This is a genomic window from Lactiplantibacillus xiangfangensis (assembly GCF_001438845.1).
Lineage (GTDB): Bacteria > Bacillota > Bacilli > Lactobacillales > Lactobacillaceae > Lactiplantibacillus > Lactiplantibacillus xiangfangensis.
Genome location: NZ_JQCL01000103.1, coordinates 57672 through 115342 on the forward strand (window position 1 = coordinate 57672; position 57671 = coordinate 115342).

50 protein-coding genes and 2 other annotated features (2 of these 52 cut by a window edge) are annotated in these 57671 nt (G+C 46.1%); of the genes, 7 read left to right on the forward strand and 43 right to left on the reverse strand.

Features of this window, described 5'->3' with window-relative positions:
• The 11 genes from mutL to yfmF form a co-directional block, all read right to left on the reverse strand.
• On the reverse strand, positions 1-301 hold the beginning of the coding sequence (gene mutL, locus IV64_RS12875; protein ID WP_057707633.1) for a DNA mismatch repair endonuclease MutL. It extends 1754 nt beyond the left edge of the window; 301 of the gene's 2055 nt are visible here — the first part of the coding sequence; it begins with the start codon at positions 299-301; its stop codon lies beyond the left edge, outside the window.
• 24 nt (positions 302-325) lie between these two features.
• On the reverse strand, positions 326-2986 hold the full coding sequence (mutS, locus tag IV64_RS12880) for a DNA mismatch repair protein MutS (RefSeq protein WP_057707634.1): 2661 nt from the start codon (positions 2984-2986) through the stop codon (positions 326-328).
• A 28-nt stretch (positions 2987-3014) separates the two neighbouring features.
• On the reverse strand, positions 3015-3821 hold the full coding sequence (locus IV64_RS12885) for a TIGR00282 family metallophosphoesterase (RefSeq protein ID WP_057707635.1): 807 nt from the start codon (positions 3819-3821) through the stop codon (positions 3015-3017).
• A 156-nt stretch (positions 3822-3977) separates the two neighbouring features.
• On the reverse strand, positions 3978-4580 hold the full coding sequence (locus IV64_RS14220; RefSeq protein ID WP_083491669.1) for a helix-turn-helix domain-containing protein: 603 nt from the start codon (positions 4578-4580) through the stop codon (positions 3978-3980).
• Between the two features lie 198 nt (positions 4581-4778).
• Positions 4779-6338, reverse strand: coding sequence for a ribonuclease Y (gene rny, locus IV64_RS12895; protein WP_057707636.1), 1560 nt, complete (start codon positions 6336-6338; stop codon positions 4779-4781).
• A 213-nt stretch (positions 6339-6551) separates the two neighbouring features.
• Complete coding sequence (recA, locus tag IV64_RS12900; RefSeq protein ID WP_057707637.1) at positions 6552-7625, reverse strand: recombinase RecA; 1074 nt, start codon at positions 7623-7625, stop codon at positions 6552-6554.
• 96 nt (positions 7626-7721) lie between these two features.
• A complete protein-coding gene (locus IV64_RS12905; protein ID WP_057707638.1) occupies positions 7722-8978 on the reverse strand; it encodes a competence/damage-inducible protein A in 1257 nt (418 codons plus the stop codon).
• A gap of 485 nt (positions 8979-9463) precedes the next feature.
• Positions 9464-10048: a CDP-diacylglycerol--glycerol-3-phosphate 3-phosphatidyltransferase gene (pgsA, locus tag IV64_RS12910; RefSeq protein WP_057707639.1), complete on the reverse strand. Its 585-nt coding sequence runs from the start codon at positions 10046-10048 to the stop codon at positions 9464-9466.
• 22 nt (positions 10049-10070) lie between these two features.
• Entirely contained in the window at positions 10071-10955 is an 885-nt protein-coding gene (locus IV64_RS12915; protein WP_057707640.1) for a helix-turn-helix domain-containing protein, read from the reverse strand.
• An 86-nt stretch (positions 10956-11041) separates the two neighbouring features.
• On the reverse strand, positions 11042-12361 hold the full coding sequence (gene yfmH / locus IV64_RS12920) for an EF-P 5-aminopentanol modification-associated protein YfmH (RefSeq protein ID WP_057707641.1): 1320 nt from the start codon (positions 12359-12361) through the stop codon (positions 11042-11044).
• Complete coding sequence (yfmF, locus tag IV64_RS12925; protein ID WP_157061178.1) at positions 12352-13620, reverse strand: EF-P 5-aminopentanol modification-associated protein YfmF; 1269 nt, start codon at positions 13618-13620, stop codon at positions 12352-12354. Before yfmF ends, yfmH begins: the two co-directional genes overlap by 10 nt.
• A gap of 203 nt (positions 13621-13823) precedes the next feature.
• Between yfmF and IV64_RS12930 the strand changes: the two genes are divergently transcribed.
• Positions 13824-15179 carry an aspartate kinase gene (locus IV64_RS12930; RefSeq protein ID WP_057707645.1) on the forward strand — a complete coding sequence of 452 codons (1356 nt, stop codon included), beginning with the start codon at positions 13824-13826 and terminating at the stop codon, positions 15177-15179.
• A 617-nt stretch (positions 15180-15796) separates the two neighbouring features.
• Here the strand turns inward: IV64_RS12930 and IV64_RS12935 are convergent.
• The 15 genes from IV64_RS12935 to ezrA form a co-directional block, all read right to left on the reverse strand.
• The gene (locus tag IV64_RS12935; protein ID WP_057708050.1) at positions 15797-16597 is read right to left on the reverse strand and encodes an amino acid ABC transporter substrate-binding protein; all 801 of its coding nucleotides are present in this window, start codon (positions 16595-16597) and stop codon (positions 15797-15799) included.
• 57 nt (positions 16598-16654) lie between these two features.
• Positions 16655-17293, reverse strand: coding sequence for an amino acid ABC transporter ATP-binding protein (locus IV64_RS12940; RefSeq protein ID WP_057707647.1), 639 nt, complete (start codon positions 17291-17293; stop codon positions 16655-16657).
• A 12-nt stretch (positions 17294-17305) separates the two neighbouring features.
• Positions 17306-17947, reverse strand: a complete 642-nt coding sequence (locus IV64_RS12945; RefSeq protein WP_057707648.1) for an amino acid ABC transporter permease — start codon at positions 17945-17947, stop codon at positions 17306-17308.
• A 161-nt stretch (positions 17948-18108) separates the two neighbouring features.
• Positions 18109-18339: a binding site (T-box leader), on the reverse strand.
• A 47-nt stretch (positions 18340-18386) separates the two neighbouring features.
• Positions 18387-19193: a septum site-determining protein MinD gene (gene minD / locus IV64_RS12955; RefSeq protein WP_057707653.1), complete on the reverse strand. Its 807-nt coding sequence runs from the start codon at positions 19191-19193 to the stop codon at positions 18387-18389.
• Complete coding sequence (locus tag IV64_RS12960) at positions 19193-19861, reverse strand: septum site-determining protein MinC (protein WP_057707655.1); 669 nt, start codon at positions 19859-19861, stop codon at positions 19193-19195. Before IV64_RS12960 ends, minD begins: the two co-directional genes overlap by 1 nt.
• 21 nt (positions 19862-19882) lie before the next feature.
• On the reverse strand, positions 19883-20401 hold the full coding sequence (mreD, locus tag IV64_RS12965) for a rod shape-determining protein MreD (RefSeq protein WP_057707656.1): 519 nt from the start codon (positions 20399-20401) through the stop codon (positions 19883-19885).
• A gap of 13 nt (positions 20402-20414) precedes the next feature.
• A complete protein-coding gene (gene mreC, locus IV64_RS12970) occupies positions 20415-21260 on the reverse strand; it encodes a rod shape-determining protein MreC (protein ID WP_057707658.1) in 846 nt (281 codons plus the stop codon).
• A 70-nt stretch (positions 21261-21330) separates the two neighbouring features.
• Complete coding sequence (locus tag IV64_RS12975) at positions 21331-22335, reverse strand: rod shape-determining protein (protein ID WP_057707660.1); 1005 nt, start codon at positions 22333-22335, stop codon at positions 21331-21333.
• A 217-nt stretch (positions 22336-22552) separates the two neighbouring features.
• Positions 22553-23191, reverse strand: coding sequence for a JAB domain-containing protein (locus IV64_RS12980; protein ID WP_057707661.1), 639 nt, complete (start codon positions 23189-23191; stop codon positions 22553-22555).
• Positions 23192-23814: 623 nt separating this feature from the next.
• Positions 23815-25137: a bifunctional folylpolyglutamate synthase/dihydrofolate synthase gene (locus tag IV64_RS12985; protein WP_057707663.1), complete on the reverse strand. Its 1323-nt coding sequence runs from the start codon at positions 25135-25137 to the stop codon at positions 23815-23817.
• Between the two features lie 106 nt (positions 25138-25243).
• Positions 25244-27913, reverse strand: coding sequence for a valine--tRNA ligase (locus tag IV64_RS12990; protein ID WP_057707665.1), 2670 nt, complete (start codon positions 27911-27913; stop codon positions 25244-25246).
• A 49-nt stretch (positions 27914-27962) separates the two neighbouring features.
• Positions 27963-28191, reverse strand: a binding site (T-box leader).
• A 37-nt stretch (positions 28192-28228) separates the two neighbouring features.
• The gene (locus tag IV64_RS12995) at positions 28229-28723 is read right to left on the reverse strand and encodes a peroxiredoxin (protein ID WP_057707667.1); all 495 of its coding nucleotides are present in this window, start codon (positions 28721-28723) and stop codon (positions 28229-28231) included.
• Positions 28724-29280: 557 nt separating this feature from the next.
• The gene (gene thiI / locus IV64_RS13000; protein ID WP_057707669.1) at positions 29281-30498 is read right to left on the reverse strand and encodes a tRNA uracil 4-sulfurtransferase ThiI; all 1218 of its coding nucleotides are present in this window, start codon (positions 30496-30498) and stop codon (positions 29281-29283) included.
• A 73-nt stretch (positions 30499-30571) separates the two neighbouring features.
• On the reverse strand, positions 30572-31726 hold the full coding sequence (locus IV64_RS13005) for a cysteine desulfurase family protein (protein WP_057707671.1): 1155 nt from the start codon (positions 31724-31726) through the stop codon (positions 30572-30574).
• A gap of 175 nt (positions 31727-31901) precedes the next feature.
• Positions 31902-33623: a septation ring formation regulator EzrA gene (ezrA, locus tag IV64_RS13010; RefSeq protein WP_057707673.1), complete on the reverse strand. Its 1722-nt coding sequence runs from the start codon at positions 33621-33623 to the stop codon at positions 31902-31904.
• Positions 33624-33793: 170 nt separating this feature from the next.
• Between ezrA and IV64_RS13015 the strand changes: the two genes are divergently transcribed.
• Positions 33794-34255 (forward strand): GAF domain-containing protein, encoded by a 462-nt coding sequence (locus IV64_RS13015; protein WP_057707675.1) that lies wholly within the window; start codon positions 33794-33796, stop codon positions 34253-34255.
• 197 nt (positions 34256-34452) lie between these two features.
• The gene (gene rpsD, locus IV64_RS13020) at positions 34453-35061 is read left to right on the forward strand and encodes a 30S ribosomal protein S4 (RefSeq protein ID WP_057707677.1); all 609 of its coding nucleotides are present in this window, start codon (positions 34453-34455) and stop codon (positions 35059-35061) included.
• A gap of 266 nt (positions 35062-35327) precedes the next feature.
• On the opposite strand, the gene IV64_RS13025 is transcribed toward rpsD, so the two are convergent.
• A complete protein-coding gene (locus tag IV64_RS13025; protein WP_057707679.1) occupies positions 35328-35945 on the reverse strand; it encodes a DUF1054 family protein in 618 nt (205 codons plus the stop codon).
• Positions 35946-36096: 151 nt separating this feature from the next.
• On the opposite strand from IV64_RS13025, the gene IV64_RS13030 reads away from it, so the two are divergent.
• Positions 36097-36555: a YueI family protein gene (locus IV64_RS13030; protein ID WP_057707681.1), complete on the forward strand. Its 459-nt coding sequence runs from the start codon at positions 36097-36099 to the stop codon at positions 36553-36555.
• 63 nt (positions 36556-36618) lie between these two features.
• Here IV64_RS13030 and IV64_RS13035 read toward each other — a convergent pair whose 3' ends face one another.
• The 3 genes from IV64_RS13035 to gshAB all read right to left on the reverse strand — a co-directional run bounded on the left by IV64_RS13035 (position 36619) and on the right by gshAB (position 39929).
• Positions 36619-37242, reverse strand: coding sequence for a DUF1648 domain-containing protein (locus IV64_RS13035; protein ID WP_057707683.1), 624 nt, complete (start codon positions 37240-37242; stop codon positions 36619-36621).
• On the reverse strand, positions 37239-37517 hold the full coding sequence (locus IV64_RS13040) for an autorepressor SdpR family transcription factor (RefSeq protein ID WP_057707685.1): 279 nt from the start codon (positions 37515-37517) through the stop codon (positions 37239-37241). Before IV64_RS13040 ends, IV64_RS13035 begins: the two co-directional genes overlap by 4 nt.
• A 162-nt stretch (positions 37518-37679) precedes the next feature.
• Entirely contained in the window at positions 37680-39929 is a 2250-nt protein-coding gene (gshAB, locus tag IV64_RS13045) for a bifunctional glutamate--cysteine ligase GshA/glutathione synthetase GshB (RefSeq protein ID WP_057707687.1), read from the reverse strand.
• 122 nt (positions 39930-40051) lie between these two features.
• Here gshAB and IV64_RS13050 point away from each other — a divergent pair, with 122 nt between their 5' ends.
• The 3 genes from IV64_RS13050 (at position 40052) to IV64_RS13060 (ending at position 43080) form a co-directional block, all read left to right on the forward strand.
• Positions 40052-41332: a replication-associated recombination protein A gene (locus IV64_RS13050; RefSeq protein WP_057707689.1), complete on the forward strand. Its 1281-nt coding sequence runs from the start codon at positions 40052-40054 to the stop codon at positions 41330-41332.
• Positions 41333-42210: 878 nt separating this feature from the next.
• Positions 42211-42531 carry a hypothetical protein gene (locus IV64_RS13055; protein ID WP_237757349.1) on the forward strand — a complete coding sequence of 107 codons (321 nt, stop codon included), beginning with the start codon at positions 42211-42213 and terminating at the stop codon, positions 42529-42531.
• Between the two features lie 66 nt (positions 42532-42597).
• Positions 42598-43080, forward strand: coding sequence for a universal stress protein (locus tag IV64_RS13060; protein ID WP_057707690.1), 483 nt, complete (start codon positions 42598-42600; stop codon positions 43078-43080).
• An 864-nt stretch (positions 43081-43944) separates the two neighbouring features.
• On the opposite strand, the gene IV64_RS13070 is transcribed toward IV64_RS13060, so the two are convergent.
• The 13 genes from IV64_RS13070 to IV64_RS13130 all read right to left on the reverse strand — a co-directional run.
• Positions 43945-45126, reverse strand: coding sequence for a serine hydrolase (locus tag IV64_RS13070; RefSeq protein WP_057707695.1), 1182 nt, complete (start codon positions 45124-45126; stop codon positions 43945-43947).
• A gap of 163 nt (positions 45127-45289) precedes the next feature.
• On the reverse strand, positions 45290-46186 hold the full coding sequence (locus tag IV64_RS13075) for a helix-turn-helix transcriptional regulator (RefSeq protein ID WP_057707697.1): 897 nt from the start codon (positions 46184-46186) through the stop codon (positions 45290-45292).
• Positions 46187-46634: 448 nt separating this feature from the next.
• Entirely contained in the window at positions 46635-48092 is a 1458-nt protein-coding gene (locus IV64_RS13080; RefSeq protein WP_237757350.1) for a glycerophosphodiester phosphodiesterase, read from the reverse strand.
• Positions 48093-48242: 150 nt separating this feature from the next.
• Positions 48243-49355, reverse strand: coding sequence for a D-alanine--D-alanine ligase family protein (locus IV64_RS13085; RefSeq protein WP_057707699.1), 1113 nt, complete (start codon positions 49353-49355; stop codon positions 48243-48245).
• Positions 49356-49451: 96 nt separating this feature from the next.
• Complete coding sequence (locus IV64_RS13090; protein ID WP_057707701.1) at positions 49452-50489, reverse strand: zinc-binding alcohol dehydrogenase family protein; 1038 nt, start codon at positions 50487-50489, stop codon at positions 49452-49454.
• 21 nt (positions 50490-50510) lie between these two features.
• The gene (locus IV64_RS13095) at positions 50511-51482 is read right to left on the reverse strand and encodes a DUF2785 domain-containing protein (protein WP_057707703.1); all 972 of its coding nucleotides are present in this window, start codon (positions 51480-51482) and stop codon (positions 50511-50513) included.
• Between the two features lie 190 nt (positions 51483-51672).
• Positions 51673-52602 carry an L-lactate dehydrogenase gene (locus IV64_RS13100; protein ID WP_057707705.1) on the reverse strand — a complete coding sequence of 310 codons (930 nt, stop codon included), beginning with the start codon at positions 52600-52602 and terminating at the stop codon, positions 51673-51675.
• A 305-nt stretch (positions 52603-52907) separates the two neighbouring features.
• A complete protein-coding gene (locus tag IV64_RS13105; RefSeq protein ID WP_057707707.1) occupies positions 52908-53726 on the reverse strand; it encodes a MetQ/NlpA family ABC transporter substrate-binding protein in 819 nt (272 codons plus the stop codon).
• A 26-nt stretch (positions 53727-53752) separates the two neighbouring features.
• Positions 53753-54445, reverse strand: coding sequence for a methionine ABC transporter permease (locus IV64_RS13110; RefSeq protein WP_057707708.1), 693 nt, complete (start codon positions 54443-54445; stop codon positions 53753-53755).
• Complete coding sequence (locus IV64_RS13115; protein ID WP_057707710.1) at positions 54438-55469, reverse strand: methionine ABC transporter ATP-binding protein; 1032 nt, start codon at positions 55467-55469, stop codon at positions 54438-54440. Before IV64_RS13115 ends, IV64_RS13110 begins: the two co-directional genes overlap by 8 nt.
• A gap of 381 nt (positions 55470-55850) precedes the next feature.
• Positions 55851-56147: a glycine cleavage system H family protein gene (locus IV64_RS13120; protein WP_057707712.1), complete on the reverse strand. Its 297-nt coding sequence runs from the start codon at positions 56145-56147 to the stop codon at positions 55851-55853.
• Positions 56148-56179: 32 nt separating this feature from the next.
• A complete protein-coding gene (locus IV64_RS13125; protein WP_057707714.1) occupies positions 56180-57382 on the reverse strand; it encodes an FtsW/RodA/SpoVE family cell cycle protein in 1203 nt (400 codons plus the stop codon).
• Between the two features lie 97 nt (positions 57383-57479).
• Positions 57480-57671 carry the 3' portion of a DUF2969 domain-containing protein gene (locus IV64_RS13130; protein ID WP_057707716.1) on the reverse strand. 36 nt of this gene lie beyond the right edge of the window, so only the last 192 of its 228 coding nucleotides appear in the window; the start codon falls outside the window, past its right edge; its stop codon occupies positions 57480-57482.

Below are 57671 nucleotides of genomic sequence, written 5' to 3' on the forward strand. Positions count from 1 at the left end.
GTAATGCTTCACCACGAAAGCCTAGCGAACGTACCTGAAACAAGTCTTTTCGTGAGGTGATTTTACTCGTGGCGTGCCGTTTAAAGGCCGTTAATACGTCTTCGTCAGCAATCCCGTCACCATCGTCAATCACCCGAATGGACTGGACCCCGGATGCCAAGATAAGCACGTCAACTTGACTAGCGTGCGCATCCACCGCGTTTTCAACTAATTCTTTGACGACCGAGGCGGGCCGTTCCACAACTTCGCCCGCAGCGATTTGATCCGCTAACACGGTATCCAATTCATGAATTTTTCCCATAACCATCGGCCTTTCTATCTAAATTTATTTACTCAACTTCTGTTGCCACTTATAGAGTTGATTCATCACATCCATCGGTGTCATCGCCATCAGATTCAAGTTTTTCAATTGTTGTAAAACCTTTTCGTCCTTAGCATTCGTGACAGTCGGTTCACTGAATAATGAGAGCTGCTCATCCGCTTCAGCCACTTCTTCCGGCTGGGCTTCAGCGCTTGCACTAACTTCTGATGCGACAGGGCTGACCTGCGTATCGGGTACGGGCGCCGCACTTGCCGCTAAGGAATCGGCCGTCGTGGACACCGCACTCGTCTGACTTTCGAGACTCGTTAAAATCGTATTCGCCCGTTTCAACAAAGCATCCGGCATCCCGGCCAACTTAGCCACGTGGACCCCGTACGACTTATCGGCAGCCCCCGGTTCAACTTTGTGTAAAAAGACTAACTCCCCGTTTTGTTCAGTGGCCCCAACGTGAACGTTGCGTAACCCTTTTAATTCTTGATCCAAAACCGTTAATTCATGATAATGGGTCGAAAATAACGTCTTTGCGTGGATATTGTTATGCACAAATTCAATAATTGCTTGTGCCAACGCCATCCCATCGTAGGTCGCGGTCCCCCGACCAATTTCGTCAAACAGGACCAAACTGTTAGCCGTCGCATGTTGCAAGGCGTTGTTGGCTTCCTGCATCTCGACCATGAACGTACTTTGGCCCGAGATTAAGTCATCCGTCGCACCAATGCGTGTAAAGATTTGGTCAAAAATTGGGAGTTGCGCTGACTTAGCTGGAACAAAACACCCAATCTGCGCCATGATGACCGTTAAAGCCAACTGCCGCATGTAGGTACTCTTCCCGGACATGTTGGGTCCCGTAATCAGCAACACCGTTTCGTCCGGGGTCATCTTAACGTCGTTAGGGACGTAGCTCTGATTCCCCATCACCTTTTCAACGACTGGGTGACGGCCCTCTTCGATTTTCAAGTCGTGTGACTTGGTTAAGGTTGGCCGGACAAAGTGATAATCCTCACTGACAACGGCGAAACTTTGTAAAACATCAATCGCCGCGACCGCCTTAGCTAACGTTTGAAGCCGCTTAATGGCACCCTTAACGGTTTCGCGCACCTTCGTGAAGAGTTGGTACTCTAACTGAGTAGAATGGCTCTCAGCCTCTAATATCAAGGCCTCGTGTTCCTTCAATTCAGGTGTGCTAAACCGTTCCGCGTTGGTCAACGTCTGTTTCCGTTCATAACGATCACTTGGGAGCTGTGCCAAGTTCGCTTTGGTGACTTCGATGTAATACCCAAAAACACGGTTAAATCCGATTTTTAAGTTCTTGATCCCGGTCACTTGGCGTTCCTTAGCTTCTAATTCCGCAATCCACTTTTTTCCATTATTCATGGCATCGCGATACTTGTCTAATTGCGGATCATAGCCATCCTTGATGACTCCGCCATCCGTAACTGACAACGGCGCTTCTTCCACGATAGCTTGATCAATCAGGTCGGCCACGTCTTCAACGGGGTCCAGTTGGCTCACTTCCGCGTCAAAAACTTTTGCATCCAACTCTGATAAGATATAGCGAATCTTTGGAACCTGTCGTAACGACGTTTTTAATTGGATCAAGTCCCGACCATTCACGCTGCCAAAAGCAACTCGGCCTGCGAGGCGTTCCAAGTCGTAAACCTTCACTAATTCTTCCTGCAAATTATTGCGTTCAAAATAGTGGTCTAACAGTGCGGCCACCTTGTTTTGACGCGTTTCAATGTCCTTCTTCACAATCAACGGGCGGTCCAACCACTGTTTGAGTAGTCGGCCCCCCATTGCCGTCTTAGTTTCGTCGAGTAACCACAGTAACGTCCCCTGTTTCTTACCCGTCCGAATCGACTTCATTAACTCCAAGTTATATTTAGAGTTGTGATCCAACTTCAAAAAATACGACGGTTCATAAGCGACCGCTTTTTGTAAGTGGGCCAGACTCCGCTTCTGTGTCACTGTGATGTACATTAATAGGTGCTCAACGACCTGCTTTTCAAGATCAACCGTCAAATCCTGCGTCAGGTAACTCAGCGCCGATTGTGGCGTGACTTGGTTCTGTTCAGAAATCAAGATGCCAAGCGTCTTGATCTGCTTGCGCAAGTCACCGGATACCGAATCATCAACGACGATTTCCTTCGTTTGTAAGCTGGTCAGTTCGTTAATTAACGCATCGTCAGTCGTCAGTAAACTCGTCTTCAATTCACCGGTCGATAGGTCGGCGTACGCAAAGCCCATTTGCTGGCCCACTTGAATCAAGGCCGTCAAATAGTTATTCGACTTTGCCTGTTCAGCGCCACGTTCTAGCGTGGTCCCGGGCGTCACCAATTGGATGACTTCGCGTTTAACCATGCCCTTAGCAAGCTTAGGATCTTCCATTTGCTCACAGATAGCGACTTTGTAGCCCTTATCAACTAAAATATCGATATAATTTTGAACGGCACGGTGTGGCACGCCGCACATTGGAATTGGATTGGCCGCCGAATGGTTCCGCGTCGTTAAGGTCAACTCAAGTAACTGAGCCCCTTTAATGGCGTCATCAAAAAACATCTCGTAAAAGTCACCGAGTCGATAAAACAAAAACGCATCGGGATATTGATCTTTCACGGCAAAATATTGACGCATCATTGGGGTATCTTTAGTTTTCTGTGGCACGAATCGTTCCTACTTTCTATTTCTAACTTTAATCATCAAAATACGGGTGATCTGGATTAATCAAGACCCGTTGAATTTTCTTTGCGTGACCGTTCTTTTCATCCAGGTCAATCACACAACCGGATAAAACGGCCGGACTGTCTTCTTGGACGTTAAACCGGGTCGGCATTTGTTCCAAGAACCGTTGGATGACATTTTCACGCGTCATCCCCAAGATGCCATTATAAGGGCCCGTAAAGCCGACGTCACTTAAAAAGGCCGTCCCTTCTGGTAAGACCCGCTCGTCACTAGTTTGAACGTGGGTATGCGTCCCAATCACCGCACTAACCTGGCCGTCTAAATACCACGCCATGGCTTCCTTTTCACTAGTCGTTTCGGCATGGAAATCAACGAAAATGTTCGGCGTCGTCTCCCGCAGTTCTTCAACGAGCGGTTGAACCGTCGTGAACGGATCCGCTAAGTTTTGACCCATAAAGACGTTACCTTGCAAATTGATCACGGCTAATTTCGCCGTATTGACGTTAACGATCGTGTAGCCCTTACCCGGCGTCGTCGCAATTGGAAAGTTGAGTGGGCGCACCAACTTCTTGGCATCCCCAATGAAATCAAAAATTTCATTGTTATCCCAAGTATGGTTTCCCATCGTAATCACATCCGCTCCGGCACTCAAAAAATCTTTGTAGACTTGTTGACTAATTCCGCGACCACGAGTGGCATTTTCACCATTTACAATCGTCACTTGCGGTTTGTAACGCCGCTTTAACTTTGGTAAGTACGTGGCAATCGCGTCCTGCCCAACTTGACCCATGACATCGCCGACAAATAAAATTCGCATATGTTCTCCCTTGTTTTAACGTTATATTCACCATTTTAGCATTAATCGGTTAGAAAAGTGGGGCGACATTTTCCAACAATCACTTTAATCACGCTGAATAAAAAATGCTGTCTGGATTGGTCATCGCCACCCAGCAGCATTTCATTTAGTTTCTCATCATTTTTCAGTCCGGGTAATTCCCCATACCGTCAATCCCGCCACGCCGACGACAATTAAGGACCCCGCAGCCCACCTAAAAACTGGTTTTAAAGTGCTAACTAACCCGATTCCGAGGATAAAACCAAATAGCAACGCCCCGTACAGGTTAAACCAACGATGCCGTTCACGAAAGAGTGGCCGGTTATCCAGCCCTAAGTAGCGATTAAATTTGATTAAGTAATTGAGCGCCAATAACCCGACCAGAAAAATGAAGCTAACCACTGGATTCATTAAATGCAACTTAGGCACTAAAAAGTTAACCGCGACTAATCCGATATAGCCTATCGCAAGCGCCCGTAGCGCTAACTGGACGGGCCGAATTTGCTGCCGAACATCTTGACGCCTTAAGTAGTCCGTCATCCCACTGTCTTCTCGTAACAACGTATCTAGCGACAACTCATAAAAATCACTCAACCGTAATAAGCTATCAATATCTGGATAACTATTCTCAGTTTCCCAACTAGAAATTGTTTGGCGGGAAACGTGTAGTTGTTCCGCGACGGCTTTTTGCGTCAAATGTTTCGCCAGCCGCGCCTGTTTTAATCGCTCACCGAACCGCATCGCTATCACCCTCTCTTTGAATACTATGATTATAAGACGGTGACTCTCCTAAACCTAGCTTAGAATCTTGGCACGTTGACTTAACGGTGTTTCACGGCACTGATCACGTTGGTTAGTTAGTCTTTATTCCACTAAATCATCAGCAATTTAATGATCACAAAAAAAGCCCGAGACCCAGGTCTCAGACTTGTTTTCTGTTTATTTAGCGTAGTCAACTGCTCGAACTTCCCGAATAACGGTAACTTTAATGTGTCCGGGATATTCAAGTTCATTTTCAATTTGCTTTTTGATATCGTGTGCCAAAACGGTTGCTTGTAAATCAGTAATCTCGTTTGGCTTAACGATAACCCGAATTTCACGACCCGCTTGGATGGCGTAGCTCTTCTTGACACCCGTTTCATCATTCGCAATCGCTTCAAGTTTTTCAAGTCGGTGGATATAATTCTCCAACGATTCGCTCCGAGCTCCTGGTCGGGCAGCTGAAATCGAATCAGCCGTAGCAACCAGAACAGCAATAATCGATTTTGCCTCGACATCCCCATGATGGGACGCGATCGTATTGATTACAACTGGATTTTCTTTGTACTTCGTTGTTAATTCCACGCCAATTTCAACGTGTGATCCCTCGACCTCATGATCGACGGCCTTACCAATATCGTGTAATAATCCTGCGCGTTTCGCGAGTGTAACATCTTCACCAAGTTCGGCGGCCAAAACGCCCGTCAACTTCGCAACTTCAATTGAGTGATTTAAAACATTTTGACCATAACTGGTCCGATAATTCAACCGACCGATTAACTTGATCAAGTCAGGATGCATCCCGTGCAATCCTAAATCGAAGACAGCTTGTTCACCGGTCTCACGGATTTTTTCGTCCATCTCTTTACGTGCTTTTTCAACCATTTCTTCAATCCGAGCTGGATGAATCCGCCCATCTTGAATAAGTTTTTCAAGCGCGATCTTTGCGATTTCACGACGAATCGGATCAAAACCACTGAGAACAACCGCTTCAGGAGTATCATCAATAATTAAATCAATCCCCGTCAACGTTTCTAACGTTCTGATGTTTCGACCTTCACGTCCAATAATCCGGCCTTTCATATCGTCATTTGGTAACGAAACCACTGAAACGGTGGTTTCTGAAACCATATCGGCCGCACTCTGTTGAATCGCCTGGACAATTAAGTTTTTGGCTTCTTTTTCAGACTGCGCTTTCACTTCGTCCGTATTTTCTTTAATCATTACGGCCCGTTCATGCGTTAATTGATCCCGCGTTTGGGTTAAGATCTGGTCACGTGCTTGGTCTTGCGACAATGCTGCGACCTTTTCTAACTCAGCTTGACGTTGCGTGATTAGTGAAGCTGCACTTTGTTGCTGTTGTTCAACGCGTTTCTGTTCGTTGGCAATCTTATCTTCCTTCTTGCCTAGCGCATCCTCGCGTTTTTCAAAAGTATTTTCTTTATGATCCAAAGTCTCTTCGCGCTGAAGCAAGCGATCCTCTTGCTTTTGTACCTCATTGCGTCGTTGCTTTAATTCATTTTCAACTTCAGTCCGGTAACGATGACTCTCCTCTTTTGCTTCGAGGACTTTTTCTTTCTTTTGAGTCTCCGCTGACCGTTTGGCCTCAGAAATAATACCTTCGGCGGTGTTCTTGGCTACGTTCAATTCTTTTTCGTGGATATTCTTACGAACATAGTAACCAATCCCATAACCGACAACAATTGCGATGACTGCGAGGATTATACCGAAAACATTCATGTTTCCACCTCCGCATCACCAAAATCCAGTTAACATAAAATCAACTACAAATTTTCAGATGTTATATTTTGATTATTTACACACTTGTTATTCTAATGTTTGCAGGGGGTAGTGTCAACTTAAAGTCCTATGTGAACGGCAAAGCGTCCCGTTTACGACGCTGTTTTTCCAACAAAAAAACGCCTAAAGCCACCGCTTTAGACGTTTCTAAATTTATTTATCAGTTTGATCGTCACCGAGGTCTAATTCGGTTGGGTCAGTCTGCTTATCAGCTGCTTCTTCCTCATCTTCAGGAGACGCGTCCATGCCATAAGCATCCCGGACTTTCTGACGAATTTCCGCCATCACGTCAGGATGTTCTGCCAAGTACTTCTTCGCATTTTCACGACCTTGACCAATCCGGTCCTCGCCGTAAGAATACCATGAACCACTCTTCTTAACGATGTCCTTATCAGCCGCCATGTCGACAATTTCACCCGTTTGTGAGATTCCATAGCCGTACATGATATCGACTTCGGCCCGCTTAAATGGCGGCGCAACCTTGTTCTTGACGACTTTGATTCGGACACGGTTCCCAATAATATCGGTCCCGTCCTTGATCTGTTCCGCCCGACGTACTTCAAGCCGAATCGTTGCGTAGAACTTAAGCGCCCGACCACCAGGAGTCGTTTCAGGGTTACCGAACATCACACCGACTTTTTCACGAATTTGGTTAATAAATAACGCAATCGTCTTAGTCTTATTCAACGTCCCGGATAACTTCCGCAACGCTTGTGACATTAACCGGGCTTGCAGCCCAACGTGCGCGTCACCCATCTCACCTTCGATTTCAGCCCGTGGCACTAATGCCGCCACAGAGTCGATAACCAAGATATCAACCGCCCCACTGGAAACTAAGGCATCTGCAATTTCAAGACCTTGTTCACCAGTATCGGGTTGTGACAATAGGAGATCATCAATGTTAACGCCTAAATGTTCCGCATAAACCGGATCCAGTGCGTTTTCAGCATCAATATACGCCGCCGTTCCGCCCTGCTTTTGAACTTCCGCAACGGCATGTAGCGCCACGGTCGTTTTACCAGAACTTTCAGGACCGTAGATTTCAACGATTCGGCCACGGGGATAACCACCTACACCTAACGCATCGTCTAAGGCTAATGATCCACTTGAAACGGTCGAAATTTGGGTATTCGCCGCATCGCCCATTCGCATAATGGACCCTTTACCGAAGTTCTTTTCAATCTTTTTTAAGGCAGCATCTAATGCTGCTTGCCGTGCATCAGCCAAATTATTTCCTCCTTTGGTGCTCGTTTTCACTCTTAATATCATAACGGTTAAAAATCAGAAATGCAAGCAAAAAGCGAACAAAAGTTCGTATTATTTTTAGAGCTGGTGATCAGCCAATAAAGCGTGTCGTAACAGGTCCAGACCAACCATGACACTGCGTTGCCGAATCTTTTGGCGATCCCCAACAAAGTGATATAACTTCCCAACGGTCGGCTGGTCACGGTAAGCTAAACCGATCCAGACCGTTCCAGCGGGTTGCCCCTCCAAACTGTCAGGACCCGCAACCCCCGTAAAGCTGAGCGCGGTATCCGTGCCTAATCGAACCCGTGCACCATCAGCCATGGCGATCGCAGCTGCTTCAGAAACGACCCCATCTTGGTCAATGACCGTTTGTGGAACGTTAACGAGTTGGTGTTTAGCCGCGTTAGCATAAGTCACGAAGCCACCTGGAAAAATAGCGGAAACCCCGGCGACCCCACCGATCGTACTTTGGAATTCACCAGCCGTTAAACTCTCCGCCGCCGTAATACTTAAATTAGCCTTAATCATCGCTTGAACAACGACCTGGGCCAAGGAATTGTCATCCCCGTAGCCATAAAAATAGTCGCCAACCTTAGCTTTGATTTTTTGCTCAACCGCATCTAACGCACTGTCGGCCGCCCGTTGCGTATCAGCCTGTGCACTGAGCCTAAGAGTGACCTCATTGGTCTTCGCGTAAGGCGCAATTGTCACGTCGTGTTGTGACGCAATCATCGCTTGCAATTCGGTCACTAGCCGTGATTCTCCAATACCGAAGAATCGAAGCACCCGCGAATAGATCTGGGCTTGCTGACCATACGCCGCCTGTAGTTTGGGCTTGGCTTCGGTATCAAACATTTTTGTCATTTCGCGTGGTGGCCCGGGGAGTAGTAAGAAATCCGCGGAATCTGGTGACTGGTAAAACGCCCCTACGGCTAACCCGTTATGGTTCGTCAACGGCGTCGCACCCTTTGGATATAACGCCTGCAACCGATTGTTTTCAGTCATGACCTTACCCGTTTGCTCAAACCGGTCCGTAATCACTTGCATGGCCGCAGCGTCTTCCACTAACGGCACGTTCAAGTACTTAGCTAACGTTTGCTTGGTCAGATCATCCTTAGTGGGACCTAAGCCCCCAGAAAGAATTACTAAGTCGTTGCGTTGAGCCGCAATTTCAAGGACGGCCGCTAACCGCTTCGGATTATCGCCCACGACCGTTTGGTAATAACTATCGATGCCCAGTTCTGCTAAACCCTGAGCAATGTGTGTACTATTGGTATTTGTGATTTGGCCGAGTAAAATCTCAGTCCCGACCGCAATTATTTCAGCTTGCATCTAAAAAGCCTCCTGATAGCCTTTGTCAGACTATGTTCAGTATCAGCATTAGTCGCTCAATCAGCGATCAACGCCCACACTCAGTATATACGAAAAAAACGGCGTGCACATTCAAAAGGTTGCAAGGATTTTCTACGTTTGATCCTAACTGCTAAAGATTGAAAGTGCTAAAACTAGTTCAAGCGTTACCATAGCACTACTTATCATTAGAAAATTAGTATTTTTCGGCGCTTCGCTAGCAGAATCAGTGGGCTGGCGGCTTTGTAGTGAGGTTCCAGACCGTCCTTTGGCTGGGACCGCCCCCCATAGCACTCAAGGCTACCCGATGGAGCGGCTAATTTTAGGAATAATAATTATTGCTGTTACAACGTTACCAGCCATTTTGGGACTTTCAATCTTTAGTTAACTGCACTACACCCTTCGTGTCATTTTTTTCTCGTCAAAAAAAGTCCGAGACACGAGGTCTCGAACTTTTATGATTTGATTTATTTAAACCCATCTGAGAAAACGTCGCGATTCTGAACAAAGTAATCAATGCCAGAGTAAATCACGAAGAAGAGGCAGACGTACAGCATAATCGCTGCAAATGGGACGTGGATGGCTGCAAAAAAGACGTTGTTTAGTAATAAGAAGATAATCGCAATCATCTGCGTCGTTGTCTTGATTTTACCAGGCATTGCCGCTGCCATAACTTTTCCATTATTTTCAACAATCAATAACCGTAACCCGGTGACTGCCAATTCCCGACACATAATAATCGCCACGACCCAGTCCGGTGCAGCATTCATCCGTACCAGTACAATAAAGGCCGTCATCACCAGCATCTTGTCCGCCAACGGATCGGCAAATTTACCGAAGTTAGTGACTAAGTGCTGTGAACGGGCAATCTTCCCATCTGCTAAATCCGTCAAAGAAGCGACGGCAAAGATGATGGTTGCGATAACCTGCGTTACGGGGATCGTCGTTCCTGCCCAGACAACCTGGCCCCAGCTCAATGGCAGGACCATGATTAGTAAGAAAACAGGAATCAGGATAATACGAAAAACAGTTAGCTTATTAGGTAAATTCACAATGATACTCCTCCGTCACAGACTATTTAATGGTCAAGGTAATCGTCCGCACTTGCGACGTGCTGTTCTTCGGATTGAAGTCAAACTTCTTACCATTGATCGTTACGGACGTTGCAACGGCGTTACCAAATTGGAATTTGACCGTTGACGCATTGCTTGGCAACGTCACGTCGTGTGACCCATTGGCCGTTAACGTTCCTTGCCAAGTCTGACTGCCGTTAGTCGTGATTGACGTCCAGGCGGCCTTAGTCGACTTAACAACCACTTTGTTCTTCTTGGCGCCGTTAGTCATCGTATAGGCTGTATCACTGTCGCCATCAGCCTTAATTGCTTGCTTAGTGCTATCCGCTTTTTTCTTAGTCGTCTTCTTAGCAGAACTGCTGCTAGTCTTAGAACTAGCTTTGCTGCTAGACTTCTTCGAACTCGAAACTTCAACTGAGGAACTTGAAGTGGCCGACGACGAGCTCGAACTCGTGTGTGTCCGAACTGCCATGAACCAGATAAACAACAGGATCAATACCACGACTCCCGTTACGATAATCGTTGGTAAATAGTTGCGTACCCGGCCGGCTGGAGTGGTCGGCGATTCACGACTTGCACTGCGCGTTGGTTGAACTTCGTCTACATTTTGGACGTAAGTTTCCGCGTGCGTTGCTGGTAATTCGTCACTGTATTCTTCCAGCAACTCATTGCCATCCAAATCAACGGTGTCAGCGTACTGCTTAACAAACGCCCGAACGTAAAAGTCTCCCGGTAATTTATCAAACTGTTCGTCTTCAATTGCAATCAAATACCGCTTTTGAATCTTCGTAATTTGTTGCAAATCGTCGATTGTTAACCCTTTGGCGATTCGGGCAGCTTTTAGCCGTGCCCCAATCGTGCTTTTTTCTTCACTATTTTCACTCATTGACCTTTTCTCCACCCTAAGTCTATTTTCATAATCTTACGAATCTTAGTATATCACAGCCACTTTCCTAAACTGCAACCCCATTACTAATTTTCAGATTTCTTTAACTCTTCTGGTTGAGGACGAATCTGATACTCACTAATCGCTTGCGACTTGAGTAGTTGTCCCGCAACGGCTTGTACGTCTGCCAAGGTTAACTGATTAATGACATCTGGTTCGTCAAATAAAGTTACCGAACCAAATAACTGTTGATCATAACGGTTGGCAATCGCTTCGAGTGAGTTCGCCATGAAGACGATCCGCCCAATCATTTCTTTTTTGACTAAGGCCAATAATTCAGACTGGTCGTCCACGGCGTCTTGCCAATGTTCAATCACCTCAATAATTGCCGCGTCAAATTTGGCCGGATCATCACTTTCCCCACTAAACGTTAGGAAGTTGAAGCCGTTTTGTAATTCGAAGTCATAACCGAACGTATCGTCAATGACCCCTTCGTCGTAAAGTCGCAAATAATTTTTGGACGTATCGCCAAACAACATTTCGAGTAAGACGTTTACAGCCGCACGGTATTTCAAAGCAGGCATCCCGGATTCAATCGGCGTTAGTCCCTTGACCCCGACGATGGATTTGGCCCGGTTCACTGGCATATCAATGACCCGGTAAGGAATAATATCATGCCCATCTTCCGCCGTTGCTGGAATCTTACGTTCAATTGGTTTAAAGCTTGCAAACGTCTTATTGGCTTGGTTAGCTTCAATCCAGCCCAAAACTTCATCTGGGTCCAGTTTACCAACCACAAATAAAGTCATGTTCTCTGGGTGATAGAACGTCTTATACGCCGCGTAAAGGTCCTCTGCGGTAATCTTAGCAATCGACTGGGTCGTTCCCGCAATGTCATATTGCAACGGGTGGTTAGGATACAGGTTCCCAATCATCCCAAAGTACAACCGCCAGCTCGGATCATCGTCGTACATTTCGATTTCCTGGCCAATGATTCCCTTTTCCTTGTCCACGGTCTGCGCCGTAAAATACGGGTCCTGAACAAAGTCGAGTAAGGTCTCTAGGTTTTCTTTCAGATTACGTGTTGCGGAGAACAAGTAACTCGTCTTCGTAAAACTCGTAAACGCGTTCGCGCTGGCGCCGTATTCACCAAACGTTTGAAAGGCATCGTGGTCCGCCTTCTCAAACATTTTATGTTCAAGAAAATGGGCAATGCCATCTGGGAAACGGTGTAGCTCGTCGCTACCGGCTGGTACAAACGTGTTGTCGATCGACCCGTAGTTGGTTGTAAACGTTGCGTACGTTTTATGAAACCCAGCTTTGGGTAACATCGTCACCGTCAAACCGTTTGGGAGCTTAGTTTGATAGCAGGTCTCGTTAAATTGCTCATATTTTTTTACTTGCATGCTTGCGCCCCACTCAAGAAGAACCCGTCATTCAGGGTCACCATCTTTGATACTTCAATAATCTGTTCCCGCGTTACGGCCTGGATGCGTTGCAGCCAGTCGGCATCCGTCACATTCTGTTGCGTCAAATCATCGATCAACGCTTGAATGGCAAACGTCCGCTGACTGTCCAAACTGGATTCAAAATCATTGATTAACCCAAGTTTTAATTGTTCAATCAGTTCATCCGTGAAATCACCATTCTGAATCGCCGTCAACTGTTCGGCAATAATTGCCAAAACTTGATCATGCTTGGCGCCATCGATCCCGGCCTGAACTTTCATAACACCCCTAAAGGTATCCAGTGAGCTACTTGCGTAGTAGGCAAGACTGGCCTTCTCACGCACGTTCATGAACAGCTTGGATAGTGGTGAACCACCGAACAATTCGTTGAACACGAGGGCCGCGTAGTAATGTTCACCGCGATAAAAGACGGGCAAGTCGTAACCTAAGTTCAACTTAGCCTGACTCAGGGTTTGGGTCTCACTAGTCTCGACATAGTGCTGCGTATTGCGATGACGATAAAACGGCTTAGGCCGTGACGTTGGGCGGTCAGTAAAATGAACCGCCTGCCACTGTGCTAACACGGCCGCCTCATCAACATCCCCAACAACAATAATGTCAATTTGGTCGTCTTTTAAAAGTGACTCATAATAGGTAAACAAATCTTTTGACGTAATCGTTTCCAAGTCAGCAACCGTCCCGTAACTCGGCACCTGCTGAGCGGGATCGTCTTTGAACAACGCAGCGTTTAACCGTTGCGCCGCGTAGTACTGTTTATCATCCGCAACCGACTGAATGGCCGCCTTCAGGTTTGTGACTTGGCGATCAAAAGTAGGTTGGTCAAACTGTTGATTGGTCACCAACGGCTTGAACAAAACGTTTTGTAAAAATTGAGTGGCTTCACGTGTTAACGGCTGATCCGTCGCTAAATATTGTTCATTTGCGACCGTTAATGCCAAACGTAAATTATGAGTCGGTCCCTTGCGACCAACTCCCGCACCATAAGCAGCCCCATACATCTTTGCTAGAGCATTGGCTAGTGCCCGCTGATCAGGATAGTCTGCGGAACTAGTTTCTAATAAGTTGGACAATAACGCACGCTTCGTGATAATGTCTCGGCGTAACGGTGCCCGAAAATTCACGATAATTTGATTGGTTTTAAATTGATGACTGACAACCGTCGTCAATTGAACCCCTTTTGCTAACTGAGTTTGCAATAAAAGAATCCTCCTTGCATATGTAATAAATAATAAGCGAAAGCCCGATTTGACGCAACTTTCCGTCCTAGCAATTAGAAAATTTAATAATTTAAGCGATTTTAAAAATAAAAATTAGATTCCGGTGAGGTGCGGTTAACGTTGCAAACTCGCGGGTTGTCTGCTATTCTTTTCAGTATTGATAAATTTAGGAGCGATTTAATGTGAAAGTAATTAAATTTGGTGGCAGTTCATTAGCCAGCAGTACCCAACTGCAAAAAGTCCTGTCGATCGTCGAAGCTGATGACCAGCGCAGATATGTGATTGTCTCGGCACCCGGTAAACGTTTCGATGGCGATACCAAAGTCACTGATTTGCTTATCCAGTATGCTCGCCAGACGATTCACCGTCAAGATGCGACGGCAACCGTTCAGGCCATTATTGACCGCTACGCAGAAATCGGACACGGATTTAACGTCCCTGAAGACCAGTTGACGCCCATTTTTGATACTATCCGCAACTTACCAAACCAAACCTACGCGGATAACACGTATTTAATGGCCACGTTTAAAGCCCACGGGGAACGCCTTAACGCACAACTCGTTGCGGCCGTTTTCAAACAGTCCGGCTTAAACGCGCGTTACTTAGATCCTAAAGATGCGGGGATGGTGGTTACCGACGTTCCCGACGATGCCCAAATCATTGATAGTAGTTATACCCAATTAGCGCAATGGGCAGACAGCAAACAGATCCTCGTGATTCCAGGCTTCTTCGCTTATAATCGCAACGGACAGATCTGTACGTTCTCACGCGGTGGCTCAGATATCACCGGGGCCATTATCGCTCGCGGTGTCCACGCTGACCTCTACGAAAACTTTACCGACGTTGACGCCATCTACTCAGTGAACCCGTCATTAGTTGACCAACCGGCCGCCATTTCCGAAATGACGTTCCGCGAAATGCGTGAATTATCCTACGCTGGCTTCTCCGTCTTCCACGATGAAGCGTTAATTCCTGCGATTCAAGGAAACATCACGGTGAACGTTAAAAACACGAACCATCCAACGGCACCCGGAACGCTGATCAAGTCGACGCGCGAACCAAGCTCGCACTACCCCGTGACTGGGATTGCCAGTTCATCCAGCTTCTGTTCACTTTATTTACGGAAGTACTTGTTGAACAAGGAAGTCGGGTTAGGCCGCAAGATCTTAACCATCTTAGAAACGCATCACATCAGTTATGAGCACATGCCTTCTGGGATCGATGACTTAACGATTATCTTCGATGAGCATCAACTGACCCCAGAACTTGAAAAAACATTGGTTGCTGAAATTTCAGCCGCCATTAATCCCGATGAAATCTACTTTACACACGACTATTCAATCCTAATGTTAGTCGGTGAAAGCATGCGTAACCGGGTCGGGATCATGTCCCGGGCCGCGACCGCACTGGCCGACCACAACATCAAGCTAATCATGGTCAACCAAGGCGCTAGTGAGATCTCCATCATGTTTGGGATTCACGACCGCGATGCCGATCAAGCCGTCATCGCCTTGTACGATGAATTCTTTAAAAAATAAATGATTTAAATCCAGTTAAAAAAATGAACTTCAAGAAACAAATGATTTCTTGAAGTTCATTTTTTTGTTTAAGTCTAAAGGCTGGAAAGTCATAGAAACTGATACCAATGTTAATACTAACAAAATCGATAAACTTGTCGCTTCCGGCCGCCCATGATTTCATCTGCTGCGGCGACCGGACTAAGCCTGAAAAGCGGTCTTAGTCCTCGCTTGCAAGCCGCAAAACCACGTCTCGCAAGACGTCGGTGGCGTAAACCGGAAGTACACCGGTCAACGCCACTTTCGCGGCAGATTCATCATGGTCAACCTCCAGCTAAAGCGATCATTCTCTCAAAATTGATTTAGCTTGCTTTTAACCAGTCCTAGCGCAGCCGGCAGAACCAGCGGGCCGTGTCGGCACTGTTAGCTGGCGTTGTTTGCCAGGTTACAGTGCGGGGCGACTTGAAAGACTCGTTCTTTGAGGCTTTCAAGCGAGGCGGAAGACCGTTCTTTGTCTGCAGCCGACCCCATGGCCCACTGATTCTGCCGGCGAAGCGATGAAAAATCCTATTTTTGATATGACAACATCGGAATAAGTTAATTATCAGTAACTAATTGTATGACACAAAACTACTGACCTAGTTTTCAACCTTCTGATTACCAAACCACTTACGGTTAATTTTATCCAACGTTCCGTTAGCTTTTAACGTCTTCAGGCCATCGTTGATTTTGCGTTTCATGGTCTTATCACCCTTACGCATCCCAACCGCGAAGTCTTCCGTTTGGAAAGTCCCCGGCGTCTCGTTGTAGTCGGCTGAATTAGCTTCGTGCTTGATGTAGTAGTTGGCATAAACGCTATCGATTAACAACCCTTGAATCCGCCCCGCGTTCAAATCTAAAAACGCGTTGGTAAACGTATCGTATTGGATCGGCGTCTTCTTCGCAATCTTATCCTTCAACACTTTAGGATTATTTTCGAGCGACTCGTAACCAGAAGAACCTGATTGCGCGCCTAACGTCTTACCCGTCATATCATTGAAAGAATTGATCTTATTCTTCTTTAACGAAACCAGAATCTGCTTATTCTTCAAGTACGTATTGCTAAAGGCAACGACCTTTTCACGTTGCGGGTTCTTGGTATACCCGTTCCAGATTAGGTCGATCGTCCCATTACGCAATTCCGTTGCATTCATTGACCAATCAATCGTTTGAAAGCTGATTTTAATGCCGTATAGCTTGAAGACTGCCCGGGCAAGGTCAATATCATAACCTTCAAGTTTCCCGGATTTTTCACGGAAGCCCATCGGAACAAAGCTGTCGTCTAAGCCAACGACAACCGTGCCGCGCTTCTTAATTTTTGACCAGGTATCCTGCGTGTCAGCCCGCTTCGTGACGCTTTCGCCACAACCACTGAGTGTGCCGGCCACCCCAATTAACATCACTAAAAGTAAACTAAGTGAAATAAGTCGTTTCTTTAATTTCAATCGCCGCACCCCCTACGCTTTGTTTGGTTCAACGTGGAACATTTCATCCGCAATGTTTTCTGCAAACGTCAAATCATGAGTCACGACGATTTGCGTCATACCATCTGCCTTTAAGCCCATAATCAACTTTTCAACTTCTTGACGAAGGTTCGGGTCTAATGCGGACGTCGGTTCGTCGTAGCATAAGACGTTTGGTTTCATGGCAAGGGCCCGTGCAATTGCGACCCGTTGCTTTTGCCCACCCGATAGTTCGTATGGGTATTGGTCAGCGTGATCGGCCAAGTTCAACCGGGTTAGTAAGGCCATGGCCTGCTTTTGAGCTTCGTCCGCGGACTGCTTTAAAACCATGGTTGGCGCTAACGTAATGTTTTGCATCACCGTCAAATTAGGGAATAATTCAAAGTTCTGGAAAACGACCCCGATGACACTCTCATTGGTCCGGTTCGTGTACGGATCAAAGGGCTGTCCGTCAATGAAGAATTCGCCCGCGTTGACCTTTTCCAAACCGGTAATACAACGTAATAACGTCGTCTTACCAGCCCCGGAAGGTCCAACGATACTCAGAACTTCGCCATCTTTAACTTTTAAATTCAGCTGATCAATAATCGTCTTGTTTCCAAAACGCTTGGTAATATTTTTAAGTTCTAACATATTGCGACCTCCCTATTTCCAGTAACTGTAGTGTTTTTCGATTCGGCCAAGCACAAACGTGGTCACGGCCGTTAGTAGCAAGTAGATAACCCCAACTAAGACCAGTGGGACTAACGTGACGTCACGCGCTGTCGCGACGTTTCCGGCACGAAGCAGGTCGCCCAACCCAATCACGTAAACCAACGAGGAATCTTTAACCAAGTTAATGACTTCGTTCCCAACTGAAGGTAACACAATCTTGATCACTTGCGGAATCACGATTTTACGAATCGTCTGACCGTAACTTAACCGTAAGACCCGGGCACTTTCGTACTGACCATTATCGATCGATTGCAGGCCGCCCCGGAAGATTTCGGCAAAGTAAGCAGCGTAGTTTAAGATAAACGCAAACAACGCGGCGTAGTAACGGGGAAAAACAATGCCAATTAATGGTAGTCCGTAGAAGACGAAGATTAATTGAAGTAATAATGGGGTCCCCCGCATCAACCAAACGTAGAAATGCAACAGCCACTGAAGCGGCTTAATGTTTGAAATCAATCCTAGACCAACGACCAGTCCTAACGGTAGTGATCCAATCAACGTCCAAATGAAAATCTTTAGCGTCATGCCGGCGCCTGATACTAATGATGGCAAAATCTCTAAAATATAGTGCATATGCTTTCCCTCCTAATTTTAAGCAACAAAAAAGTCCCCTCAAGATCCAATGATCTTAAGAGGACGTCTACGCGCGGTTCCACCTCACTTCGCAGCAACTTCACAGTCACTGCCTCAGGGAGTTTAGTGATAATAAAAAAATCGTCCTTAGGCCAACAGCCTAAGAGGACGATTTCATCGCGGTTCCACCTCATGTTCATCAGTGGCTCACACCACTGAACTCAACGAGTTTATCACTAAACTCCGCCGCTAACGAGGCCACCCGGGATAGCTTACTAACTTCAGCTACCCAACTCGCAGATGTGTTTCGTTTACGTTAAGGATCGTCTTTCCACCACCGACGACTCGCTGGACATCTCAACGTCAACTACTCTTCTGTTCTTTGTTTTTTAATGTTGCTCTCATAATAATCGAATTCATGACAGCCGTCAAGTCTTTTTTACTTGTTACGGTGAAAAATCCCCGTAATCCGTGACCACATGCCAGGCTTTTGCACCTCAATGTTCATCAACGGGACCGTCTCGCCTTCCAAACGACGGGCAATGTTTCGATACCCTTGTGACGCCGAATTCTTCGGATCTAAAACGATGGGTTCACCGTTGTTAGAAGTCCGAATAACCGCATCATCATCAAAAACAATCCCTAAAAGATCGATTGACAGATGGTGGGTAATTTCGTCGATATCCATCGTTTCGCCATCCTGCATCATCCGCCGGCGAATCCGGTTAATGACTAAGCGCGGCGCTTCTGCCAATGGGTATTGTTCCAAAAGCCCAACGACCCGGTCAGCATCGCGAATCGCTGAAATTTCTGGCGTTGACACAATAATCGCTGCGTCGGCACCCGCAATCGCGTTCATAAACCCTTGCTCAATTCCGGCTGGACAATCCAGTAAGACGTAGTCAAAGTCGGGCTTCAATTCATCAACGATTGAACGCACTTGATCAGGATTCAACGCGTCTTTATCCGCATTTTGTGCTGCTGGTAATAGGAATAATAAATCATCGAACCGTTTATCCTTAACTAGGGCTTGCCGCAATTGCGCCCGGCCACCAGCAACATCAACGATATCGTAGAGAATCCGATTATCCAATCCTAAGATGACATCTAAGTTACGCAAACCAATATCTAAGTCTACGAGACAAACCTTTTTGCCCATTAAGGCTAAGGCCGTCCCCAAATTGGCCGTGGTCGTTGTTTTACCAACACCACCCTTGCCAGAAGTAATGACAATAGCTTTTCCCATCAAATATGTCCTCCATTCCGAGTAAATAACTTCGGTCGTACCCGTTTCAATTGATCTAACGGCTGGTAATCTAAAGCCTGAATGTCATTAATATAAACAACGTTCGTACCGGCGACGATTTTATCGGGATCCACGAGTTCTAACAATTCGCCGACCCGTACACGGGGAACCGTGGTCAACGCACTAACAATAACGGCATCATTATGATCAGGATAACCAGCTTCCATAATTCCAGAAACTTCCCCCATCACAAAGATACTACCAGTTGCGCGCAAAACGCCACCTTCGTGAATTTTACCGAAGAATAACACGTCTCCGGTAATCGAAACCACCTGACCATTACGAATAATCTGATTGACTAAGTGAACCGTGTTGCGTTCAACCATCGCCAGCGCATCGGACGTTAAAATCACGTCAGCCGTCAGCTTATGAATGCTGAACAATGGGTAACGCTGTACCAATTGGGTGACCTGCTGATTTTGCTCAGCAGTCAACAGTCGGCCTTCCGTACCCATATCAAACGAAATCCGCTCATCAGTCGTGTTATCCACCTGTAACCGGTCAAGCAAAGTTTTGAGATCAATCATGATGGTATCAAAACTGGCTGCTTGTCGAAAAATCAACTCGTAACCGTCATTACTAGCTTTTAAAACCACACTTTGCTGCATGTTAGAATTCCTTTCTGCCGACTAATTTACGCTAAGGTACAACCGGCGCATCGGGTAATACGCAATGACAAAAATGGCCAGGTTGACCGCAATTGTCGGTCCTAAAGTGAAGACCGCAAAGTCAGCTAAATTACTATTGATCACGTGACCCATGCTATACCAAATGTACGCGAAGGCCTCAACAATTGTCAAATTAATAATGTAAACCATTAGAAGTGTCAGAAAGTTCAGATCCAACCATGGTTTAATTTGCCGACAGAGGTAAACCACTAATGGTAATGCAATCATGTAGACGCCAATGATACCGGTATAGTACCAGTCAAAGACTAATCCCACAAACGTCGACCAAATTCCAATGGCTAAGTCGTCACGATCGTCCAAAAAGATCGCAAAAATCAACCACAATAAGACGAGGTGTAAAACGCTCGTGTAGGGATACGAAAATAAGTGACCCGCAAATACATTGGACAGCGAGCCATCCAAGAACAGGGCAATAAATAACCCAATTGGAAAAATGATTTTTAAACGTGAGTATCGCAACGTCGTGCCTCCCTTACTGTTCGGCAACCGTCACGACGGTTAAATCGCTCAAGTCAGCCGCAGGTGTAATTTCAACTTCAGAAGCCAAGCCGTAATCGTCCTGCTTAACACTTGCGACGGTCCCAACATACAAGCCCTTAGGTGTCGTTCCGCCTAACCCAGAAGTGACCACTTTGTCGCCCTTCTTGATTTTAACGTTCGACGTCACAGAACCCATTTCAAGCAAATCGTTGCTCTTGTCATAGCCTGAAATAATCCCGTTAACTGACTTGCCAGATTTATTAGTAATCTGAACAGCAAATTTATTAGCCGTTGAACTCGTATTAGAAACTAGTTCAACCTTGGCATTCGTCTGGTTAACTTCAGCAACCCGACCAATCAAGCCAGACTGCGACATGACGGGCATGTTCTTTTTGATCCCAGCAGTGGCCCCTTTTGAAATGACCAACTGATTCATCCAAGAAGAAGGTGTCCGGGTCAAAACGTTCGCCGTGACACTCGTATAGTCTGACAACGAATTATTTAACTTGAGTTCCTTACGCAGTTGCTTGTTTTCTGCACTAGTTGTTTGCGCATTAACTTTAGCTTGCGCAAGCTGATCCACTTGTTTCTTTAACTTTTGATTTTCTTGGTAAGTATTCAAGAGATCCGAAACCGAATTAGTCGCGCCTTGTAACCCGTTAACGGGTAACGCAACGACCCGGTCAACCGCCCCCGCCACGTCGTTCCCAAATTGTTGGATCAACGGTGGCGTAGACTTCCGATCACGAATGGCTACCGACACACTCATCAAACCGAAACTGATAATCAACACAATAATGGCGATAACCAGTTTACGGTTAGAGAAAAACTTTTGCATAATGAACCCCCGGTCGAAAATTCAAATATTTAACAATAAATAAGCGGGAAGATGTCTTCCCGCTCACCTGTTATCGCTTTTTCATAACATCGATGCTCTTAAGTGATTCGCCTGTCCCAACGGCCACACAATCAAGGGGTTCGTTAGCGATGAAAACTGGAACTTTAGTTTCATCCGCAATCACTTCGGAAAGATTCTTCAATAAGGCGCCACCACCGGTTAAAACAATCCCGTGGTCAATGACGTCAGAGGCAATTTCTGGCGAAGTTTCTTCAAGCGTTTCCTTAATTGCTGAAATGATTTCTGAGACAATTTCTTGAATCGCTTCAGCGACATCAACCGCTGAAATTTCAACTGTTTTTGGCAATCCTGATAAGAGGTCACGGCCCCGAATCGTTGAACCTTCAATATCTTCAGCTGCTTCAAGTGAAGCAGAACCAACATCGATCTTCAACTGTTCAGCAGTCCGTTCCCCAATCAAGAGATTGAATTTTTGACGAACGTGATAAATGATCGAATCATCGATCTTGTCACCAGCCATCCGAATCGAACGACTTGAGACGATCCCACCTAAGGAGATGGTCGCAACATCCGTCGTCCCACCACCAATGTCTACAACCATGCTACCGGTTGGATCCATAACTGGTAAACCGGCACCAATTGCTGCAGCAAATGGTTCTTCAATAACGTAAGCGTCACGTGCACCCGCAACCCGCGTTGCATCGATCACGGCCCGCTTTTCAACTTCAGTTACACCGCTTGGCACACAAACCATGACGTATGGCTTACCGTTTGAACGGCCCAAAGTCTTTTGAATAAAGTACTTCATCATAGCAACAGTGGTGTCGTAATCGGCAATAACCCCATCCTTCATTGGCCGAATCGCCACAATACTTGCTGGTGTACGTCCAATCATATCCCGAGCCTCTGACCCAACGGATACGATTTCACCAGTCTTCGTGTTCTTCGCAACCACGGATGGTTCTCGTAATACGATGCCCTTGCCGTCAACGTAAACTATCGTGTTGGCTGTACCGAGATCGATCCCGATATTCTTTGTCCCAAATCCGAACACTACATTCATCCCTTCATTAATTACAAATTTAATTTTTTATTAGTCATAATAGTAAGTATTATAGCATAATCACACGGCATTAAAAATCCTGCCTGAATCATAGCATACCGTAATTTGTTAAAAAATACAGTCCCACTATTTAACTTAGATAAAATTTAACAAAAAACGTGGTCAAGCCGGATAAACATCCGCCCTAACCCCGTTATTTTACCACATTCTAATGAGAATCCGTATTACAATTTACCAACCCTTGTTCCGCAAAGCTAAAGTAATCGTTTACACCGATAACAAAACTATCTAACAAAGGTAATCCCATGATTTCACCGGCCAATTGGAGCCGTTTTGTAAACTCAACGTCCTTTTTACTAGGGTTCACATCACCGCTTGGATGATTATGCGCAATCACGATTCTTGCGGTGGCTACGGTCAAAGCCGTCTGCATAATTTCACGCGGATGGGCCGGACAACTATTGAGCGTCCCTTGAAAAATGACCTGCCGTTTAACAATTTGATTTTTCGTATCTAAACACAATAATAATAATCTTTCCTGCTCCCAATTAGCGAAGTCATGGGCCAACTGCGCCCCCATTTGTTGGCTACCATATACTTGGCCCAAGACTACCTGATGCGGATGCGGTAGTAACTGCCCACACCGTAATGCGATTAGCAGGCCGTTCCATAAGGGATCCTGTGACGATTGATTGAGCCACGTCACGGCGCTCCCCGGTGGAAACGTTTGTTCAAACGCTTGGGTCGCCTTGTCCACCGTGTTTGCCGCCAAAAAAGTCGCAAAATATTGCTCAATTAGCTCATGAATCTGCGTCAGCGGCAAATTCTGCTCACCTAGACTCGTCATTCAACCACCCCTTCACTTAGTAGTTACGCCAAGTCTGGGACATCTCATTTACAGATCTCTTAAAATTCAGGGCACCTAAACACAAAAATCCTTGTGACTACCGCGGCGTACACGCTAGTCACAAGGATAATTTGATTTCATTGAAATTTCAGTCAAATAGTAAAAAACTAAGCGTCACTGTACCAGTATTAATACTGATGAAAATCAATCACCTACTATTTAGTCCGGATGGCACTGATAACATGCGGTCGTGGGACCGGGTTAAGCCTGAAAAGCGGTCTTAACCCTCGCCCGGAACAGTTGCAAAAACCGCAACTGTCCCGGACCGTCCGTGGTGTACGGGCCGGAAATCCCACCGTCCCAACACCACCTTCACGACCGATGCTATCAGTGCCATCCTCCGAGTATTCCATAAATTGGGATCACACACCACGTTTAGCGAAGGCGGGTAGAATCGGTGTGCTGTGTCGGCAACAAGAGCCGGCGCCACTTGCCGACTCTTGTTGCGGGGCAATTCAAAGACGTGATTTATCGGCTTTGAATTGAGGACTCAGACCGCTCCTCGGCTGAGTCCGTCCCCCATAGCACACCGGTTCTACCCGACGAAGCGACTAATTTAAAAACTAGTCTCCGCTCTGTTTAAAGTACGCCCGGACATCGGAAATAAAATACAATGAACCGGTCAGTAGTAAGACATCCTCACTCGACATTTCTTGAGTTGCCTGCAATAACGCTGCTTGCCAATTATCAAACACCTCTGCAGACCGACCATCTGGGAGCTCTGATTCGAGTTCACTCGGCGTCGTTGCGTGCCGTTTCGGGTTCGGCCCTGCGAACTGCGTTAATAGTAGGTGCACGTTGTTTAATTTTCCCAAAGTCTGAATCATTTGAGCGTGCTGTTTATCAGCGAGTACCGCAAAGATCACGTACACGTTTTGCCGGCCAAACCGCTCTTTGATCGTCGCGGCTAGTTCCGTCACCGCTGGTTCATTATGCGCACCGTCAATCATAATTAGGGGCATATCGTTCAAACGTTCAAAGCGGCCCGGCCACTGAACGTGTGCCAACGCCGTTTTAACATCCCGCACTTGTACTGGGACGTTCGTCTGGCGATGATAGTCTAAATAAGCCGCCAGTGCCACCGCGGCGTTATCAACTTGATAATCGCCTAAGAGTGGCGTCGTCAAATCTTTAAAATACTGACCACCGCCAGTAAAATTGAACCGTTCTTGCCAGCCCCGCGGTGTTAATAACGTCGTCGTAAAGTCAGTTCCTAACGTCTGCAACGGTGCATCGTGGTCAGCTGCCGTTTGGACCATTACTGTCTGCGCTTCTTCAGGCAATTTTCCAACGATGACCGGAACGTTGGTCTTAATAATGCCAGCCTTTTGACCGGCAATTGCGGTCAACGTATCACCTAGAATCTGCATGTGGTCGTAACCAATGGTCGTGATGACACTGACCCGTGGCGTCCAGACATTCGTGGAATCGTACAACCCACCCAAGCCGACTTCGACAATCGCTAAGTCAATTGGCTGTTCCGCAAAATACAAAAACATCATGGCCGTGATAATTTCAAACTCGGTGGGACCACCCTCGGGTAACTCAGCATCTAGCTTCGCCACAACCGGTTGGATTCGCTGAACAAGGTCCAACAAATCTGCGTCACTAATCGGTTGCCCGTCGACGCTGATACGTTCGTTAAAGCGCACAATGAATGGTGACGTAAACGTCCCCACCGTCAACCCGTCAGCCATAAACAGGTCCCGTAAGTTTGCCACCGTCGAGCCCTTACCATTCGTACCCGCAACGTGGATGCCTTGAACCCGCTCTTGCGGATCACCCAGTTCACTTAAAAACCGGCGCATCCGTTTCAACGTGGGGATTTTTTTGAATTTGGTCCGGCCATGAATGAAGGCGAGCGCCTCTTCATAATTAGTAATCAACTTTTGTCCTCCTTACGCCTAGTCGTTATAAAGGGCTAGTATTATCATTCAAAAAAGGTACTTCAGAAAATCAAAAATTTCTGAAGCACCTTTTAAATCAGCTTAATTAAGCTTGTGCCTTAATGTCAGCTAGTCGCTGCTTAGTTGCAGCCAACTTATTTTCATTATCGGCTAATTTTTCTTTTTCGCTGTTAACAACGTCTTCCGGCGCGTTAGCTACGAATCGTTCGTTACCAAGCTTCTTAGTTGCCCGGGTAACTTCACTTTCGAATTTAGCTTGTTCTTTTTCCAACTTCTGAATTTCTTCGTTTAAGTCAACCAGTTCAGCTAATGGAATGTAAATTTCTGCATCACTGATCACTTGCGTCATTGATAACTTCGGCGCAACGACATCGGCCCCAATGGATAAGGTCTTTGGATGTGCAAAGCGTTGAATGTAGTCTTCGTTAGTCTTGAAGACCGTCTGCAAGCGTTGGTTGTCCGTCTTGATCAACAGATCAACGGCTGAAGACATCTTAGCATTGGCTTCGGCACGAATACTCCGTACCGCCGTGATCAATTCGATCAAGGACGCCATGTCATCTTCAGCGGACGCGTCATCAAACTCAGGATGGTCAACTGGGTAAGCCGCAACCACTAAGGATTTGCCAACGTGTGGCATTGATAACCAGATTTTTTCCGTCACGAATGGCATGATTGGGTGTAATAACCGTAAGATTTGGTCCAAGACATAGGCTAACACGTTTTGCGTGTTTTCCTTAGCATGGGCGTCGTCACCGGTCAAGACTTCCTTACTCATTTCAATGTACCAGTCACAGAAGTCGTTCCAGATAAAGTTATAGAGTGCCCGGCCAGCTTCACCAAAGTCAAACTTATCAAAGGTGGTCGTCACTTGTTTAACCGTTTCATTTAAGCGACTAAGAATCCATTTATCAGCCAACGTCCATTCGGATTTTGCTGGTAAGGTTGGTTCGGTCATGTCACCTAAGTTCATGATGACGTAACGACTAGCGTTCCAAATCTTGTTGATAAAGTTCCAAGCTGCGTCCATCTTCGTGTAACTGAAACGAACGTCTTGACCAGCCGTTGAACCGTTTGACAAGAACCACCGCAACGCGTCAGCCCCGTACTTCTTAATCACGTCCATTGGATCGATCCCGTTACCAAGTGATTTACTCATCTTGACACCGTGTTCGTCACGAATCAGGCCGTGTAATAAGACGTTCTTAAATGGTCGCCGTCCAGTAAATTCTAGGCTTTGGAAAATCATCCGTGAAACCCAGAACGGTAAAATATCGTAACCCGTAACTAACGTGTTAGTTGGGAAATACCGTTTGAAATCAGCGGCATTTTCATCAGGCCAACCCATCGTTGAAAATGGCCATAAAGCACTTGAGAACCAGGTATCCAAAACATCGGGGTCTTGTTCCCAGTTTTCAGGGTCCTTCGGCGCATCAACACCAACGTAGGTTTCGCCGGTCGTCTTGTTATACCAAGCTGGAATCCGGTGTCCCCACCAAAGTTGCCGTGAAATAACCCAATCATGGATGTTTTCCATCCATTGCTTGAAGGCATCTTCGAACCGCTTAGGCACAAAGTTAACGGCGTCATCGCCTTCTTGATTCTTCAAAGCTTGTTCAGCTAGCGGCTTCATTTTAACGAACCACTGGGTTGATAGCCGGGCTTCGACTTGAACATCGGTCCGTTCAGAATGCCCAACACTGTGGACGATTGGGTCAATCTTAATCATTAAACCTTGGTCTTGTAAATCTTTAACCATGGCTTTCCGAGCTTCAAAGCGATCCATACCTTCATACTTACCAGCGTTGGCATTCATGGAGGCATCGTCGTTCATCGTGTTGATTCGCTTCAAGTTATGACGGTTACCAACTTGGAAGTCATTAGGGTCGTGGGCTGGCGTAATTTTAACCATCCCAGTCCCAAATTCAGGGTCAACGTATTGGTCCGCGATAATCGGAATCTCACGGTCAGCCAACGGTAAGATCACCTTTTGGCCCACTAATTCTTTATAACGTTCGTCACTTGGGTTAACGGCAACGGCAGTATCACCCATCATCGTTTCTGGACGCGTCGTTGCAATTTCGATGTAATTTTTACCATTAAAGGTGTAGTTCTTATCAGCAAATGGGTACTTCACATGGTAGAACGCACCCTTGTCATCCTTATGAATCACTTCAATATCAGACAACGCGGTCCGGGCTTGAGGATCCCAGTTAATAATGTATTCGCCACGATAAATGAGGCCCTTGTTATATAGGTCAACAAACACCTTTTTAACGGCATCGGATAACCCTTCATCCATCGTAAAGCGTTCACGGGAGTAGTCTAATGACAAGCCCATCTTGGCCCATTGTTGCTTAATAATGGACGCGTACTCGTCTTTCCAATCCCAAACTTGTTTAATGAATTTCTCGCGTCCCAAGTCGTAACGGCTAATGCCTTGTTCACGTAACTTGGCTTCAACCTTAGCCTGCGTTGCAATTCCGGCATGGTCCATCCCTGGTAACCAGAGCGTATCAAACCCTTGCATCCGCTTCTGGCGAATAATAATATCTTGTAACGTGGTGTCCCAAGCGTGACCCAAGTGTAACTTACCCGTAACGTTAGGCGGTGGAATCACGATGGAATACGGTTTAGCTTTTTTGTCGCCCGAAGGCTTAAATAAATCTTCGTCTAACCAAGTTTGGTACCGACCCTTTTCAACAGCGGTCGGATCATATTTGGTTGGCATATCAGTCGTTGGTTCTTCTGACATATGGGGCACATCCTTTCCCTTGGCACTAAAAAAATCCATTCATCCTATAGACTAGGACGAATGGATTTCGCGGTACCACCTAATTTTAAAGCACGGTTAAAACCGGCTTTACAACTTAAACATAATTGTTAACGAACGGTGTATCCCGTCCGGCTACCCCTACTACTTTCAGGGCAACAGCTCGCAAGCTACCTTCACTTAAAACTGCCGAAAACTTCCAGTCCCGTTTTCTTCCTGTAGACAGTGGTCTAAGCTACTCTCTTGCTCATTGCTGGATGACACTATTGTAATGAATTTATGCAAGTACGTCAATCCTTATTCGAATTGTTTCAAGGCATCTAACGCGGCCACGTAATTTGGTTCATGGCTCACATCCGGCACAATTTCATGATAGACAATCTTACCGGCTGCATCGGCTACGTAAATGGCACGCGTTAACGTCCCGTTATTTGGCAAGTACAAGTTCGTTGCGTAACCAAAGGACAATTCTTCATCGGAAACAACCGTCAAATTTTTGACACCTTCCTTAGCACACCAGCCGGCTTGATCTGCAATTGAATTGTTAGAAACGGCCAAAAACTGAACGTGTGGATACTGATCCGCCTGTTGGTTAAACTTGCGGGTTTGAATCGAGCAGACCCGGGTGTCAATATCGGGCATTACACTGATCAGAACGGGCTTACCTAGTAAGTCCTTGGTCTTTAGTTTTTCATCATGCGTTGTAAAAACTTTGAACTTGGGTAACACGTCGCCATCTTTAAGCGGTTCCCCAACTAAATCTAACTTTTGATCATGAAATAATACTTGCACAGCAAACACCCCTTCGAAATCTTAATGTCGCAAACAAACTATTCAAACTAGTATGCTTTAAACTTACCGCAAACTAACCTAACTCGCAAATGTTAGCCTTAAAGTTTTTCGGGTTTCGTGGGTAAATAACTGAATACTAGTCTTTTTCAATCCACTAAAGGTTGAAAGTAATAAAACTAGGTCACTTGTTGCCATCGCACTGCTTATCGTTAAAAACTCAATATTTTTCGGCGCTTCGCCGGCAGAATTATTTTAAACAAACCGGTCAAGTTTGATATATAGCTGGAGGGCGCCACGACAGATGAAATCACGAGCAACCGGAAGCAGGAAGCTTAATAATTTTATTAGTACCTTGCCCCACCAGACTGTAATGTAAGACTAATCAAAAAATACTATTGATTCCATCAACGATAATAGAATGAGTTATTGAATCAAGTTCATTTTAGCGAAAGCGGATCATATAGATACTTCAGCTTTTAGTGTCTTATTAAAGAACAACTATAAAAAGGATTCGGAAATTTTAAAATAATTTCCGAATCCTTTTTTGCCTCACTCTTTTAGAGTAATTCTGCAAACACGTCTTCTTGCGCGTTCATGTAGTTTTCGCCCGGTTTGATTTCACTGATGACAATGCCATCCAGTGCACGTTGCATCAAGCCTTCAACGTCGATCCGTTCTTCGTAAGACCGTGACCGGTCTAACTTTGGATGGGTCTTCGGTGCTGGCGGTGCAAAAATCGTACAACAGTCTTCAAATGGCATGATTGACAAGTTATACGTGTCGATTTCTTCAGCAACCTTAATGATTTCGGTCTTATCCATTGAAATCACGGGCCGTAAAACTGGTAACGTCGTCACGTCGTTAATGGCAATCATACTGTCCATCGTTTGTGACGCAACTTGACCTAAAGACTCACCGTTAAAAATGGCCTTACCGTTCCGCTTACGCGTAATGGCGTCCATTAAGCGCATCATTAATCGACGTTGAACCGTCATCAAATAGCCTTCTGGGACCTTTTCCTTAATTTCTTCTTGGATTTCAGTGAATGGAATTTGAATAAACTTAACGCTCCCAGAGTAACTGGCCAACGTTGAGGCTAACTGCTTCGCTTTCGCTAACGCTTGTTCACTCGTGTATGGCGGACTAAAGAAATGAACCATTTCCATATTAACGCCACGCTTCATACCAAGGTACCCGGCAACTGGTGAGTCAATCCCACCAGATAGCATTAGCATCCCTTTACCAGCGGTCCCAACGGGTAACCCACCGGCACCTTGAATCGTTTCTGATGACAAGAAGATCCCGTTCAAACGAACTTCTACTCGTAAAACGATGTCTGGTTGCTTCATTTTAACTTGAATACCGTCAACGTGGTCTAAAATTTGACCACCCAACATGTCATTAATTTCATTCGTATCGTATTCAAACTGATGATCCGAACGCCGAGTATTGATCTTAAACGTCATCCCAGGTTGGTATTGTGCTTTTACCATTTCAATGGCCGTCTTATAAACGGCGTCCATATCTTGGTCAACACGAATACTTGGTGAAAAGTTTTGAATACCAAATACCAGCTTTAAGCGTGCCATGACCTTGGTCGAATCTTCACCATTTAACATGATGTGCATTCGGTCGCGGTTGGCGTGCACCTTTAGCTCGGGAAAATCGTGCAAAGCTTTGCGGACGTTACGACCTAAACTGTCAATGAAGTTCCGCCGGTTTTTACCTTTGGTCGACAGTTCCCCGTAACGCACCATAATTTCAGTGTATTGCATGAAATGAGAGTCCTTCTTTCCTTTGAGTCTAACAAGCTTAACCCTTGTTAGTGGCAACCATGATTAACACGATTTAGGCATCCGCATTAATTTTAGAAAACTTTTGATATAACTTATCGAAGACTTTGATAAACTCATCTGCTTCAGCCAACGTGTTGTTTTCGTCTAAACTAATTCGTACGGCACTTGTAGCGACATTTTCTTGAATATGCATCGCCATTAACGTGCTGGACGCCAAGTGCTTCTTAGATGAACAAGCACTCGTTGTTGAAATAAAGATATCCTGATCTTCAAACGCGTGCACGATGGTCTCACCACGAACCCCGTTAATGGTAAAACACAGGATATGGGGGGCAAAACCGTCCGTTGGCTGACTGAAGATGGTGACTTTAGGGAACGTCTTAATGTGGTCGTAGATCCGTTGCTTGATGGCACGTTCACGGGCCACTTTTCCATCTTCATCGGTCAATAATAACCGTAACGCTTTGGCCATTCCGGCAATGGCGGGCAAGTTTTCAGTTCCTGAACGCCAGTTACTTTCCTGACCACCACCGGTCATGAGCGGCGAGAGTTTACGGCCTTGACGCGCATAAATGAAGCCAACGCCCCGTGGTGCGTGAAATTTATGACCAGAGAACGTCACAAAGTCAACCCGGTCATTCATAATCATGTCCTGGATGCCCTTACCAATGCCTTGCACAGCATCAATGTGGAAGTGGATCTTGGGGTAAGCTTTCAAGACGTCCGCCACTTCTAACAAGGGTTGAATCGTCCCGATTTCGTTGTTCACAGCCATCGTCGAAACTAAAATCGTGTCCGGACGAATCGCAGCCTTTAAGTCCGCCGCGCTAATTCGGCCTTCCGCGTCAACGGGCAGGTAGGTAACGTCAAAGCCCAATTCTTCCAACTGTTCCATTGAATTATGAATCGCTGGGTGTTCAACCGCCGTGGTAATCAAGTGTTTCCCAAACGACCGCTTCTCCATCGCCGTCCCCTTAACGACCCAATTGTCGCCTTCAGTTCCACCGGACGTGAAGAAAATCTCATTCGGTTTGGCCCCAATCAACGTTGCAATCTGCTGCCGTGATTGTTCCAATAAATGGAATGCGTTTTCGCCAAACCGGTGCAAACTAGAAGGATTCCCCCAAATCTGTTGGGAAACCTTCGTATAAGTATCTAGTACGGCTGGTGCCGCCTGAGTCGTCGCACTATTATCAAAATAAATCATGTTTGAGCCTTCACTTTCTAATAAAGCAGTGCCACGCACTTACTTTCGATAAGAATTCTTTGCAATTATACCAAATAATCACGTTGAAACAAGTCCTTTTGTCCGTCGAGCTAGTCGTAACCACTAAAAAACGATTCGAATCAACGTGATTCGAATCGCCGTGATTGACCGCAACCTAACCTTCAGTTTCGGACCGGTCAGCCTGTTTTTGACCATAGTAACTATCTTCGATCCGTTTGTAAGCCCCCGGATCAACTTTATCGACCGCCGTCGCAATGATTTCCAAGCTCCGTGCGTAGTCGTATTCTTCATTGAATAAGCGTTGTGATTCTTCACTAGCCGCCTGTACTTCGTCATGATTGGTCTTATAACGGTTGGCGTACTGTAATAATTGTTCCGCCATCATGGCAGCGTCCATTAAGTCGCTCGTCTTTTCCTTTAAAGTTGCCATATCTGCTTGGATGACGATCAACTGTTTCGTAATGTCATCCATATTAATGACTAACTTATTGATGTCATGATCCAGCCGTTCGATTTCTTTTGAAACCACTTGGAAGTAGTCGAGGTAATCTTTCGGCAAACCAGGCAAATTGACATTTTCGACCTGCCGCTTAACCGCGTGAATCTCAAAGTCAAAGCGTTGTAAGGTTTCATGTGCCTTAGATTCTTCAGCCGTTAAATTAGCAACCCCATCATTGATGGCGACCTGTTCTTCTTCGATCCCTTTTAGCTGCTTATCTTGCTCTTCATAGTGCGCTGCAATTTGACTATAAACCGCCTGTTTGCTAGTTAGCGCCGTCATGTCGGCTTGATAAATCGATTCAATTCCCTTGAGTTGTTCGTTCAATTCACGGGTCCGTTCAACTTCGTGATTATTCAAGGTATAACTCTGTGCGAGTCGATCCAATTCAATTTGCAAGCGGTGGTTTTGATTCATCGCGTGCGTCAAGAACTTGCTGATTTCGCCCTGTTGCTTATCAACAACTTCCTTCGCATCAATTTCGACCTGCATCACATCGTATAAGTGATCAATGCGTTTCTCGATAGCATGGTTGCCGTTTTCAGCATCGGAAACTTTTAGGTCGCCCAGTAACGCGGTATTGTCATCAATCGCTTGTTTCAACGCGTTCAATTCAGGTTCAATCGTCGCCACTTCAAAATGAAAATGTTGATCAACCAGTTGGTGATAACCCGTTGCTAATTCAGCTAACTGATCAGGAAAACCACTCACTAAATCCTTGTAGATTGGTGGAATCCGGTCAATATCCATTTCCAAAGCACTCGTGTCATGACGTAACTGGTCTAACACCTTTTCCGCCGCCTCGTGGTCACCCGACTTAGCTAACTCGGAAAAGCGGTCGAAGTCGCTTTCCAGGTTGGATAAACGATCTTCCAACTTATCAATGCTCGGCCCAAACGAAAAGTTTTGTGACAATAACGTCTTACGTAAACCCTGGTACTTCTTTTCAAGGCTAGCAACGGCTTCTCGGTGCGCTTCATCAGCGTCATCAAGTGCCTGCAGTCCTTTGCGAATCTCGGAACCCTGCTTTTCAATGGCATCAAGCTGTTCGTTCACGGCTTTAACACCCTGCTTTGCCTCTAAAAACTTAACACTGCGTGCGAGTTCGGTGATTTTGGTCAACTGTTCGCTTACGGCGGGTAATTGGTCATCGACTACTTTTTGACCTTCACTTTGCAATGCTTCCAGCTTGGCTAACGAACCACCCGTCAAACCTAACTGCTCAATTTTTTCGAAATCCGTTGTCTGCGCTTGCTCGACCAACGCCCGTTGTCGAACGGTCAATTGTTGGACTTGTTTATCTATGTATACTTGGAAGCCCTTAACCGCAGCGTAGATCACAATCGCGACAACGACAATGCCGATTGCTACTTGCATATGAATACCCCTCACATAAATTTATTCCGTTTTAATTGCAGTTGCGCCTCACCCTGTTGAACCGTAACCTTGCTTTTTTCTGAAAATCCAATTAAAATCTACCTTAAATTATAACATAGTCATAACTGTCAAACAGTATGAATTTATGAACTTTCAGGAGGGATTTTTACATGTCTACCACCGAAACATCACTTATGAATCAACAGTTAGACGCACTTCTTTTTCAAGAAACTAACTTAGTGGCCAACTTGGCAAATGCCAGCGCGTTACTAAATAGTACTTACGATGATCTTAACTGGGCCGGTTTTTACTTATTCAACCAAACCACGGGTGAACTCGACCTAGGACCATTCCAAGGCAAAGTTGCCTGCATGCACATTAAGGTTGGCGCCGGTGTCGTCGGGACCGCTTTTAAGACCCAGACGAACCAACGCATTAAAAACGTTCATGAATTTCCAGGCCACATCGCTTGTGACAGCGCCAGCAACTCTGAAATCGTTGTTCCAATTACGAAGGATGGCCATCAAATCGGTGTTTTAGACGTTGACTCTCCATCACTCGACCGTTTTACCGCAGAAAACGAGGCCGAACTGACTGAATTCGTCAACATTCTGGTGCAACACATTGACTAAGTTAGGTCAAACATGCTATGCTACTCTTTGTGTAAAATAACGCAGCAGTGAGTGGTAAGCTCGTCAACAGACTGGTGCCTTGATGGTCAGTTAGTAACCTGCGGCTGCAATGGTGAAACCTGCAGTCCGGTCTGAACGAATATCGAACTCACATCGGCTTATTTTACTCCAACTAAAATTATTGGAGGAAACAATTTATGTCTCGTTATACAGGTCCAAGTTGGAAAATTTCCCGTCGTTTGGGAATGTCCCTTTCAGGTACTGGTAAAGAATTAGCACGTCGCCCATACGCACCTGGTGATCATGGCCAAGGTCGTCGCGGTAAGATGTCAGAATACGGTACCCAATTACGTGAAAAGCAAAAGTTACGGATGATGTACGGTTTAACTGAACGTCAATTCTCTAACTTATTCCTTAAAGCCGGCAAGATCCGCGAAGGTAAGCATGGTGTTAACTTCATGATCTTACTCGAACGTCGTTTAGATAACATGGTTTACCGTTTAGGTTTGGCTACGACTCGTCGTCAAGCTCGTCAATTAGTAAACCATGGTCACATCACTGTTGATGGCAAACGCGTTGACATTCCTTCATACGAAGTAAGTGTTGGCCAAGTGGTCTCTGTTCGCGAAAAGTCTAAGAAGTTAACTGTCATCACCGGCGCTGTTGAAGCCGTTGTTGCACGTCCTAACTTCGTTCAATTTGACGCTGACAAGCTTGAAGGTTCATTAACTCGTTTACCAGAACGTGAAGAACTTGAAGCAGATATCGACGAATCATTAATCGTTGAATACTACAACAAACTTTAATTTCCGGTTTACGGAAGCGAAAGCACTGCTACGGCGGTGCTTTTTTTGTATGACCATAAAAAATAGTTTTGGACAAAACTCAAAAACCAGTCAGAAGTATCAAATACTTCTGACTGGTTTTCCCTATTATTACGGCCGAAACGTGGGACAAAAGGCAGTTTATTCCGCTTAACCCGAAATCAGCGACCATTCCAAGCCCAGGAATAATCGCTGATTTCACGTTAATGCTCACAAACTAACCGCCTTTTGCCCCACTCTTCAAAATATTATGAACGCGCCACCGCCGTCATAATTGGCTGGTAATACTTCATCAATTGCTTAAACGTTTCAATGATGGTCGTCGTCAATGCTTCAGGCTGATCAAACAACGGATCATCCACCAGAATCTGCCGCCCCACGACCAGCTCACTGTGCTTGTACTGCGCAAACTTAGTTAACATTTTAGCAACGCTTTCCGCCGTAGCTGGTTGCGTCGGTGCCGCTCCATGGTTATTGCTGATAACAAAATCCGTGGGAACGTCCACAAAAATCTTAGTCAACTCCGCGGCCGACAAACTCGTTTGCACCTGGGCCTTCCCCTCATCCAATACATCAAAGTAAATAAACAAGGAATCTGGCCATAAGCCTAACTCAAAATGCGGCCACGCTTTGTAGCTCCGCTTGTTCTGGCTAAACGCCACCCACGTATCAACCGGTGGATTTTTAAACCGGCGCAAGTGCTTCGCCACGTGGGCGTAAAATGGTTGTTCGACTGGTACGGGTAACGCTGCCATAATTGTGGGTGCCAGCGCTTCAAACTTCGGATCGATTACTGTTTTAATTAAATTCATTCGACCGGCTAGAGTTGGGTCGTCAAAAATCTCGAAATCTTTGCGGGTAAACATTTCATATTGCCTCCTTGTACGTTGCCTTAACCATACCTTATTTTGCGTACGACCGCAAAAGCCTACTACCACCCTAGTTCACGGATATTCATCGCTATTCATTTGGGAACATGCTACAATTAATGGATAATCTAAGAAAGGATGTTAGACAATGGCTGATATAGAAAAAGAACCGGTTGATCGTATTCAGACCGCTATGCACGGGACGCCAAAGCTGCATCCCGACGAACAGCGTAAGTACCTCGGGACTTTCCGTGAACGCGTCGACGTTGCCGTGACGGTTTACCAGTTAAAACGGGCCCATTACGTTGATGAGATGGTGCAAGCTTTCACTGCCCACCCTGATTATAAGTTATACATTAACGGAAACCTTGACCAGGACTTCATTGGACCGTACATTAAGGCGGCCAGCCAGGCCAATATTCAATTTACGATCAAAACCGACGACATCTACCGTACCGGCGACGATGATTACGCCCTTGTATTCACGGCTAGTACGGCAATCAATCAGGATGTGATTGATGTACAACAACGCTACCAACCCGCAGCGCGTGACACCCAAACAAATGAACCACACGGGCTACTTGGAAAATTAAAACGATTATTTTAAAACAAAAAGGTTTGAGGCACTAGTCTCAAACCTTTTTTAGATTTACTCAAAAATTAGTTGTCGTTAAACACGCTGGCGCATCCCATAAATCGACATCACTAACATCGCTACTACGGTCACCCCAAGAATAACACCCGCAACTAGCGGAACCGTGAATAAACTCAGCAGCAGTAATATCCCACTCCCCACAAGTAGGTAACCATACCAGTACTTTAAACGATGCCAGGCAGCCGGCCGGGGCTGAAACCCGCGGTGCATTTGTTGATACTGGCTAGCACTAATGGTCGGTAGGTAGTTCCCCATCGCTATAAAAATCACGGCCACCAAACTAATCGCGATGCGCCAAATATCAACCGCATGCCCCAAGTTGTACGCAATCGTTGCGACGTACGCCACGACCGTCACTAATGGAATAATCCACGTCACCACCCGTTCAAATCGTGGGGCGGTCCCCTTATGTTGGCTGTTCAACCGGGTCACGGTCAAACAAAAGAATTGTAACGCCAGCATCAATAAAGGCATGCCAAAGACCATCCACGGCTTGGTCATATACCCATCCGGGTGCGCGTTCGCACCACTAAAATGCGTCGCCATCGTGGCTGGTAGCGCCCCATAATTCAGCAATCCATAACTGATTGGTAAAATAATGACCAAGTAACTGAGCCACGTTTGTCCTTTGATCTTCATTTTGATTCCCCCTCGCCTTTACGCATTCCGTATAACCACGTTAGCATTTCCTCAAACACACTCGCGTTAAGTTCATAGTAAATAAAATTCTTTTCTTTGGTCACACTGACTAACCCGGCCTGACGCAATAGTTTCAAGTGGTAAGAAACCGTTGCTTGGCTGAGATTAAACGCCGCCGCAATCTCACCAGCAGATTGGCGGTGGGTCCGTAGCCCTTCCAAAATTTGCCGCCGAACTGGATCTGCAATTGCTTTAAACGTCTGATTAAGTGCCATGGTATTCACCTTCAAAGTTATTTAGAGATATCTCTAAATAGATTATAGCAAACTTCGGTCGATTCACAATACCTATTTAGAAAATGTTCAAAATAGATCATGTTCATAAGAAAACGCCAGCGTGACGGGAAAATAAATCCCATCGCACTGGCGTTATTAATTTTAATCTTTAAATAGTTCGTCTAATAATTGACCAGCAACTGGCTGACGATCCCCAAACATTGGGAATAAGTGTGGGTATAGAAATGGTGCCGCGTGAATACCAAGATAAACGGCCATTTCAGGGTGTTCCGGTGTCAGTTCCGCATACAAGTTAGGAATCATCACGTCGACGCCCGCCACGTTCAAGTGTAAGTCGGCAACCAATTTTTCAACTGCTTGGACGTACGAAGCGTGCATATCAGTGGTGGCGTCCAAGACGTCAGAACCATTCCCGAAAGTGGCGTCTTCTCGCAACAGAATTTGCGTCCCCCGCCCGACTACTGAATCTAAATCGAGATGGTATGAGTCTAAGCGGTAACGTTCGACCGTCCCCAACTTAACGGCCGACTGTGGGTAAGCAAACGCTGCACCCCGCAACGGACGCGCATTTTTACGGTCTAGTAAGGTCTGAACGGTTGATCGCCCATCCCCCACAATGTTAGCGGGAATCCGCTCAACGATGGCCTTGACCCGACCGCCAATGACGAGGAACCGGTAGCTGGACGCAACGACCAGTTCTTCGGCCATCACCGTCTGGGTTTGCTCAAAGAGTTGCCGAACCACTTGTTCAAACAATTCGCGTTTAGGCATAATCCGAAAGGCAACCACTTTGTGATCCTGGTCAGTGGCCTTCAAAACGATGCCACCTTCACTCACAAAGCGGTCATAGTCATCAATTAACTGATTGGCCGAATGATACGTCTGTGAGGCCGGTACCTGTACCCCGTGTTCGGCCATAATTTGCTTAGCAGCGACTTTATGCGTCAAAACCGTTGTGAGTGCTTGGGGATTTAAGTCCGTCCCGCTCCCATTAACGACTAATTGTGCTTGTCCTTGCTGGGTCAACCGTAAAATATTGGCTTTTTTGTCCACAACGTTGACTTGGATGCCCCGTGCTAACGCCTGTTCCGTCAATAACTGGCTCGATAAATCTAAGTCCGTAAACCCGGGGAGTTCAAACGGACGGTCAATGGCAACCGCCTGATAGTCCCGTGCGCACTGGTTCGCCCACGCTAACGGATCTTTTTGCACGGCAACTTGGGCACTGGGTGTTAGTTTAGGATTAGCAACCCGTTCCTTCAAGTGATCTAACAACACGGCATCACTATTAGGTAACCCGTTCTTAGTCACAAAATGACGTAACGCATCTAAAACTTGGGTTGCCGGTACGGCTTGCGCACTGGCCGTCGTCGGGTTCTCACCCGTCACTTGATCGACCAACTGATCCGCCTGTTCACTCACTTGAGCCACCATGGCAGCCGGTAACGCCGGCATCATCACAAAGTAGCTAGCCAATAGCCGCAAGAATTCAACCGCATTTTGATCCACACCGATCGGACTAGTTGGGTCGAGATCTAAGCCACGAAATTCCAAATAATAGACCCCTTGGCGTGCCAGCGTACTTAACTGGCCGGTGCTCCGAAAACGCACGGGACCGTCAAAATCACTGACTGATAACAGGTCCTTTTTCCGTACGTCAGCTTGTAATTTTGCGACGTACCGGTCAATCGAGGTGTAATCGCCCTTGACCTGACTGTACCGGTTGGCCGAGTGGTGCACACTACTCCGTTGCCGCTTAGTGGCTTGGTCAGTAACGTCCAACGTTGGCGTTGCGCCGAAGAGGTATTGAATCAGCCAGTTCATACGAACAAAGCCTTGGGCCACCTTCAGATAGACCGCATTCCGAAAATCAACATAGCTATCAAACTGTTGGTGGAACGTTTCTGAATACAAGCGCGTAAATAACTGTTCGTTAAAACTCAAGTTAACGTGCGTCCCGGTTGTCATTAACCGGCGCACGTCATATTTTTGGGCTAATGCTTGGCGGCGCTTAAACCCAACCGCATCATTGTCGGCTAACGGAATCTCCGTCAGTTTTGCGGGTAAGATCGGGTTACTTGATAACGGCCATAAATAGTCGTCTTCTGCCAGCGCCCGGCGAACCGTGGTATTTAGGCCAGCCAAGTAAGCCATTAACGCATCGACATCGGCCGTAGCTGGGGTCACCAACTTCAACTGCGTCTGTGCAAACTCATTATGAATTTGATGATTTTGGCGCGTCTTTTCTAGTGCTTCAGGCATCGGTTGCGTTGACAGCTTGCCGCTACCATCCACTCGCTGCATCGTGACTTCCAAGCCCATATTTGAATGGCTCACGAGCGGAACCAAGTGGTACTCCGTGATTGCTTTACCAATGGCATCTAATTCCATCTAAATCAATCCTATCATTTTTAAGTTATTATACCGTACTGGGTCCTGAACCAATCGTTCGGTGTCCGTCTTCCTAAATGCTATAATAATTAGGACTACTTTTGCAAGGGAGATTTTAAAGGATGCAACAGCCACTAGCTTATCGGATGCGACCCCAAACCATCGAAGACGTCGTTGGTCAACAACAACTCGTCGGTCCCGGTAAGATCATTGCCCGAATGGTCACGGCCAAACGCCTGTCCTCAATGATTTTATACGGTCCCCCGGGTACTGGTAAAACTAGCATTGCAAGTGCGATTGCTGGTTCAACCAAGTACGCCTTTCGCATGCTGAACGCCGCAACTGATAGTAAAAAACAATTACAAATCGTCGCTGAAGAAGCCAAAATGAGTGGGACCGTTATTCTCTTACTAGATGAAATCCACCGTTTGGATAAAACCAAGCAAGACTTCTTACTACCGCACCTAGAAAGCGGCCGCATTATTTTGATTGGGGCTACGACTGAGAATCCCTATATTAGTATTAATCCAGCGATTCGCAGTCGGACCCAAATCTTTCAAGTCTTCCCACTAACGGCGACTGACATTCAAACGGCCATTGAACGGGCTTTAAAAGATAAAACTAACGGGCTCGGCGACCACCACGTTGACTTAGCGGACGGTGCCATGCACCACTTGTGCACCGCAACGAACGGTGATTTACGTAGCGCACTCAACGGACTGGAACTAGCCGTTTTGTCTTCCACACCGGACGACCAGGGCGTTATTCACGTGACACAAGCCATTATCGAAGAATGCTTACAAAAAAAGGCCCTGTCCGCTGACAAGGACGGAGATGCCCACTACGACGTGATTTCCGCGTTTCAAAAATCGATTCGGGGTTCCGACGTTAACGCGGCGTTACACTATCTCGCCCGCTTAGTCGAAGCCGGTGACCTGAAGAGTATCATGCGGCGCTTAATGGTCATTGCGTATGAAGACATTGGAATGGCGAATCCACCCGCCTGCGCCCATACGGTCATGGCCGTGCAAGCAGCCGACCAGCTCGGTTTCCCTGAGGCCCGCATTCCGTTAGCCGACGCGGTGATTGAACTCGCTTTGTCGCCTAAATCAAATTCAGGTATCAACGCTATGGACGCTGCTTTGACCACGGTCAGGAAGGGCCATTACGGGGACATCCCCGCCGATTTGAAGGATGCGCATTACCAAGGCGCTGCTAAACTAGGTCACGGCGTCGGTTACGACTTTCCACACGATCACCCCGGTGACTGGGTCGCGCAACAGTATTTACCAGACGCCATTAAAGGGGCCGAATACTACCAACCTAAGACGAACGGTCGGTACGAAACCGCCCTCGCCGAACAATATCAAAAATTATTAAAAGCCAATGCTAGAAACCGCTAACAACATTGCCCTATTGCGAATCATTGCAACTTTTATTTTTATATGCTAGACTATAAGTCGAAATTACTAAGGTGTGCGCATTGCCCTAAACAAAGTGTTGCCGAACAAGTAATTTAACTTTGGGAAGAGTGTTAGCTAGTTATCATAACATGCCTTATCCTTTGGTAGTTAGAGGATTAGTCAGCTCATCCCACCTGCGTTGAAGCGGGTCAATACTGAAGGGCGGTTAACGGCACCACTAGTTTTTCCGGAAGTTTACTTCCGTTGGTCAGGACTCCGGTTCTGGCCTTTTTTGTTGCGATTCAAAATTACTTTTAGAAAACTAAAAGTTAAAAGACGAAAACGATTACTAATTAACTGATATAGCAACGTTAGGACCACTAAAATTATTAATTTTCCCGCTTCCGGCCGTCCGTGATTTCATCTGCCGTGGCGACCGGTTCATGCCAAAAAGCGGTCATGAACCTCACTTGAGAGCCGAAAAAACGTGTCTCTCAAGATGTCGGTGGCGTAAAATCGGGAAATCACCGATTAACGCCACCCTCACGGCAAATTCATCATGGACGACCTCCAGCTACGTTGAGGTTACTACCTTGTTTTTAAAAAAATCTCAGCGTAGCCGGCAAAACCAGTGGGCCGTGTCGGCACTGTTAGCTGGTGTTTTTTACCAGGTTACAGTGCGGGGCGACTTGAAAGACTCGTCCTTTGAGGCTTTCAAGCGAGGTGGAAGACCGTTTCTTGTCTGTAGGCGACCCCATGGCCCACTGATTCTGCAGGCGAAGCGCTGAAAAATGCTAATTTTCTAGTTCAATCTTTAATTATAAAATCAAACACCGCACACACATCAAGTGTGTTACCATTTGAAAAGCGTTAATTAAATGTCAAAATATAAGTTACGAAAGGACGATATCGCCTTGATCACCCTAATGCTCATTATCTACACCCTGATTGCTGGCTGGATTGGCTACTACCTTGTCAGTCACCAGTCCCGCCCCTTTCTCACGTTTGATCCTAATCAAACCCCAACGGTCAAGCACGTCGCGCGTTACGGCGGTAGCTTAATGCTACTAGTTGCCGTCGCTAGTGCCGTCACCGTCTTCTTTCAAAGTACCGTCTGGATTGCAATCGTCCTCGCTAGTGGTTGTTTGATCATGATGGCCGTTGGCTTGCTTTTGGTCAGTTTTATGCAATTCCAGTAGAAAACGCTTTTTATTTATTACGAAAACCTTTACAATATAGGTATAAAGTATTGAGGGGTGAGAATCATGTTACAACAATACCAACACATTTTAGTTCCCGTTGACGGTTCTTATGAAGCGGAATTAGCATTTAAGAAAGCGGTCGCTGTCGCCAAGCGTAACGGTCCTAAAGCGTCCGTGCACATGGTGCATGTCGTGGATACCCGAGCATTCCAAAACATTTCGAGTTTTGACACCACGATGGTTGAACAAGTGACGGATACCGCCCAAAAGACTTTGGATAAATACGTTGCCGAAGCCAAGGCGGACGGCTTGGAAAACGTCGACTATTCGATCGAATACGGCGCACCCAAGACGATCATCGCACGCGACGTTCCTAAAGATTTGGACATTGATTTAATCATGATTGGCGCTACCGGGCTTAACGCGGTAGAACGCTTATTGATTGGATCCGTAACCGAATACGTCACCCGTATGGCGGTATGCGACGTGCTCGTTGTCCGGACTGACTTGGAAAACAAGCCTGCACCTAAACCTAAGAAAAAATAATTTGTCCCACTAAAAAAGGTCACCGTAATGGTGGCCTTTTTTAGTCCCCTTAAGGTTTGCTAAAAGACTATAATTTATCTCTCAATCTTTAATAGCGTTGTTGATTCCAAAAGTTAACTATCCTTTTAGAAATTTTTGATTTAAAAGGCTTTTCAGCGCCCACTACTTACATATTGACTATAACTGAGTCCATATATTGATTTAGATTTTTAAAGTATTACAATCAGCACTATCTTATTCAAAGGGGCGACTATACCTAGACTAACGGCGGTAACGACTAGATGATACAGTGAGTTAACCTATGAAAATCATAAAAAACATTCTGATTTCATACGCACATGGTATGGTGATTTTCGCATCGGTGTTCTATTTTATGACAGCCAAACCTAACGGTACCATGCCTTTACATTGGTATTTCTTGAACACTTTATGGTCATTATCCTATTTGGTTGCTTTTCCAGCGCTAAGATTGTTAGCGCCAAATTTTAGCAAAGTACGCGTTAAAATGACGTCACTGACGACTAAATCTTTAAACCTTGATGATACTACGAGAAAAAACAAATCTAGGCTATATCATGAATCCATCAGTCCCGTGATGAACCAACTAGACATAAAGGGTCATAGTAACAATCGGGATGACGGTACCAGTTTAGCCGCTGATATGCTACTCAGCGGCGTTTTCATTGCCGTCTCAATACCAGCATTACTGGTGGTGTTGATCAAGAAAGTCAGCTGATTTTTGCACCTGGTAAATAAAACTGGGAGACTGTGACATAAGTCCCTCAATTAAAAGCTGACCATAGAAAATCCAAAGACTTTCTATGGTCAGCTTTTTGATATCACAAGACTCTGGTCTTCATTGCCCTATTTTTCTAAAATGGTCTGATAAAGCGATAACCCCAACTTGTTCATTGCGGCCACCTGCGTCTGTTCCTTACCATCCTGTGACAAGACAACGACCACGAACGCACCGTGCCGATTTTTGATGATGGCCGCGTCGTTTTGAACGCCGTACTGATTGTATTCTCCGGTTTTATTATAAACGATGGCGTCACTTGGTAAGTCATGCGGTAACTTAGTGTGGTTGACGTTTTGCTTTAAAATTGCCAGCATTTGCTTATCAGCTTGTTTGGAGACCAGCTGGTGATTATACATCTGCTTCAAAAGCTTCGCGACATCTTCAACCGAAGTATAGTTATCCTTACCCGCCTGTAACGCGTTCGTATCCATTAGATGCCGCCCAAGCTTAGTTTGAGATAATCCCAACCGTGAAATTTCTTGATTAACGACCCGCAACCCACCAACGGTATCAATCATAATATTGGCCGCGGTATTGTCACTTTCGTCGATCATTCGCTTCGTGATTTCCTTGTAAGTTAAATCACTGCCGTTCGGTAAAGTTTGCAACGTCCCCGTGCCACCGACTTTATCGCTAGACTTTAATTGATAAGTGTTGTCTAAATTCAACTTCTTGTCAGCCACTTGTTGGTAGACGGTTGTTAGGATAAAGAGCTTGATGACACTGGCGGCCCGCTGTGACCGGTTATGGCTAACGACAGCCCCATTTCCCGTCACTGGTTCAACGGCGACTGAACTGGTCCCGCCTAACGCGACCATTTGCTGGTCAACGACTTGTTTGACAGCCGCCTTAGGAAACGACGACTTGGCCGGCGTACTAGGTTTAGGGGCTTTGGTCGTTTTAACAGATTGGGAGATTTGATTCTTCTTCGCCACCGTCGCTTTGCTAGTGGCTCGCGATGACTTGGTCGACGGTGCTGCTTGTTGTTCCGATTGACCATTTTGATAGTAAACGTAACCGCCAATTGCCACGATCAGGACCACCGCCCCAATAATAAACGGCCACGGGCCCCGCTTCTTGGGCTGCCGTGCGCCCCCACTACGATGTTGGTCTGAACGAGTTTGCGTCACCTTTTGCTGATCCGGTTGCGATTCAGCGGTCGTCCGTGATTGCGTTAATGGCTGACCACAGTTTTTACAAAAAGCTGCGTTTGGTACGTTTTTAGCGCCACAAAATTTACAATACAAATTATTTTCCCCTTTTGAGTTGATCATCCGAACTATCTTTTCAGATTATAAACTTAGATTCGCGGACCACGCAAGTAAAACCAGGTGTCCAACTTGCCCAAAATAAAAGACTGTGACAATTTATCACAGCCTTTTATTGATGTTCGAACCGTATTTTTAACTCCTACGCTTCGTTAGCGATTTTTAGTGGCGCAATGTGGTACTCGGCCATCTCTTTAATAATTTTTTGTGTCAGTAATTCATTATGTGTGACTAAGCTCAACGCGTAAGCCACGTAATAATGGTCATGGGCCGCTTGAACATTGTTCAATACAACTTCATTGGCCGCCTTTTGAGCGTACAACCGGTCCAACAAGTACAATGATTGACTATCCTGGGCTTTCTTTAAAGCCAAGTCAATGAGTTCCAAGGCTTCTTCAGGGAAGTTAATCTTGGCATATAATTGGGCCGCCGAAGCGTAAATCAAGATTTCATTTTGTAAGTAATCGTCATCACCGATTGGTGCAGCCTGCGCATCCATGGTGTGCAACGTTGCAACCGCCTGTTTAACAAAAATTTCTGCCTTGTCGTAAGACTGCTTGCGTTCGTATGCCAACCCAGTGCCAAGGGTCGCCAAGATTGCAAACATGTCGTGGCTCGACTTGACGAACTGATTCAGTAACATCCCAAAATTGAAAATGGCTTCATCAGCGTTATCGTTCAAAACTAGTTGTAAGTAGCCTTCATAATAGTAATACTGCTTCTTATCACTATTACTGCGTAACTGCTTAGGCCGAATCTTGGTAAAGACTTCCTGCGCCTCTTCCAACTTCGTATGTCGAATCAATAAATCAATTTTTTTGAAAGTCCGGTATAATTGGTCGTCATTTTCAATAATGACTTCGGACAAACGAATTCCTAATCGATTACAAATTTTCATCATAATTTTCATACTTGGAATTTTGCTCTTTTTTTCAATCAAACTAATCGTTGCCTGCGTACAAATCCCTTCAGCTAGTTCCTTTTGGGACATCCCCTTGCGCTTCCTGAATTGACGAACTTTTTCTCCCAATATTCTCATGATAAACCCCTCTTTTATATTGCCTAAACACTAACTCTATCTGATCATCCGCTTTGCCCGACCCCACTCGCAAGCAAACCGTCGCTTAACACCGAATCAATCCTCAAGTAACATGTTCAAATAGTTGGACACCATTTAATTGGGCCATACCAATTACACATATAATTATATTCAGATAATACATTATAAGCAAGAAATAAGAGTAATTCTTATTTAATATTAAGTTATACCATGCTTTATAGGGCGGGTCATTTATTAATTATCACGTTTTATGGTTCGTTAACCAACTTATATTAAGTGACGTAAATTGACTGTCGGGTACAAAATAGGTGATGAAATCAAGTCAGCGTCCCTTTCAATTGCTGCAAGGATTCCTCAGATAAAACTTAGTTATTCATCACTTAAAGACTTAATAACAAACTCAAGATCTCATGTCATTCACACCGTTTTATAACCATCCCACTAACCAATTAATTAATTGATAAAAATAGTAATGGGTCGGTTTTGCTTGCAATTGCCGCAACTTTCCGGGCCGATTGGTAATCAAACCATCCGCGCCCATCGCTGATAGCCGTTGCATCGCTAAGGGGTGATCAACCGTCCAAAAATAGACTTGGTGACCGTCACGATGCATGGCATTGACTTGCTCGCGGGTCGCCGTTAGCGCCTGTAGGGAGTAAAAATCAGCGACACTGTGGCTAAAGTTGGTGAGATAAAACGGCGTGATCAAACCGAGTCGTATCTGGCTTTGACGTTGCCGTAACCGCTCAATCACTTGGTAATCCAATGAATGGACCGCACCGTGAGCCCGGTTTAAACGCTGACCGTAGTCCTCCGCAAACGGGCCCATGAGCTGAGCAGCGTCTCCGAGGGCTTTCACCTCAACTAGCAACGGCTGACGGAGCTTTTCAGCAACCGTCAAGTACTGTTTAAAGGAACTGAGCTGCCCACGTTGCCCGTTTTCCGATAACGTGATGCCGTCCAACTGCTTTAATTTGTAATGCTGAACAGGCCCCGGACGGTCAGCCAAATGCCGTAAGTCCGGATCGTGCATCACGACCCAATGGTGATCATCCGTGGGCTGAATATCCATTTCGACCAGGTTGGGCTGGGTCTGCTTAACTGTCTGTCGCAACGCACTGATGGTGTTTTGCACCCCGTCCGGTCCATTGACCCCGCGGTGTGCGATTACAGCTGGTAGCGGCCCTGAGACTGGTTGTAACCACCAACCCGCATAACTGACCGCCATAATGACCAAGATCAGCTGGACCCACCGACTCGCACCCGTGATGACTCGTTGTGGCCAGTAGCGACGCCATAGTTGCCAGACACCCCACCAAGCGAGTAGTTGTAAGAACGCTTCACTAAGCACGGCCATTAAATAGCCCCAACTTGGTTGGATTAACTCGATTAACCAAACACTGCCGGCTAGTACAGCCCCAATTCCAAACCAAGCAGCCACCCACGGGAGGAGTCGTAGCACCTGCTTAACCGCTGCCCACCAAGACGCGTGCCAGCCCGTTAGCCAATACTCACGGCAACTCGTTGGGCGTTGTAACTGCCGCCGCAAACTCGGTAGCCATTTAATCGACCACAGCCAAACAACTCCCCAGAGTGGCCCTACAACGGGTAACCACTCGTACCGCGTGTTAAAAATGCCATTTTGCAAACTGGCCGGCAATTGCACACTGGCCTGTAGCGTTGCTAAATAACCGCCCCAACCGAGCGGCAACCAGAGCACACCCGTCAGGACAACTAGCACCCACGTTAGGCCGCGTTGGCGCCAGGACCACCTTGCTTGTCCACTCACTTCGGCTAAACCGGGCAACCAGACGCTCATCAAAACTAGCCCCAAGGCACTGAGCCAGCCACCAACCATTAACCCAGCTACTTTCACTAATAACATTAACGTTAAGCCAGCGCCCCACCAGAGTGTTGGTCGTATTGATAGGTGCGTTACTTTTTTATTAGGTCCAAAGATTTTTACACCTCCCAACTAAAAATGGTGGCCACGATGAAAGGACTTCATCCCGGCCACCACAAACTCGTGATCTATTTATTCAGCATCCAACGCGACAAAGTCGTAATGGATTTCTGACTGATGCTTAAATTCATCAAACCCTAATTGAATTAACTGGTCGATCAGGTCAGTGTAGCTAATCCCTGAAACTTCCCATAGTTTTGGATACAGGCTGATGTTCGTAAACCCAGGCAACGTGTTGATTTCACCCAAGTAAGGTTCGCCATCTTCTGAAACTAAGAAGTCGACCCGAGCCATCCCTTTGAGACCCAACGCTTTGAACGCCGCTAAGGACATGTCTTGAATCCGTTTGGTTAAGTCAGCTGGTAATTCAACTGGCAATTCGAAGCTCACGCCACTGGCATCAACAAACTTGTTGTTGTAGTCATAGAACGTATCGCTCTTGGGAACGTCGATTGCACCTAGCTTAGAAGCTTTGGCATCCTCGTTTCCTAAGATCGAACATTCCACTTCACGCGGGTTGTCGATTGATTCTTCAACTAAGATCTTGTAATCATATTTGAAGGCATCGTCCAAACCATCCACGTATTCCTGTTCATTTTCAGCCTTATGAATCCCAACCGATGAACCTTGGTTAGCCGGCTTGATGAAGAGGTGGGCCCCCACCTTTTCACGTAAATAGTCGTAAGTCATTTGGTCCCGGTTTTCCGGTGTAACAACGACGTACTTCGTATTTTGAATGTGATGATGCGTCAAAATTTGCTTAGTAATATCCTTATCAAAACTGGCAGCGGAAGCTAATACACCACTCCCGACGTAGGGTTTCTTCAATAATTTAAAGAGTCCTTGTAGCGTCCCGTCTTCACCCAAATTTCCGTGAACGACTGGGTAAAAGATATCAATGTCTTTGGCCAACGCCAAATTCTTGATGGGCGCCAATGGATCACTCATATCCAATTTTGGCATTTCGGTAGCCACAACGTCATCTTCAGGCTCGCCAGCAAAGACCCGGCGAGTTGCCGCGTCACTCAAGACGATCCCATCCTTCGTCAACAAGAAGAGGTCAATGTCATACTTTGTTTTATCCATGGCATCGTAAATGTTATGCGCTGAACGCTTTGAAACGTCGTGTTCCGAAGAGTTACCGCCAAACAGTAAGCCAACGTGGATCTTTTTTTGTGTCTCCATAATTTATGTTCATCCTATCAAGATTTATTTCATACTACGGCTTAGTCAATTCTACAATAAGTCGCGCCAATTGAAAACATTTTTGCAATCAATAATTTAGTTATTAGCCGCATCAAACGGTGCAGTCAGTACAAGCTTACCTAACATCTGTCCAGATTCAACGACCGCGTGAGCCTTCTTCAAGTTCGTCGCGTTGATGCCTTCAAGCACACGCTTGGTCGTGGGTTGCAACACCCCTTGATCCACTAACTCAGCGACCCGTGCCAAGATCATCCCCTGCGTCGCCATGGCAGTGAGCTGGTAATTTGCTTTGGTGAACATGAATTCCCACGCAAAGTTCAAGCTCTTGGGCTTCAATAGGTCCATTGGCAACGGCTGCTGGTTCGTCACCACGGCAACGATCGTTCCTAAGGGGCGAACTAACGGAGCGACAAGTGGTAAATAAAGGTCGGTTGAATGCAAAATAATTGCGTGATCGACACTGTCGTACCCCGCTGCCTGTAATTGCTTGGCTAAGTCATCATGATAATCCAGCACAACGTCGGCGCCTAACTGCTTGACCCACGCTGTCGTTGCTGGTTTACCAGTCGTCGTAATCACGGTCAAACCGGCCCATTTGGCTAACTGAATCGCAATCGAGCCGACACCACCAGCACCGTTAACGATCAAGACGGTCTTGCCAAGATTGGCTTGTTTTTCCGCTTTTAACGGTAACTTTTCAAACAACGCTTCCCAAGCCGTCAGCGTGGTCAACGGTAAACCCGCCGTCTGTGCGACCGACCAATTTTTGGGTGCCAAGGCAACTAACCGTTCATCAACCAATTGATACTGCGCGTCGCTGCCTGGTCGATCGACCGCACCAGCGTAATAAACCAAGTCATCGGTCATAATCGACGTGACCCGGTCACCCACGGCAAGCACCTTACCCACAGCATCAAATCCAAGAATCCGCGGGTCGCTAGTCGCTACCTGCCCCTGACGTTGTTTAGTGTCGATTGGATTAACCGCAGTTGCGAGTACTTCAACCAACAGATCACGTCCCTGCGGCTGTGCAACTTCAACCTTGATATCTTGAAAACTAGCCGGATCACTAATGGGTAATCCTTGATATAGACCGACCGCTTTTGCTTGCATCCCTGTGACTTCCTTCCAAACTTATCCTAAAAATTCCAATTCATCATCCAAATAATCGACCACGGCAGTTGGAAAATCATCGTGCAACGCCATGGCTTCGAGTAACCGATTCCGGTTGAAGACGCGTGTCCACGCCGCTTCCGTACTTGGTGCTGGCTGCATCACCATCGAGCGGTGCCAGCCCTTCATCGCCATCAACAAGTAGTCGCTGTATAACTCATCCTTATTCGTGATGAGTGCTAAATATGTTGATAGCCGTTCCGGCTCACCGTAGATCAAAGGCGTACTCAACCGTTGGTAACGGCTAATGATTGCGGCCAACATCAATAGTTTATCCGCGCGCGCCAATTGTGCTTCGTCCGCTAGTTCGTCTAACAAGTTCCCGATGTGCGTATAGGCGTGGGCCCAACCGTGGGTCCCAACAAATCCCCGCGTATCATTTTCCAATAAGACGTAGACCGTGAACTGGCTGACTAACTGTTGGAGTCGCGCATCGGTCATAAACGTCACGCCAGCGTGATCGGCGTATAACAATACGGACAGGAGCAACACGGAAAAGGACCGCGCGAAAACCGCGTCATTTTCTGGCTCATTGATGTGGGCGAATAGTTGATCATCTTGAACTAACCAATCAAAAATGGTGCCGAGTTGATCAGCCGTCAGCAGTTGTTGTTGCAGCGCTTCGTTCAGTAGGTAGTAACACCCCCGGTCGCGAATAGCTGGGTTCACTGAACCAACGTGACTGAGCAACTGTTCAAGCTGTTGATCCGTAATTTCGGTCAACGTCCCCGCATCCAAACCAGTACGCAATTCCTGAACTAAATCCAGAATATCGTCTTCAGGCGTGCTGACCGTCGTTGCCGGCGTTGGCTCTAGCTGATCAATCACCGTTCCCAAGCGTTGTGGTAGTGACTGGTATAACTTGCCAGCTCGTAATTCTTGTCTAATTTCTAATACTGAAGCTTTTACTTGCGCTAATTTTTCTGCTTGCATAATGACCTCGTAATATCCAATTTAAGTTCTATTTTAGCATGTTGACCAAGTGCTTGCCCATGGAAGACGACTGATTCTAACAGAAACGCTAGGATTTTCTTAGATGAAAGGGGCGCGTTACTGATCATAGCAATTATGCCATCCAGTAACCCGCCCATGGTGGTCTCCACCCGTTCAATTGTGTTCTAATTTAATTTTTGACCGTTGGTTGGGGCAAGATATCCACTTGCGACTTGATGAACTTAGCCGATGCACTCAATTGTTGGCGTTCGTCCGCAGTTAAATCAAGTTTAATCAAGGACTCAATCCCGTTCTTCCCAATGACCGCTGGCATCCCCACGTACGTCCCAAAGTCTGGGTCGTATGCTGAAACGGGGCAAGCTAACTGCGCATCCGCGCTGACGGCTTCAGCTAAACGAACCCCGCAGGTCGCAATCGCAAAGTTCGTGTAATGTTTCCCAGCCATCACGGCAAACGCCCCCTGCCGTGCATCCTCTTCAAGCGCCTTTAAATCTAAGCCTTCAAAGTTTTGAATTGGTTGACCGTTAACACTAACCGTTGACCACGCAACGAACTGAGAGTTCCCGTGTTCACCGTAAACGTAGCCCGACACGTTTTTCCCATTCGTATGCACCGCTTGACCAACGTACTTTTGCATCCGTGCCGTATCCAAGAACGTCCCCGTTCCGAATACCCGGTTACGTGGAAAGCCCGTCATGCGTTGCAAATAATCCGTCATAACATCGCACGGGTTCATGATATCAATCAAAATTCCTTTGAAACCAGACGCCACGATTTTGGGCGCAATGTCACGCACAATGGCTTGGTTAGAGTCATACTCGCCAAAGCGACCCTTGCTACTAGTCATATCGATTGCCTTAATATTCCCCGAAGCAATAATTAAAACTTCCGCATCAGCCAACGCCGAGTAGTCGTTTAAAATAATCTTCGTGGTTGAACTTAGTCGTGCCGAAGCATCATCTAAATCAAGTTTTTGAGCAGTCGCTAACGCTTCGTTCTTATCGATTAAAACTAATTCGTCAACGGTCCCTTGTTGGACCAACGTATAAGCAACGGTCGCACCGACTTGTCCTAACCCGATTACACCATATTTACGCATTGTGCAAACCCCAATTCTGTAGTTTATTTTACTCCGTTTAGCGTACCTTGAAGGACGCTCAAAGTCAAGCAGGGCGCGGTCTCATGCGATTTTAATAAATTAATCTTTCTAGCCAATTTACTTGTTTTTCGTAAGTTAAGATTCCGCTAGCAGGTGTCGCTCGGGCGGGACCAAAAATCTGGCACAAAAACTCAAAAAAGCCGTTCAGAAATATTTCTGAACAGCTTTACGATTATTACGGTCGAAACGTGTGACAACAGGCAGTTTGCTCCGCTTAACGTGAAATCAGCGACTGTTGTCACACTCTAATTATTAGATACGGGCATGATGGCACCCTTGTACTTCGTCTTAATCCATTGTTGGGTACTCTTAGACGTCAACGCCTTCATCAACTTCTTGATGGCTGGCTTGTTTTGATCGCCTTTTCGAACGGCCACAATGTTTGCGTATGGTGAATCTGATTTTTCCAACGCAATGGCGTCCTTAGTTGGGTTCAAACCGGCTTGCACCGCGTAGTTCGCGTTGATGACGACCGCGTCACCCTCGTTGTTCTTGTAGAACTGCGCCATTAACTTAGGTTCGTACGAATGCTTGAACTTCAGGTGGCGTTTGTTCGTTTTAATATCATTGAAACTAGCTGACGTTAAGTCCGTTCCGGGCTTTAAAGTGATTAACCCAGCGTCTCTAAACAACGTTAAGACCCGGCCGTAATCGGCAACGTTGCTGCTGACCAGGACGGTTGCGCCGTTCTTCAAGTCTTTTAAGTTCTTGACCTTCTTAGAAAAGACACCGATTGGTTCCAAATGCACGGCCCCTGCGGAAACGAGGGTCCCATTATTTTCCTTGTTCCAATTCTTTAAAAATGGCACGTGTTGGAAATAGTTAGCATCCAATTCCTTTGATGCCAATGCCTTATTTGGTAATACGTAGTCTTGGAAGACTTTGATCTTTAAATCAACGCCCTCTTTTTTAAGTTGCGGCTGAATGTGCTTTAAAATTTCAGCGTGTGGGACTGAGGAAGCCCCAATTGTAATGGTATTGCTTGACGATGATTTACCGCATCCCACTAATAGAAAGGCGGTTGCTGCAACTGCTAATAATCCTAAAATTCCCTTTTTTTTCATCTCAAATACCTCCTAAAAATTCGCTCTTAATTTGCCCGTTTATCGATTCGACGAACGGCCCAGTCCCCAATGAATTGGAAAATAAACACAATAATCACGATAATCACCGTTGCGACTAACGTAATCGCATTATTGTTCGACTGGAACCCATCTTGATACGCAAGGGTTCCCAGCCCACCAGCACCGATCGCACCGGCCATGGCCGTATAACCAATCAAACTGATGGTCGTGACAGTAATTCCGGATACCAACGCTGGCATACTTTCTGGTAACAAGACCTTGCGAATAATCTGCCAACGCGTTGCACCCATGGATTCAGCCGCTTCCACGACCCCGTGATCGAGTTCATGAAAGGCTAATTCAACCATCCGAGCATAAAACGGTGCGGCAGAAATGATCAATGAAGGTAACGCTGCGCGTGGTCCGATAATCGTTCCGACCAATTTTTGGGTAATCGGCAATAATAGCACGATTAAAATGATAAACGGAATCGACCGGAAAACGTTCACGAACAACGCAACTAGCCAGTTTAAAGCTTTGACCAACGGATTGTGACTATTCGTTGTTTCAAATAGTAGCAGTCCTAAGGCCAGTCCCAAGATTGCGACGATGATCATTGAACCAACGGTCATCCACACCGTTTCCCAAGTCGCGGAGAACATGTTCCCCCAATCAACGTTTGAGAATTGAAAATACGAACTTAATCCCTGACTATTCACGGTTCAATACCTCCGTTTCTACACGCATCTTTTGTAAGTAGGCCAGTGCCCCATCAATTTGCACCTTGTCCCCCGTCAATTGGAGGTAGAGTGACCCGATGGCACCTTCTTGCGTTTGGTGAATCCCACCTTCGATAATGTTCAAGTCCAGTGGATACTGCTTCAACATTTCCGAAACAATTGGCAATTGGGCCTGGTCACCGTGGAACGTCAGCTTAACGATCGTCCCGTTTGGATACTTGGCTAACAACTGATCCACAACAACCGTGGTATCGTTTAAGGACGGCGTCACTTCTTCATTAACGAAGCGTTTTGTAACCGCTTGTTTTGGCCGTTTAAAGACTTCTAAGACCGGCCCCTTTTCAACGATCTTACCATCCTCCATCACGGCCACGTGGTCCGCAATTTTACGAATCACGTGCATCTCATGTGTGATCAGTATAATGGTTAAGTGTAATTTCTGGTTAATCGATAATAATAAATCTAAAACCTCATCCGTTGTTTGCGGGTCCAGCGCGCTGGTGGCTTCATCGGATAACAAGATCTGCGGATCATTCGCTAACGCCCGGGCAATTCCCACCCGCTGCTTTTGTCCACCGGATAATTCTGAAGGATAAGCCGTTTCCCGGCCAGCTAGTCCAACTAGCTCGGCTAAATGTTCAGCCTTTTGCTTCGCTTCAGCTTTACTTTTACCCGCAATCTCTAGTGGAAACATGATATTTTCTAAGACGGTCCGTGACCATAGTAAATTAAAATGTTGGAAAATCATGCCAATTTTGTGCCGTTGTTCCCGTAACGGTGCTCCACTCAACGCGGAAATCTCAACCCCGTCAATATTGACCGAACCGCTCGTTGGTGTTTCCAACCCGTTCAGCATCCGCATTAGCGTACTCTTCCCAGCACCAGAATAACCAACGATTCCATAAATATGTCCGTCCTCGATCTTTAAATTAACATCTTGGACCGCGTGGACACTCCCCTGTTTGGCATCAAAGGTTTTCGTCACATCTTTAAATTCAATCAATTCAATTCCTCCTTACACATAAAAAAAGCTTCCCGTTCTGCAGATAATTACAGTCATAATTATCAACAGGACGAGAAGCTCGGTCTCGTGGTACCACCTATTTTTACAATTAGCTCACACTAATTGTCTCAAGAGTTCTAACAAACTCCGCACGATAATGGGTGCGACTCAAGCCTGACTTACGAATTCGCTCACCAGACTTCATTACTCCAAGACCATCTTCGGCTTCATGATCAATCCCTTTGCACCAACCGGGGACTCTCTAAGTGATCATAACCACGTACTCATCTTTTCAAAATGATAAATTTTTTAATCAATTGTTAATGTTGCTCGATGTACTGAGTATACCCGACCAACATTCTGATTGTCAAGAGTTCCAGATTAGTCCACATCGATTAACCATGCAACCCCGTCTTCAACACTGTTTAACGCGTCGTAGTTAGCGGATAGCGCCGGATTTACGGCAACGACCGTGCCATTGATCGGCGCGTTAAATTCAGAGACCGCCTTAGTTGCTTCAACACTTAGAAAAGCAGATTTCTGACTAATTTTGTCACCCACAGCGGGTAACTCTGCGTATTTGATTTCACCCAAAGCTTCATGGGCCGCCTTAGTTAATCCTAACCGCGTCCGCCCATCAACATCCTTAGTCCAAAAGTAATTTGCGTCTTCACTCATACTTAACACCATGCTTTCCTAAAATTTTTTAACTATTCAAACCGGTCATTACGACTAAACATGTATGACTTGTAATGGTACCGCATCGACATAATTAGTCCAATCCCGGCCATGTTAGCAATTAAAGCTGAGCCCCCTTGACTGATAAACGGCAATGGAATCCCGGTCATCGGTAACAGTCCGATACTCATCCCAACGTTTTCAAACACGTGGAACAAAATCATCATGATAACCCCAGTTGAGATGTAAGCATAAAATTCATTCTTAGTATCAAAAGTCACCCGGATCATTTGGTAAATCAACAAGAAATATAGCAAGATCACAACGGCCGCCCCAACAAACCCGAAGTTTTCACCAATCACGGAGAAAATCATATCAGATTCACGTACCGGTACGGTCACGTGGGACACGTTGAACCCGCGTCCCGTGATTTGTCCGGAACCAATGGCTTTCATACTTTGCCAAACTTGGTACGCGTTGTTGGACGTATCCGTCGATGGATTCAACCAAGTATCAATCCGTGCGAACTGGTACTGCTTGAAACCAAGTGCTTCCAAAATGTGACGACCACTATTCGAAATCACTAAATATAAAGCCGTCGCAGCAACGACAAACACCACCGTAAACGTTGGTGCGAGTAACCGCCAAGAAATTCCTGAGACGAGGATGACCCCACCTAAGATGGCAAAGAACACCAACATCGTCCCAAAGTCATTTTGTAACTTTAGTAGGACGGCAACTGGTACCATGTACGCGACCAGTTTCCCAATCAACTGCCAATCGCCGGCCGTGGTGTGCGTCGGATTTTCCGTATTATGCATCGTCACGACCCGCCCCATCATTAAGATGAAGGCCGGTTTCATGACTTCTGAAGGCTGGAAGGTCAGCGAGCCAACCCCAAACCAACTTTTGGCCCCGGTACTATTAAACATTGGCCGACTATAAAAGATCAAAACGGCCGCTAATAGAAATATCCCGAACCAATACGCAATCGGAGCGACCCGCCAGAGCTGTTCTGAATCAAACTGCATGATGATGACAGCCAACGCCGTCCCAATCACGAACCACATCAACTGTGAAATAACCTGTTTCGTCACGTTCACAGAACTTGAGTCGTGTACGGCGGCAACGTAGATCGAGGCTAACCCGATCAAGCCTAGCATCATCACTGAAAATATGATACCCCAGTCAATTCGTGAGTCTTCTTGACCACGGAGTCTAGATTGTTCTGCCACAAATAACGCTCCTTAATTTTAATTCCTTTAAGATACGTTTAATTATACAACAACCTGGCCCCGAGTAAACGGAACCAGGTTGAAGGTTTACTAAAAATTAGCCTTTGTGTAAGTGATAGGCCGACAAAACTTCTTGTAAGCTTTCATCAAACGACTTGCTGTGCGCAAATGGTTGATTATCACTCATCATTTCGGCTTCATAGCGGTCACCATTTTGGATGACCTGACCAATGATTTGTTTGCCAATTAGGACTTCCGTTACCGTTTGGTCGTTGACCTTGGTTTCGTT

What these genes read in the sequence shown, in the direction of transcription:
- IV64_RS12885 (WP_057707635.1), bottom strand. Translation starts at nt 3,821, where the DNA reads ATGCGAATTTTATTTGTCGGCGATGTCATGGGTCAAGTTGGGCAGGAC.
- IV64_RS14220 (WP_083491669.1), bottom strand. Translation starts at nt 4,580, where the DNA reads ATGCGGTTCGGTGAGCGATTAAAACAGGCGCGGCTGGCGAAACATTTG.
- rny (WP_057707636.1), bottom strand. Translation starts at nt 6,338, where the DNA reads ATGAATGTTTTCGGTATAATCCTCGCAGTCATCGCAATTGTTGTCGGT.
- IV64_RS12905 (WP_057707638.1), bottom strand. Translation starts at nt 8,978, where the DNA reads ATGCAAGCTGAAATAATTGCGGTCGGGACTGAGATTTTACTCGGCCAA.
- IV64_RS12915 (WP_057707640.1), bottom strand. Translation starts at nt 10,955, where the DNA reads ATGAGTGAAAATAGTGAAGAAAAAAGCACGATTGGGGCACGGCTAAAA.
- yfmH (WP_057707641.1), bottom strand. Translation starts at nt 12,361, where the DNA reads ATGCAAGTAAAAAAATATGAGCAATTTAACGAGACCTGCTATCAAACT.
- IV64_RS12935 (WP_057708050.1), bottom strand. Translation starts at nt 16,597, where the DNA reads ATGTTAATTGGGGTGGCCGGCACACTCAGTGGTTGTGGCGAAAGCGTC.
- IV64_RS12940 (WP_057707647.1), bottom strand. Translation starts at nt 17,293, where the DNA reads ATGTTAGAACTTAAAAATATTACCAAGCGTTTTGGAAACAAGACGATT.
- IV64_RS12945 (WP_057707648.1), bottom strand. Translation starts at nt 17,947, where the DNA reads ATGCACTATATTTTAGAGATTTTGCCATCATTAGTATCAGGCGCCGGC.
- minD (WP_057707653.1), bottom strand. Translation starts at nt 19,193, where the DNA reads ATGGGAAAAGCTATTGTCATTACTTCTGGCAAGGGTGGTGTTGGTAAA.
- IV64_RS12960 (WP_057707655.1), bottom strand. Translation starts at nt 19,861, where the DNA reads ATGCAGCAAAGTGTGGTTTTAAAAGCTAGTAATGACGGTTACGAGTTG.
- mreC (WP_057707658.1), bottom strand. Translation starts at nt 21,260, where the DNA reads ATGCAAAAGTTTTTCTCTAACCGTAAACTGGTTATCGCCATTATTGTG.
- IV64_RS12980 (WP_057707661.1), bottom strand. Translation starts at nt 23,191, where the DNA reads ATGACGAGTCTAGGTGAGCAGAATTTGCCGCTGACGCAGATTCATGAG.
- IV64_RS12990 (WP_057707665.1), bottom strand. Translation starts at nt 27,913, where the DNA reads ATGTCAGAAGAACCAACGACTGATATGCCAACCAAATATGATCCGACC.
- thiI (WP_057707669.1), bottom strand. Translation starts at nt 30,498, where the DNA reads ATGCAATACACTGAAATTATGGTGCGTTACGGGGAACTGTCGACCAAA.
- IV64_RS13005 (WP_057707671.1), bottom strand. Translation starts at nt 31,726, where the DNA reads ATGATTTATTTTGATAATAGTGCGACGACTCAGGCGGCACCAGCCGTA.
- ezrA (WP_057707673.1), bottom strand. Translation starts at nt 33,623, where the DNA reads ATGCAAGTAGCAATCGGCATTGTCGTTGTCGCGATTGTGATCTACGCT.
- IV64_RS13015 (WP_057707675.1), top strand. Translation starts at nt 33,794, where the DNA reads ATGTCTACCACCGAAACATCACTTATGAATCAACAGTTAGACGCACTT.
- rpsD (WP_057707677.1), top strand. Translation starts at nt 34,453, where the DNA reads ATGTCTCGTTATACAGGTCCAAGTTGGAAAATTTCCCGTCGTTTGGGA.
- IV64_RS13025 (WP_057707679.1), bottom strand. Translation starts at nt 35,945, where the DNA reads ATGTTTACCCGCAAAGATTTCGAGATTTTTGACGACCCAACTCTAGCC.
- IV64_RS13030 (WP_057707681.1), top strand. Translation starts at nt 36,097, where the DNA reads ATGGCTGATATAGAAAAAGAACCGGTTGATCGTATTCAGACCGCTATG.
- IV64_RS13035 (WP_057707683.1), bottom strand. Translation starts at nt 37,242, where the DNA reads ATGAAGATCAAAGGACAAACGTGGCTCAGTTACTTGGTCATTATTTTA.
- IV64_RS13040 (WP_057707685.1), bottom strand. Translation starts at nt 37,517, where the DNA reads ATGGCACTTAATCAGACGTTTAAAGCAATTGCAGATCCAGTTCGGCGG.
- gshAB (WP_057707687.1), bottom strand. Translation starts at nt 39,929, where the DNA reads ATGGAATTAGATGCCATTGGTAAAGCAATCACGGAGTACCACTTGGTT.
- IV64_RS13050 (WP_057707689.1), top strand. Translation starts at nt 40,052, where the DNA reads ATGCAACAGCCACTAGCTTATCGGATGCGACCCCAAACCATCGAAGAC.
- IV64_RS13055 (WP_237757349.1), top strand. Translation starts at nt 42,211, where the DNA reads ATGTCAAAATATAAGTTACGAAAGGACGATATCGCCTTGATCACCCTA.
- IV64_RS13060 (WP_057707690.1), top strand. Translation starts at nt 42,598, where the DNA reads ATGTTACAACAATACCAACACATTTTAGTTCCCGTTGACGGTTCTTAT.
- IV64_RS13075 (WP_057707697.1), bottom strand. Translation starts at nt 46,186, where the DNA reads ATGAGAATATTGGGAGAAAAAGTTCGTCAATTCAGGAAGCGCAAGGGG.
- IV64_RS13080 (WP_237757350.1), bottom strand. Translation starts at nt 48,092, where the DNA reads ATGTTATTAGTGAAAGTAGCTGGGTTAATGGTTGGTGGCTGGCTCAGT.
- IV64_RS13085 (WP_057707699.1), bottom strand. Translation starts at nt 49,355, where the DNA reads ATGGAGACACAAAAAAAGATCCACGTTGGCTTACTGTTTGGCGGTAAC.
- IV64_RS13090 (WP_057707701.1), bottom strand. Translation starts at nt 50,489, where the DNA reads ATGCAAGCAAAAGCGGTCGGTCTATATCAAGGATTACCCATTAGTGAT.
- IV64_RS13095 (WP_057707703.1), bottom strand. Translation starts at nt 51,482, where the DNA reads ATGCAAGCAGAAAAATTAGCGCAAGTAAAAGCTTCAGTATTAGAAATT.
- IV64_RS13100 (WP_057707705.1), bottom strand. Translation starts at nt 52,602, where the DNA reads ATGCGTAAATATGGTGTAATCGGGTTAGGACAAGTCGGTGCGACCGTT.
- IV64_RS13105 (WP_057707707.1), bottom strand. Translation starts at nt 53,726, where the DNA reads ATGAAAAAAAAGGGAATTTTAGGATTATTAGCAGTTGCAGCAACCGCC.
- IV64_RS13120 (WP_057707712.1), bottom strand. Translation starts at nt 56,147, where the DNA reads ATGAGTGAAGACGCAAATTACTTTTGGACTAAGGATGTTGATGGGCGG.